This window comes from Deferribacter desulfuricans SSM1, from assembly GCF_000010985.1.
GTDB classification, from domain to species: Bacteria; Chrysiogenota; Deferribacteres; order Deferribacterales; family Deferribacteraceae; genus Deferribacter; species Deferribacter desulfuricans.
Map to the genome: position 1 here is coordinate 173,015 of NC_013940.1, position 57,671 is coordinate 230,685.

59 protein-coding genes (2 of these 59 running past the window's edge) are annotated in these 57,671 nt (G+C 24.7%); 26 read left to right on the forward strand and 33 right to left on the reverse strand.

The genetic code is table 11. From position 1 onward, the window contains the following. The 3 genes in view from DEFDS_RS11900 to DEFDS_RS11910 are tightly spaced (at most 47 nt apart) and all read right to left on the reverse strand, a layout consistent with a single transcriptional unit that may run on beyond the window. On the reverse strand, positions 1-316 hold the 5' end (the start) of the coding sequence (locus DEFDS_RS11900) for a hypothetical protein (protein WP_013008995.1). Its footprint begins 458 nt before the window's first position; 316 of the gene's 774 nt are visible here — the first part of the coding sequence; its start codon is at positions 314-316; the stop codon falls past the left edge of the window. Between the two features lie 39 nt (positions 317-355). Beyond that, positions 356-1,174, reverse strand: coding sequence for a hypothetical protein (locus DEFDS_RS11905; RefSeq protein WP_013008996.1), 819 nt, complete (start codon positions 1,172-1,174; stop codon positions 356-358). 47 nt (positions 1,175-1,221) lie between these two features. Further along, positions 1,222-1,746 carry a hypothetical protein gene (locus tag DEFDS_RS11910; RefSeq protein ID WP_013008997.1) on the reverse strand — a complete coding sequence of 175 codons (525 nt, stop codon included), beginning with the start codon at positions 1,744-1,746 and terminating at the stop codon, positions 1,222-1,224. A 230-nt stretch (positions 1,747-1,976) separates the two neighbouring features. Between DEFDS_RS11910 and DEFDS_RS11915 the strand changes: the two genes are divergently transcribed. Next, on the forward strand, positions 1,977-2,363 hold the full coding sequence (locus DEFDS_RS11915) for a hypothetical protein (RefSeq protein ID WP_013008998.1): 387 nt from the start codon (positions 1,977-1,979) through the stop codon (positions 2,361-2,363). Between the two features lie 7 nt (positions 2,364-2,370). Here DEFDS_RS11915 and DEFDS_RS11920 read toward each other — a convergent pair whose 3' ends face one another. Together DEFDS_RS11920 and DEFDS_RS11925 are read right to left on the reverse strand one after the other, a co-directional pair. Then, on the reverse strand, positions 2,371-2,643 hold the full coding sequence (locus DEFDS_RS11920) for a hypothetical protein (protein ID WP_041224033.1): 273 nt from the start codon (positions 2,641-2,643) through the stop codon (positions 2,371-2,373). Positions 2,644-2,660: 17 nt separating this feature from the next. Continuing rightward, positions 2,661-3,524, reverse strand: a complete 864-nt coding sequence (locus DEFDS_RS11925) for a hypothetical protein (protein WP_013008999.1) — start codon at positions 3,522-3,524, stop codon at positions 2,661-2,663. Between the two features lie 190 nt (positions 3,525-3,714). On the opposite strand from DEFDS_RS11925, the gene DEFDS_RS11930 reads away from it, so the two are divergent. Both DEFDS_RS11930 and DEFDS_RS11935 read left to right on the forward strand, forming a co-directional pair. Continuing rightward, on the forward strand, positions 3,715-4,446 hold the full coding sequence (locus DEFDS_RS11930; RefSeq protein WP_013009000.1) for a hypothetical protein: 732 nt from the start codon (positions 3,715-3,717) through the stop codon (positions 4,444-4,446). 118 nt (positions 4,447-4,564) lie between these two features. Next, positions 4,565-5,380, forward strand: coding sequence for a radical SAM protein (locus tag DEFDS_RS11935; protein ID WP_013009001.1), 816 nt, complete (start codon positions 4,565-4,567; stop codon positions 5,378-5,380). A gap of 1 nt (position 5,381) precedes the next feature. Here the strand turns inward: DEFDS_RS11935 and DEFDS_RS11940 are convergent, their stop codons facing one another. Beyond that, a complete protein-coding gene (locus tag DEFDS_RS11940; protein WP_013009002.1) occupies positions 5,382-5,660 on the reverse strand; it encodes a late competence development ComFB family protein in 279 nt (92 codons plus the stop codon). Between the two features lie 281 nt (positions 5,661-5,941). Between DEFDS_RS11940 and DEFDS_RS11945 the strand changes: the two genes are divergently transcribed. After that, positions 5,942-7,063 carry a helix-hairpin-helix domain-containing protein gene (locus DEFDS_RS11945; RefSeq protein ID WP_041224034.1) on the forward strand — a complete coding sequence of 374 codons (1,122 nt, stop codon included), beginning with the start codon at positions 5,942-5,944 and terminating at the stop codon, positions 7,061-7,063. Here the strand turns inward: DEFDS_RS11945 and tnpA (DEFDS_RS11950) are convergent. Continuing rightward, a complete protein-coding gene (gene tnpA / locus DEFDS_RS11950; protein ID WP_013008875.1) occupies positions 7,060-7,485 on the reverse strand; it encodes an IS200/IS605 family transposase in 426 nt (141 codons plus the stop codon). The two genes, DEFDS_RS11945 and tnpA (DEFDS_RS11950), sit on opposite strands and share 4 nt — an antisense overlap. A gap of 22 nt (positions 7,486-7,507) precedes the next feature. Here tnpA (DEFDS_RS11950) and DEFDS_RS11955 point away from each other — a divergent pair, with 22 nt between their 5' ends. The 3 genes from DEFDS_RS11955 (at position 7,508) to DEFDS_RS11965 (ending at position 11,108) form a co-directional block, all read left to right on the forward strand. After that, positions 7,508-8,839, forward strand: coding sequence for an RNA-guided endonuclease InsQ/TnpB family protein (locus DEFDS_RS11955; RefSeq protein ID WP_013008876.1), 1,332 nt, complete (start codon positions 7,508-7,510; stop codon positions 8,837-8,839). Positions 8,840-8,882: 43 nt separating this feature from the next. Beyond that, positions 8,883-10,163 carry an ATP-dependent DNA helicase gene (locus DEFDS_RS11960; RefSeq protein ID WP_269446366.1) on the forward strand — a complete coding sequence of 427 codons (1,281 nt, stop codon included), beginning with the start codon at positions 8,883-8,885 and terminating at the stop codon, positions 10,161-10,163. A gap of 369 nt (positions 10,164-10,532) precedes the next feature. After that, positions 10,533-11,108: a hypothetical protein gene (locus DEFDS_RS11965; protein ID WP_013009003.1), complete on the forward strand. Its 576-nt coding sequence runs from the start codon at positions 10,533-10,535 to the stop codon at positions 11,106-11,108. A 137-nt stretch (positions 11,109-11,245) separates the two neighbouring features. On the opposite strand, the gene DEFDS_RS12795 is transcribed toward DEFDS_RS11965, so the two are convergent. Both DEFDS_RS12795 and DEFDS_RS12800 read right to left on the reverse strand, forming a co-directional pair. Then, entirely contained in the window at positions 11,246-14,059 is a 2,814-nt protein-coding gene (locus DEFDS_RS12795; RefSeq protein ID WP_013009004.1) for a S8 family serine peptidase, read from the reverse strand. 192 nt (positions 14,060-14,251) lie between these two features. Next, positions 14,252-15,514, reverse strand: coding sequence for a GGDEF domain-containing protein (locus DEFDS_RS12800; RefSeq protein WP_013009005.1), 1,263 nt, complete (start codon positions 15,512-15,514; stop codon positions 14,252-14,254). Positions 15,515-15,840: 326 nt separating this feature from the next. Here DEFDS_RS12800 and DEFDS_RS11980 point away from each other — a divergent pair, with 326 nt between their 5' ends. Beyond that, the gene (locus DEFDS_RS11980) at positions 15,841-16,395 is read left to right on the forward strand and encodes an outer membrane beta-barrel protein (RefSeq protein WP_013009006.1); all 555 of its coding nucleotides are present in this window, start codon (positions 15,841-15,843) and stop codon (positions 16,393-16,395) included. 31 nt (positions 16,396-16,426) lie between these two features. Here the strand turns inward: DEFDS_RS11980 and DEFDS_RS11985 are convergent, their stop codons facing one another. Continuing rightward, positions 16,427-17,266 carry a hypothetical protein gene (locus tag DEFDS_RS11985; protein WP_013009007.1) on the reverse strand — a complete coding sequence of 280 codons (840 nt, stop codon included), beginning with the start codon at positions 17,264-17,266 and terminating at the stop codon, positions 16,427-16,429. A gap of 192 nt (positions 17,267-17,458) precedes the next feature. Here DEFDS_RS11985 and DEFDS_RS11990 point away from each other — a divergent pair, with 192 nt between their 5' ends. Continuing rightward, the gene (locus DEFDS_RS11990) at positions 17,459-17,812 is read left to right on the forward strand and encodes a hypothetical protein (RefSeq protein WP_013009008.1); all 354 of its coding nucleotides are present in this window, start codon (positions 17,459-17,461) and stop codon (positions 17,810-17,812) included. 12 nt (positions 17,813-17,824) lie between these two features. After that, positions 17,825-18,796: a hypothetical protein gene (locus DEFDS_RS11995; protein WP_013009009.1), complete on the forward strand. Its 972-nt coding sequence runs from the start codon at positions 17,825-17,827 to the stop codon at positions 18,794-18,796. A 100-nt stretch (positions 18,797-18,896) separates the two neighbouring features. On the opposite strand, the gene DEFDS_RS12000 is transcribed toward DEFDS_RS11995, so the two are convergent. From DEFDS_RS12000 to tnpA (DEFDS_RS12010), 3 genes are all read right to left on the reverse strand, one after another. After that, positions 18,897-20,501 (reverse strand): methyl-accepting chemotaxis protein, encoded by a 1,605-nt coding sequence (locus tag DEFDS_RS12000; protein ID WP_168902629.1) that lies wholly within the window; start codon positions 20,499-20,501, stop codon positions 18,897-18,899. A 253-nt stretch (positions 20,502-20,754) separates the two neighbouring features. Further along, on the reverse strand, positions 20,755-22,482 hold the full coding sequence (locus DEFDS_RS12005; protein WP_013009011.1) for a methyl-accepting chemotaxis protein: 1,728 nt from the start codon (positions 22,480-22,482) through the stop codon (positions 20,755-20,757). A 6-nt stretch (positions 22,483-22,488) separates the two neighbouring features. After that, complete coding sequence (tnpA, locus tag DEFDS_RS12010; RefSeq protein WP_013008875.1) at positions 22,489-22,914, reverse strand: IS200/IS605 family transposase; 426 nt, start codon at positions 22,912-22,914, stop codon at positions 22,489-22,491. Between the two features lie 22 nt (positions 22,915-22,936). Here tnpA (DEFDS_RS12010) and DEFDS_RS12015 point away from each other — a divergent pair, with 22 nt between their 5' ends. Then, complete coding sequence (locus DEFDS_RS12015; protein WP_013008876.1) at positions 22,937-24,268, forward strand: RNA-guided endonuclease InsQ/TnpB family protein; 1,332 nt, start codon at positions 22,937-22,939, stop codon at positions 24,266-24,268. Here the strand turns inward: DEFDS_RS12015 and DEFDS_RS13080 are convergent. From DEFDS_RS13080 to DEFDS_RS12805, 7 genes are all read right to left on the reverse strand, one after another. After that, positions 24,245-24,709, reverse strand: a complete 465-nt coding sequence (locus tag DEFDS_RS13080) for a hypothetical protein (RefSeq protein WP_013009012.1) — start codon at positions 24,707-24,709, stop codon at positions 24,245-24,247. The two genes, DEFDS_RS12015 and DEFDS_RS13080, sit on opposite strands and share 24 nt — an antisense overlap. A 132-nt stretch (positions 24,710-24,841) precedes the next feature. After that, entirely contained in the window at positions 24,842-25,345 is a 504-nt protein-coding gene (locus DEFDS_RS13285; protein WP_013009013.1) for a helix-turn-helix domain-containing protein, read from the reverse strand. Positions 25,346-25,408: 63 nt separating this feature from the next. After that, positions 25,409-25,672 carry a helix-turn-helix domain-containing protein gene (locus DEFDS_RS12030; RefSeq protein ID WP_013009014.1) on the reverse strand — a complete coding sequence of 88 codons (264 nt, stop codon included), beginning with the start codon at positions 25,670-25,672 and terminating at the stop codon, positions 25,409-25,411. A 231-nt stretch (positions 25,673-25,903) separates the two neighbouring features. Further along, positions 25,904-26,515 (reverse strand): hypothetical protein, encoded by a 612-nt coding sequence (locus DEFDS_RS12035; RefSeq protein ID WP_153801546.1) that lies wholly within the window; start codon positions 26,513-26,515, stop codon positions 25,904-25,906. A 79-nt stretch (positions 26,516-26,594) separates the two neighbouring features. Then, positions 26,595-26,927: an STAS domain-containing protein gene (locus DEFDS_RS12040; protein ID WP_013009016.1), complete on the reverse strand. Its 333-nt coding sequence runs from the start codon at positions 26,925-26,927 to the stop codon at positions 26,595-26,597. A gap of 63 nt (positions 26,928-26,990) precedes the next feature. Beyond that, on the reverse strand, positions 26,991-27,278 hold the full coding sequence (locus DEFDS_RS12045) for a hypothetical protein (protein WP_013009017.1): 288 nt from the start codon (positions 27,276-27,278) through the stop codon (positions 26,991-26,993). 35 nt (positions 27,279-27,313) lie between these two features. Continuing rightward, entirely contained in the window at positions 27,314-28,132 is an 819-nt protein-coding gene (locus tag DEFDS_RS12805; protein ID WP_013009018.1) for a chemotaxis protein CheW, read from the reverse strand. A 276-nt stretch (positions 28,133-28,408) separates the two neighbouring features. Between DEFDS_RS12805 and DEFDS_RS12055 the strand changes: the two genes are divergently transcribed. From DEFDS_RS12055 to DEFDS_RS12070, 4 genes are all read left to right on the forward strand, one after another. Then, positions 28,409-28,840 (forward strand): hypothetical protein, encoded by a 432-nt coding sequence (locus DEFDS_RS12055; protein WP_013009019.1) that lies wholly within the window; start codon positions 28,409-28,411, stop codon positions 28,838-28,840. A 66-nt stretch (positions 28,841-28,906) separates the two neighbouring features. Then, positions 28,907-29,803, forward strand: coding sequence for a chemotaxis protein CheV (locus DEFDS_RS12060; RefSeq protein ID WP_013009020.1), 897 nt, complete (start codon positions 28,907-28,909; stop codon positions 29,801-29,803). A 50-nt stretch (positions 29,804-29,853) separates the two neighbouring features. Next, positions 29,854-30,234, forward strand: coding sequence for a response regulator (locus DEFDS_RS12065; protein ID WP_013009021.1), 381 nt, complete (start codon positions 29,854-29,856; stop codon positions 30,232-30,234). A 198-nt stretch (positions 30,235-30,432) separates the two neighbouring features. Beyond that, positions 30,433-32,547 carry a hybrid sensor histidine kinase/response regulator gene (locus DEFDS_RS12070; RefSeq protein ID WP_013009022.1) on the forward strand — a complete coding sequence of 705 codons (2,115 nt, stop codon included), beginning with the start codon at positions 30,433-30,435 and terminating at the stop codon, positions 32,545-32,547. A gap of 83 nt (positions 32,548-32,630) precedes the next feature. Here the strand turns inward: DEFDS_RS12070 and DEFDS_RS12075 are convergent, their stop codons facing one another. The 4 genes from DEFDS_RS12075 to DEFDS_RS12810 all read right to left on the reverse strand — a co-directional run bounded on the left by DEFDS_RS12075 (position 32,631) and on the right by DEFDS_RS12810 (position 35,080). Next, entirely contained in the window at positions 32,631-32,912 is a 282-nt protein-coding gene (locus tag DEFDS_RS12075; protein ID WP_041224036.1) for a hypothetical protein, read from the reverse strand. 63 nt (positions 32,913-32,975) lie between these two features. Continuing rightward, complete coding sequence (locus tag DEFDS_RS12080; protein WP_013009023.1) at positions 32,976-33,383, reverse strand: YkvA family protein; 408 nt, start codon at positions 33,381-33,383, stop codon at positions 32,976-32,978. A gap of 150 nt (positions 33,384-33,533) precedes the next feature. After that, positions 33,534-33,785, reverse strand: coding sequence for a hypothetical protein (locus DEFDS_RS12085; RefSeq protein ID WP_013009024.1), 252 nt, complete (start codon positions 33,783-33,785; stop codon positions 33,534-33,536). Positions 33,786-33,895: 110 nt separating this feature from the next. After that, positions 33,896-35,080 carry a GGDEF domain-containing protein gene (locus DEFDS_RS12810; protein WP_013009025.1) on the reverse strand — a complete coding sequence of 395 codons (1,185 nt, stop codon included), beginning with the start codon at positions 35,078-35,080 and terminating at the stop codon, positions 33,896-33,898. Between the two features lie 139 nt (positions 35,081-35,219). On the opposite strand from DEFDS_RS12810, the gene DEFDS_RS12095 reads away from it, so the two are divergent. After that, positions 35,220-35,732 carry a hypothetical protein gene (locus DEFDS_RS12095; protein WP_153801547.1) on the forward strand — a complete coding sequence of 171 codons (513 nt, stop codon included), beginning with the start codon at positions 35,220-35,222 and terminating at the stop codon, positions 35,730-35,732. Here DEFDS_RS12095 and tnpA (DEFDS_RS12100) read toward each other — a convergent pair. Then, positions 35,721-36,146, reverse strand: a complete 426-nt coding sequence (gene tnpA, locus DEFDS_RS12100; RefSeq protein ID WP_013008875.1) for an IS200/IS605 family transposase — start codon at positions 36,144-36,146, stop codon at positions 35,721-35,723. The genes DEFDS_RS12095 and tnpA (DEFDS_RS12100) overlap by 12 nt on opposite strands. Before the next feature lie 22 nt (positions 36,147-36,168). On the opposite strand from tnpA (DEFDS_RS12100), the gene DEFDS_RS12105 reads away from it, so the two are divergent. Together DEFDS_RS12105 and DEFDS_RS12110 are read left to right on the forward strand one after the other, a co-directional pair. Continuing rightward, positions 36,169-37,500, forward strand: coding sequence for an RNA-guided endonuclease InsQ/TnpB family protein (locus DEFDS_RS12105; protein ID WP_013008876.1), 1,332 nt, complete (start codon positions 36,169-36,171; stop codon positions 37,498-37,500). Between the two features lie 66 nt (positions 37,501-37,566). Beyond that, positions 37,567-37,905, forward strand: coding sequence for a hypothetical protein (locus DEFDS_RS12110; RefSeq protein WP_041224037.1), 339 nt, complete (start codon positions 37,567-37,569; stop codon positions 37,903-37,905). Positions 37,906-37,958: 53 nt separating this feature from the next. Here the strand turns inward: DEFDS_RS12110 and DEFDS_RS12115 are convergent, their stop codons facing one another. Continuing rightward, on the reverse strand, positions 37,959-38,948 hold the full coding sequence (locus DEFDS_RS12115; RefSeq protein WP_013009027.1) for a hypothetical protein: 990 nt from the start codon (positions 38,946-38,948) through the stop codon (positions 37,959-37,961). A gap of 307 nt (positions 38,949-39,255) precedes the next feature. Between DEFDS_RS12115 and DEFDS_RS12120 the strand changes: the two genes are divergently transcribed. The 3 genes from DEFDS_RS12120 (at position 39,256) to DEFDS_RS12130 (ending at position 43,790) form a co-directional block, all read left to right on the forward strand. Next, positions 39,256-41,187, forward strand: a complete 1,932-nt coding sequence (locus DEFDS_RS12120; RefSeq protein WP_013009028.1) for a DNA gyrase/topoisomerase IV subunit B — start codon at positions 39,256-39,258, stop codon at positions 41,185-41,187. A gap of 109 nt (positions 41,188-41,296) precedes the next feature. Beyond that, a complete protein-coding gene (locus tag DEFDS_RS12125) occupies positions 41,297-42,748 on the forward strand; it encodes a hypothetical protein (protein ID WP_013009029.1) in 1,452 nt (483 codons plus the stop codon). A 94-nt stretch (positions 42,749-42,842) separates the two neighbouring features. Continuing rightward, complete coding sequence (locus tag DEFDS_RS12130) at positions 42,843-43,790, forward strand: hypothetical protein (RefSeq protein WP_013009030.1); 948 nt, start codon at positions 42,843-42,845, stop codon at positions 43,788-43,790. A gap of 58 nt (positions 43,791-43,848) precedes the next feature. Here the strand turns inward: DEFDS_RS12130 and DEFDS_RS12135 are convergent, their stop codons facing one another. Then, positions 43,849-45,192, reverse strand: a complete 1,344-nt coding sequence (locus DEFDS_RS12135; RefSeq protein ID WP_013009031.1) for a CHC2 zinc finger domain-containing protein — start codon at positions 45,190-45,192, stop codon at positions 43,849-43,851. Between the two features lie 310 nt (positions 45,193-45,502). On the opposite strand from DEFDS_RS12135, the gene DEFDS_RS12140 reads away from it, so the two are divergent. Continuing rightward, complete coding sequence (locus tag DEFDS_RS12140) at positions 45,503-47,467, forward strand: hypothetical protein (protein ID WP_013009032.1); 1,965 nt, start codon at positions 45,503-45,505, stop codon at positions 47,465-47,467. A gap of 95 nt (positions 47,468-47,562) precedes the next feature. Continuing rightward, complete coding sequence (locus DEFDS_RS12145; RefSeq protein ID WP_013009033.1) at positions 47,563-50,064, forward strand: DNA gyrase/topoisomerase IV subunit A; 2,502 nt, start codon at positions 47,563-47,565, stop codon at positions 50,062-50,064. A 91-nt stretch (positions 50,065-50,155) separates the two neighbouring features. Here DEFDS_RS12145 and DEFDS_RS12150 read toward each other — a convergent pair whose 3' ends face one another. The 5 genes from DEFDS_RS12150 to tnpA (DEFDS_RS12170) form a co-directional block, all read right to left on the reverse strand. After that, positions 50,156-51,118, reverse strand: a complete 963-nt coding sequence (locus tag DEFDS_RS12150; protein WP_013009034.1) for a hypothetical protein — start codon at positions 51,116-51,118, stop codon at positions 50,156-50,158. Between the two features lie 94 nt (positions 51,119-51,212). Next, positions 51,213-52,085 carry a hypothetical protein gene (locus DEFDS_RS12155; protein WP_013009035.1) on the reverse strand — a complete coding sequence of 291 codons (873 nt, stop codon included), beginning with the start codon at positions 52,083-52,085 and terminating at the stop codon, positions 51,213-51,215. A gap of 37 nt (positions 52,086-52,122) precedes the next feature. Next, complete coding sequence (locus DEFDS_RS12160) at positions 52,123-53,163, reverse strand: hypothetical protein (RefSeq protein ID WP_013009036.1); 1,041 nt, start codon at positions 53,161-53,163, stop codon at positions 52,123-52,125. 115 nt (positions 53,164-53,278) lie between these two features. Beyond that, complete coding sequence (locus DEFDS_RS12165; protein ID WP_013009037.1) at positions 53,279-54,100, reverse strand: hypothetical protein; 822 nt, start codon at positions 54,098-54,100, stop codon at positions 53,279-53,281. Between the two features lie 6 nt (positions 54,101-54,106). Next, complete coding sequence (gene tnpA, locus DEFDS_RS12170; protein ID WP_013008875.1) at positions 54,107-54,532, reverse strand: IS200/IS605 family transposase; 426 nt, start codon at positions 54,530-54,532, stop codon at positions 54,107-54,109. Positions 54,533-54,554: 22 nt separating this feature from the next. On the opposite strand from tnpA (DEFDS_RS12170), the gene DEFDS_RS12175 reads away from it, so the two are divergent. Beyond that, complete coding sequence (locus tag DEFDS_RS12175) at positions 54,555-55,886, forward strand: RNA-guided endonuclease InsQ/TnpB family protein (RefSeq protein ID WP_013008876.1); 1,332 nt, start codon at positions 54,555-54,557, stop codon at positions 55,884-55,886. Here DEFDS_RS12175 and DEFDS_RS13085 read toward each other — a convergent pair. Continuing rightward, the gene (locus DEFDS_RS13085; RefSeq protein ID WP_041224038.1) at positions 55,863-56,075 is read right to left on the reverse strand and encodes a hypothetical protein; all 213 of its coding nucleotides are present in this window, start codon (positions 56,073-56,075) and stop codon (positions 55,863-55,865) included. The genes DEFDS_RS12175 and DEFDS_RS13085 overlap by 24 nt on opposite strands. A 245-nt stretch (positions 56,076-56,320) precedes the next feature. Between DEFDS_RS13085 and DEFDS_RS12185 the strand changes: the two genes are divergently transcribed. Both DEFDS_RS12185 and DEFDS_RS12190 read left to right on the forward strand, forming a co-directional pair. Then, positions 56,321-57,169 carry a hypothetical protein gene (locus DEFDS_RS12185; RefSeq protein ID WP_013009039.1) on the forward strand — a complete coding sequence of 283 codons (849 nt, stop codon included), beginning with the start codon at positions 56,321-56,323 and terminating at the stop codon, positions 57,167-57,169. A gap of 50 nt (positions 57,170-57,219) precedes the next feature. Beyond that, positions 57,220-57,671 carry the start of a hypothetical protein gene (locus tag DEFDS_RS12190; protein ID WP_013009040.1) on the forward strand. The gene runs 508 nt beyond the window's last position, so the window shows 452 of its 960 coding nt (coding positions 1-452); its start codon is at positions 57,220-57,222; its stop codon lies beyond the right edge, outside the window.

The window sequence follows — 57,671 nt, forward strand, 5'->3', positions numbered from 1 at the left end:
TTAACTTTATTATATCTATATCACTTGTTGCCCAATTGTTTTCTATTTGAATTTGTGCAACAGTATAATCATTAAAGTTAACTAATTTTAATATGTCTTTATCATCTGTTGTCCAACCACGCCATGCTTGTTCGTGTGCTACAGTCCAACCCTCACTATCCATTAAGTTTAAGATTTCTTTATCTTCTGTTGTCCAGCTACGTTTAGCTTGTTCATGAGCTATTGTCCAGCCAGTTTCATTAGCTAATTTAAGTATTTTTTTATCTTTAAAAAAGGAACCTTGTCTTACTTTTTTTAAAACTTTTTCATATGTCATAGTATACAGTATACCTCATATCTCATATCATATTATATATTAACAAATATTGTTAAATAACAAATATTTTTTAATTAAGGAATTTAATAATTTATAAAATTTAATCCGTTTAAGTAATATTTTACCTTGTCTATTTTCCGACGAATGTAAATTTCTATTTATAAATTTAAGAGGATTATTTAATAATTTTAAATATGTTAATATTTCTCTTTCAAAATTTATTTCTAATACATGTACATAATTTAAATATTTAGTTATTGTATTCATTTTAAATAAATTTGAATTATTATACGTAGTCATTATTTTTTTTGATTTAATTAAAAAAGCTTTATTAAAAGCTAATTCATGACAAACATAATTATTTCCATCATAAGAAAGTTTTAATAAATCAAAGTCAGTACAAATAATATTATGATTTTTTTCTATTATTATACCTAATACACTTCTTTTAGTCAGGTCAGTTAATTTTAAAATTTCCCTATCATAAGTTATCCATTTATGTTTTGCTTGTATATGTGCTACTGTCCAACCATTTTTATTAGCTAATTTTAATATTTCTCTGTTTTCTGTTGTCCAACCTTGAAGAGCTTGTTCGTGGGCTACAGTCCAACCTGTATTAGTAGCTAATTTCAGAATTTTCTTATCTTCTGTTGTCCAACCATGTACCGCTTGTTCATGAGCAACTGTCCATCCATTTTTATCTGATAATTTTAATATTTCCGTATCGTTAGTTAACCAACCAAATTCTGCTTGTTCATGAGCTATTGTCCAACCATATTCATTAACTAATTTTAAAACTTCTTTATCTTCAAAAAAATGACCTTTTCTTACTTTTTTTAATGCTTCTTCGTATGTCATTTTTTGCGCCTCAACTTATAATATTATTAAAATTTTTCCACTTAATTTTAACATACATTAGTTTGTACAAAATATCTGGAAATAGCTTTATTTAGTTTATCATAAAAAGTTATTTTATTAAGTAATATATTTGTAATCTTTTCAGGGTATGTTTCATAATATTCACTTTTTAAAAAAGATTTTTTAACATCTTTTAATAGTTTTACACTTGAATTATATAAATACAAAGCTAAAGGTAAACCTTTTTCATTAGTTGTTGTTAATATATGTTTTATATTAGGTAAATAACCACTAAAATCTGCTTGTTTTTCTGCTACTGTATATCCATATATATCCGTTATTTTTAAAACTTCTATACGATCAGTCACCCGTTTATTAATAGCTTGCTCATGAGCAACTGTCCAACCATGTTTATCAGCAATTTTCAATAACTTTAAATTACCAGTAATCCAACCCTTATTTACTTGTTCATGTGCTATAGTCCATCCTTCTTTATCAGCGATTCTTAGAATATCATATTGTGTAAATGTATATCCTTTTTCAATTCTTTTAAATATTTTATTGAACAACATAAATTATTCCTTTTCTAATTTTGCAACTAATTTTTTTTAATTTCTACGTTATTATTTATAATATATCATAAGTTATTTAAATAAATAAAATTAAAATCTAAAAGAAAATTTAAAAAAATCAATACCCTTTTTTTTATTATACTAATTCATTATATATTTTTTATTGACTCATAATTAATTTTAAAGTATAATATATTAACTAAACCTAATTTATAAAAAAGGTGATTATTATGTCTGAGCCTAAATATTACCAGGATTACAAAGATAGAATAGAACAAGAACGGTACTTAAAGAATTTAGCATATTTGTATAGAAGTATAAAAGGAATTATAAGTGATATTCAGGCTATCATAGATGGAGATGATAATCCTATTGAATATATAAATGATATGGAAGATAATATTCAATCAGTTGAAAATATGTTAGAAAATATATTTAATATAAAGCTATCAATTAAAGATTACATTCTACAAAACAAATATCAACAACTAATTCAATTACTGGAAAATTCAAGCAAAAACATTATGAAAGCATATATTCAAGAAAAAAATAAATGTGATGAACAAACTTGGAAATATTATTGGCATGAATATAACTATTCTGATCCTTCATTATAATTTAAAATTATAATTTAATAAAATCAGCTAACGTAAGTATATCTATATCTTCTGTGATCCATTCTTCTTCTGCTTGTTTATGTGCTACAGTATAACCATTCTTATTTGTTAATTTTAATATCTTTTTATCTTCTGTTACCCAACCATATTCGGCCTGTATATGTGCAATGGTTGTACCACATAAATTAGATATTTTTAATAAATTTATATCATTTGTAAATTGTCTTTTAAATATAATCCTGTGACTTAAATCTGTAAAATCTAAATTGTTTTTTTTCATTTCTCTAATCTACTATTTTATAAACATATTTTATCAATCTTAAAATAATTTCTAATTTCATTATCTAACTTTTGATAAAATTTTATCATTTTATTATTATAATTTAAAATGCTTTTATTGATAAGTTTAATTTCTATTATACTATCATTATCATTATTATAAATATCATCAAAAGTATCATTATAATTTCCTAATTTAATTGTACCAACAGATATACCTTCATTATTTACACATGCTGTTAAAATTTTTTTATATTTAAAAATAAAACCTGTTTGTTTTACAATTTCATGAGCTACTGTCCAATCCTCATTATTAGATAATTTAAGTAAAGAATTATTCATAAAAATATAATTTTTTTGTGCTATCAAATGAGCAACTGACACACCATAAATATTACTCAAGCGTAAAATTTTCTCATCATTTGTTATCCACCCTCTAACTGCTTGTTCATGTGCTACTGTCCAACCATGAATGTCTGCTAATTTCAATATTTCTTTATCTTCTGTTAGCCAATTATGCCTAACTTGTTCATGTGCAATAGTCCAATTATCACTATTAGCTAACTTTAAAATTTCCTTATCATTAGTTATCCAGCCATTGCGTGCTTGTTCATGTGCTACTGTTATTCCATCTTCATCTGTCAATTTGAGTATTTCTTTATTTTCTGTTATCCAGAATCTATATGCTTGTAAATGTGCAACAGTTCTACCATTCTTAATATTAGTTATCTCTAAAAATTTTGGGTTATTAGTTTTCCATCCATGAAAAACTTGATAATGAGCAATAGTCCATCCAGTATCATCGTCTGTTAATTTTAATATATTAATATCTTCAAAAAATTGTTTTTTATGTAATCTTTTAAAAGCTTCTTTAAAATTCATTTGTAACTGAAACCTCTAGTTTATTTTTATTTTACAATTTTATATACTTTATATATCAAATATATCAAAATTATACAAAAAATATTATTAAAAATAAAATTGACATATTATTTATATTATTGTATAATAATTTAAAATAGATAAATTATTAATTATAAAAAAAAAGTAAAAAATAAAAAGGAGTTAATTTATGAAAAAAAAGCTTTTTTTATCACTTACTTTTTTTTTACTTATTTCTTTTTCTTTATATGCCAAAAATAAAAATAACAGTACTGATAGTTTAAATATTATTCCAATTCCTTATCAAGTAACTTTAGTCGCTTGTGACATTTATGCTAAAGATATGTTAAATGGTTATTTAGATATAAGAGAATCAAAACCCTATCTTACAAGACATAAACAGCTTATGAACGTATTAAAAACGCAAAAAGCATATGATGTAAATCTTGAACAATATTATTTAGAAGGTTATACAATTATGTATAATTATTATAAAAAATACCCTACAAAAGATAGATACGATTTAACATATAGGATTCTTTTATTCAGTAATATGAAATGTTTTAAAGATTTATCTAATAAGTATCTTAAAATTGATTATAATAAAAAAATAGAATTTGGGTTATTTAATTGTTATGTTAATAGTTCTATAAAAAATATTGGATATAAAGCAGGTGAACAACATCTAACTCCTGAACAAACGCATAAAATGCTTGTAAATCATCTTCGTGAAAGAATAGGTGGTACTGATGATATAATTAATAAATTTATAGATACTTATTATAAGTTAATACAATTAGGTATAGATATGTATAAATCTAATCCAAATTTAAATACAGAAAACTATGTAAAAGAAATAGTTATACATTTTGATATGCCTTGTATTTATGGAGAGTTATTAAGTTATTTTAAAAAAAAATAAAATTAATAAAACTAAATAAAAATTAAAAAAATAGATTAAATTTAAATACAATTTTTAAAATAAAATCTACCCTCTTTTTTGTTATATAAAAATTAATAACAAAAAAGAGGGTATTATTATGTATATTCAAATAACTGATATTTGTAATTTTCATTGTGATCATTGTGCTTTTTCATGTTCTAACAACAAAGGCACTTTAATGGATGAAAAAACTTTTATCAATTCAGTAAAATTAGCTGATGAATTATATAATTACGTAACTATTGGTGGTGGAGAACCTACTTTACATCCAAGATTTAAACAATTTGTATCATATTTTTTAACCAGAAATATACCATATGAGGAACATAGTTATAATAATTCATTTGAAACACGCAGAATTCCCTTTATTGCTACTAATGGTAGTAATAAAAAATTAAGTTTATGGTTATTATCACTAGCTACATCAGGTTTCATAAATGTAGCACTTAGTTTGGATATTTTTCATGACATAAGTAAAGTAGATCCTGAAGTTATAGATTATTTTAGACAAGCAGCAGAAAACAACGAAAATAATCTTTCAAATATTACGAGAGTTGAAATAAGGGATGTCAGTAATTCAGTCAAAAAAGTAGGTAGAGCAATTGAAACAGGAGTATGGACGCAAGAAGGATGTGCATGTCCAGATTTATTTGTTACACCAAAAGGCGATGTAAAACTTTGCGGATGCCCTGATTCACCAAGCTTATTTAATGTAAATAATAAATCTGATGTTAGTAAATTCTTACAATTTATAAATAATAATGTAAATAATACTATGATTATAGATGAATGTACAAAATATGTAAAAGAAAACTATTTAAATGACTATAATAGATTATTAACTCTATTTAATAAAAACTGTGACAAAAACTATAATATAAATTACAATATAAATAATGAGTTGGTATTATAATTTATACATGATGAGGATTTTCAGCTACTTTCAAAGCTGCCTTTTTAATAACTTTTAAGATTTCCTCATCACTAATTTTTTTAATAGCAGGAGTAGGATCTTCTGATACTTGATAATGTGGCGGAATAGAATTTAATGTAATGGCAACCACATCCAATACACAATCTCTACAAGTACAAAATTCAGAATGATATTCGTAAAATACAGTTATTAAATTCCATACTCTTTTTTCATTAACATTTTGAAGAAGTTCAATATCATGAATATTGATTTTAGGCATTTTTTCCTCCATATTTTATTTTAATTATGCTGTTTTTATTTTATTCTTTTTTATATTTTATATGTTTTACAATTTTTATTAAGTTCTTTGTTTCATTAAATTATAATATTATATATCAAATAAAATATTTTTTTTAAAATATTTTTAAGTTAATAATTATATTATTATTTATAAATTATTTTTAAAACATTCAATTGACATTTATATAATATTATATTATAATAAATTATAAAATTTAATAATTAAATACTATAATTAAAAAATTTGAGGATATAAGTTAAATGGAACTATTTATTACTATTGAACGGCTTATATTTAAAGATAAAAATTTTTTCATATTAAAAACAAACCAAGGAATTGCTAAAGGACATATTTATGATTTAGAATTAGAAGATGTTTCTCCTGAATATATAGTAGGATTAAAATATAGATTAGAAGGTGAATGGAAAAATGATAAATATGGTAGATTTTTTTCTTTTACTTACGCAGAAATGCTAACTGAGTATAGATTATTTTTATTTCTATCAAAAATTGCTAAAATAGGAGAAAAAGTAACTTTAAATTTAATTGAGTATTTTGGAAATGATTTAGAATACATAATAGAAAATCAACCTGAAAGATTAGTAGAAGTTAAAGGTATAGGTGAAAAACGGGCTAAAAAAATAGTAAGTAATTGGTATAAATATGGATGCTTACGCCAATTAGCAAAATTTCTAGCACCGTTTAATATTAGTCATAACTATATAGTAAAGATTTATAACCGATTTGGTGAAAAGTCACTAGAAATTATAAAATCAAATCCTTACTGTTTAACAGAAATCAATGGTATTGGTTTTAAAACAACTGATAAATTAGCACTGTCTTTAGGTATTGATCCTAACGATCCAAAAAGAATAATAGCTTGTACTGAATACGTTTTACAAATTGAAGGTAATAACAATGGACACTGTTATTTATCATTAGATATCTTAAAAGAAAAAATAATCGATACGTTAGATATCCATGATTTTGATACCAACATACTATTAACCAATTCAAATTTTATTGTTTGCAATTATAGTAGCGATACTCTTATAGGATTTAAGAATTTGTATGATAAAGAAAAGTATATTTATAGATATTTAACTTTAAATAATGAAACAAATTATTTATTTTCTCCCGACAAAGTGAAAGAATTTTTAGATGAATATCAAACTGAAAATAATATCACATTTTCAGATGATCAGATAAAAGCTATATATGAAGCAAATAAATCGAAGATTTTTGCATTAACCGGTTATGCTGGAACAGGTAAAAGTTCTGTTACAAAAGCTATATTACAATTACTTGCTATCAAATTAGGAAGAAGTAATATTGTAGGATGTTCTTTATCCCTCCACCACCCACAAGACACATTCTTTTAGGTAGGTGATGTAGTGGGTGTCTTCTGGGTTTCAATATATTGTTTGATAACCTCAAGCGGAGCTCCACCACAGGAACCTGCAAAATAGCTTGGAGACCATAAAGCGTTTTTCCAGTAATACTGCCTTAATTCAGGATGGATTTGTTTTAGCTTTCTGGAAGAAACACCTTTTAGCGAATTTACCAGTTTTGAGACTGCCACCTTTGGCGGATAGTTTACAAGCAAATGGACATGGTCGCTTTCTCCATTTAATTCTATCAGTTCTGCCTCAAAATCTTGACAGACTTTGGCGAAGATTTCCTTTAAGGTTTCTAAGTGTTTCTTTTGAAATACGCTCTTTCTGTATTTAGTTACAAAGACCAAATGCACATGCAGAAGAAAAACACAATGCCTACCAGTTCTAATTTTACTTGACTTTTCCATAGACCAATACTATAATATAACAATGATTACATGTCAAGCCTTTAAATTTAAACTCAAGACCAATGAAGAGTTAGAAAACAAGTTCGCCCAATTTGCCGGCTCTTGTAGGTTTGTATGGAATAAAGCTATTGCTTTAATAAAACAAAAGCTTGATATAAAAAAGGTAGATAAAATCATCAATATCCACTTGCCACAATATTACAAAAATACTGCTACTATACCTACCTATAACGAAATGGCGGGAATGCTTAAATTATGGAAACAATCCGAAGAATACGCTTTCTTAAAAGAAGCACATTCTCAAATTCTACAACAAACCTTAAAGGATTTATACAAAGCCATAGACAGTGCTTTTACCAAAGGCAATGGTATATCTTTTCCAGACTTCAGGAAGAAAGGTAAATCGCCAGACAGCTTTAGATATCCTCAAGGCTTTAAGATAAATAACAATAGAATATTTTTACCTAAAATAGGATGGGTTAGGTTTTATAAATCAAGAAACATAGTTGGCAAACCAAAGAATGTAACAGTTAAAAGATACGCCGATGGCTGGTATATAAGCGTAGTTACCGAAAAAGACACATCAATTAAAGAAAATCTATCCAACCCCGTGGGTATAGATGTAGGTGTAAAAAAGATAATCACACTATCCAACGGTTGTTACTTCGAGCCTCTTGATTTAAGTAAATATGAGAAAAAACTAATCAAACTCCAAAGGCAACTCTCGAGAAAACAACACCCTACCAAAAAAGGAGATAAGACACCGTTTTCTAATAATTACAAAAAACACCAAAGAAAAATAGCAAAGATGTGGCTTAAGATAGCAAATGTGAGAAACGATTACCTACATAAAATAACAACAGCCATAGCCAAAAAACACGGCTTTGTGGCTGTAGAGAATTTAAAGGTTAAGAACCTAACCAAATCTGCAAAAGGCACAAAAGACAGCCCCGGACGTAATGTAAAAGCTAAATCAGGCTTAAACAGAAGCATTCTTTCTCGAGCGTGGGGTAGGTTCTTTGAACTGCTTGAGTATAAACTCCAGAGAAATGGGGGGAAACTGGTTAGAGTTGACGCTAAAAACACCTCTATAACCTGTCCTCTATGTGATTACACTAATAAGGAAAACCGCAAAAACCAAGCGGTATTTGTATGCAAAAAGTGTGGTTTTACGTCTAATGCTGATTTGGTAGGTGCGATAAATGTTTTAATGAGAGCGATGAGGAAGGAAAACCTTATAACCCTACCGCAGGGCTTGCGGGAAGTCACGCCTGTGGAGTATGCCAGAGAGTATACGCTGAAGCAGGAACCAGCGGGAAACCGTGAGGGATTACCGCTTCCATCGATAGCGTAGATGGGAATCCTCTTCCTTTAGGGAGAGGAGGAAGTCAACCGGTATAGCAGCCAGACGATTAAATCAAGTTTCAGGGTTTCCTACTTTTACTATACACTCTTTACTAGGTTTTAATGGTGACTATTTTAGTTATAATGAGACAAACACTCTTGATTATGACGTAGTTGTTTTAGACGAAGCAGGAATGGTTAATATTCACTTATTTTATGCTCTTTTAAGAGCTTTAAAACCAACAACAAGATTAATTATTATAGGAGATGATGCACAATTACCACCTATTGGCGCAGGGTTTATTTTTTCAGATATTATTTCCAAACAAATCGTTCCTACAGTCAGATTAAGTAAAGTATTTAGACAATCTAAGGATAGTGTCATTAACATTTTTGCAAAACAGATACGTAGAGGTATTATACCTAAAAATTGTACGAATAGATTTAGAGACTGGTTTTATATATCATGTAGCAAAAAACAATTTAAAAACCCTTATAATATATTAAATAATAAAAATAATAATTCAAAAAGACCTCAAGATTCAGTTAACGAAAAGATATTAAATATTTTACGTAAATTATCTATTTCTGCTAAAGATCAAATACAGGATATTTTATTAGATTTTCAGATTTTAGTACCACAAAGAAGTGGATTACTAGGATATGATAATTTAAACAATGAAATCCAAAAAATCTTTAATAATCCTGATAATATAGACGAAAATAATAAAATTTATAAGAGCAACCGATGGTTTTGTATCAACGATAAAATAATCCATTTAGAAAATAGAGATATGAAATGTATAAAATATTTCAAAGACTATGACCAACTTACTACAGCTTTTATAAATAATAATAATAATACAATTTATACTAATGAATTATATGAACAAAGTAATTCACCATTTTATCATAAACGTATTTATAACGGTACATTAGGAGTAATAAAACATATCGATTTGGAAAATGATATGATAATTGCACAAATGATTACTGGAGATTATGTAATATATGATCCTATTGAAGCTAAGGATATTTTTGATTTAGCGTATGTTTTAACTGTACATAAAGCTCAAGGTTCTGAATTTAAAAATGTAGTTATTCCTTTTTCTTTAAGCAATTTTATTATGCTTAACAATCAATGGTTTTATACAGCAATTACAAGAGCAAAATATCAGATTATTATAATTGCAGAAGATAATGCTTTTAAAATGGCGTGTAAAAACACTGAAACTAAAAAGAGAAACACCTGGTTAAAACTATTTGATTCTGTTACCAATAAACGATTAGAAACATATTATGAAAATATTGATTTTAAATTACAAAAAAGTTAGTAAAAAAATTATATTTTGTAATTTTATTTATAAAAATTTATTTCATACATGAGCGTGCAAAATTGAACAATAATAATACTTGTTCTTCGTTTGTAAACTTTCCATCATTTAATATAATATTATATGTAGCTAATAAATTAGATGATTTATTTTTTAAAATCATTATAGCATTTACATCACGCTAATATAACACAAAAAAATAATTTTCAAAAATTATTAAAACCCATTCTATTAATTCTAAAATAATCATTTCTTCAAATTTTAAAAACTCTTTAAAAATTGTAATAAAAACATTTTATAAAAGAATTAATTCATAAAAATAAAAATTTAATTTTAAAAATTTTAAAATTTTTTGTTATATTACTATATATGAAATTAAATAAATTAACTAATTCACTAAAAAATAGAATTAAAAAAAACAATAATAAAAACCAACAAAATAATATTATCTCTAATATTAATTTAGATAATATTAATATAAGTATAATTCTAAAAAAAGTAGATTATTATAATAATTTGTTTTTACTTTCTGGAAAGATTTACACTAAAATTAATGAAAACAAAACTTACCATTATGGTAAATATTATAGATATTATGATTTAAACTCTTTTAAACTCATAAGCACTAACATAGATTTTTATTATAAAAAATATCATAAGACTATAAAAAAACAAATTTATCATTTATTGGACACAGAACCCAGAATTCAACACAAATTTATTAAATTTCTGAATACTTTCAAAAAATTATTACCTGAATTAGAACAAAGATGGATCGGTTTTGCTACCGAAATATATAATAAAAAACTAAATAATAAGAATGAACAGATAGATTTAAAAAAACTTGGTATTATTTTTAATTTACATATTGATGAAAAAAGCTTACTAAAACAAGCTAAAGAACACGAAAATAATAATACTAATAACTTAGAATTCGGTATATAAAACGTATTTATTTAATTAAATTTTTAATTAATATACTGTATTTTTAATATAAAATTTATATAATTTATTGATTTTAATAATAAAAAAGGGGAGTTGTCTAACTCCCCTACCCTCTTTTTATAATTCTTATAAATTAATTAGTTCTTTTTTAATTCTTTTCTTCGCCTAATCATGTATAAAACAATTAATATAATCATAATATCAACATGAGCAAGAAACTGAATTTTCTGATGCTCTTTACTGTACTGAATTATTGAACAACCACCACCACCACCGCCGCCACCACCATCACCACTACCACTATTATTATTTGAAGTTGTAGTATTTGATGTGGTAGTGTTATCAGGAGAAGTAGTAATTTGAGTAATACCATTGTAATTTAAAGCATACTGTATTTTAATTTCAGGTTTATTGTACGAATTGGTATATAACATATAAGTAGCTGAACTACTATTATCCAAATTTGTACAACCTGAATTTTGGTAATTATATTGGATGCGTAAATCATATTGTGTATTATTTAATGATGTTAAATCCCAATCTATGCAGTTATTAGGATCAGAATCACCACCTAATACAGCAAATTGATTCTTTTCATTTTCACTTGTAAAATTAATAATTAAATGATTCTCACTATTATTTTCATCTGAAAATACCATAGGAATAAAATCAGGAATAGGATCTATTGAATTACTATTAAAGTAATCTAAAGAGGTATTATCATATTGTATATCACTTGGATCTGCTGAATTAACTGATAATTGTACAGATATATTATTATTAACTAATGAATTAACATCATAATATTGTCCTAATTTTTGAACATAAACACCGTTATAAGTATTAGAAATACTGCTTGGCGCTATATTGTTATAATAAAATGTAAAATTACTATCAGTTACTTTAATCCCATTGGCTACATTGTTTATACCTGCATTAGTATCTTGTCTATTATTAAACTGGAATATAGCATACGTATCTTCTGCATCTACATATATATTATTAGTAGCAGTAGTAATATCTGGATAAGTTACATTATCACTAGCAAATGTAAAAAAAGTAATATCACCTAGTAAATCAAAATAACCTTTATCTGAAAATAACAAATTTAGATTTAATTTGTTAGTATTTGTATCTAACAAACCAATAAGCTGTAATAAAGTAACTGAATTATTACATTTATCAACATTATCATAAAAAGAAATCACACCATTAGAAAAAAGTGCATAATAAGTATATTTATTTCCTAAGACATTTAATATACCAGAAGGAGAAGTTAGAAAATAACAACCAGTACCTGGTTGTAAGCCACTAGTTAATTGAGATAAAACAACACCTGTAGTTGCATTAGTATTTAATTTATAAATTGGTGTAAACACTTCAAAATTATTTAGTTTAATTGTATCACTACCATTTAAACCAGTAATATCCACAATATAACCACCTAAAGTATCAGTATCGGCAGTTACTGTAAATGTAGGTGATTGATTTATTGCACTGTAACTTGTAATAGGTAAACTGTTTTCACAATTATAATTATGAACAAAATATACTACATTATCAAAACCCCTTATAACATAATCATCTATAACTAATCTATTAGCTGTTTGTGAATTACAATTACTAATACCACCTGTTAAAGCATTATAATATTGAACAATACCACTAGTTTTACTTATTTCTCTTAAAGCTGGAACTTCCTTAACTGTAGAAAGTACCAAAGATTTAATCTGTTTATAATCATAAGTAGGATATTTTTCCTTTATTGCAGCTGCTAAAGCAACAACAATCGGTGTGGCAAATGATGTACCAGAACCCAATACATAACTCGAATTATCCAAATTTGATGGGCCAACTATATCTTCTCCAGGCGCAAATACCGATACAGTATATTTTCCATAATTTGAAAAACTTGATTTTTCACCCTTAAGATTAACTGAACCTACTGTAATTACATTATCATAATATCTACTGTAAGAAGCAGGGCTATATAATGTTTTATCTATATCAACATTATCATTCCCAGCAGCTACTATAGCCAATATACCATTATCTCTTAAAGCTTTAATATAATCATTTGAAGTTTGCGATAAACCCTGGCCACCAAAAGACATATTTACTGCTATTATATTATAACCACGGTTTTTCATAGCAATAATATAGTCAACACAGGTTAATACATCTGATTCTTGTAAATCTCCAAAAACTGATGATTGTTTTTCTACATCACAATTTAATATTTTAGCTTTTGATAATCCTGCCATACCAATTAAATTATTAATATTTGCAGCAATAATACCATTAATAATAGTTCCATGCCCTGTTTCATCTACTAATGTATTATTATCAACTAATGACAAATTAATTCCATGTATATCATCTGTATAACCATTGCCATCATCATCTAATCCATTACCTGGTATTTCTTCATTGTTGGACCATAATATCCCCTGTAAATCTTCATGGTTTACATTTACTCCAGAATCAATAACTGCAACAATTACATCATTGTTGTTAACCAGATTTTCACCATAAACATTTTCTAAACCTTGAACAGCCCCAATCATATCAAAATATGCCTTTTGATAAGTATTAAAATAACTATCATTTATGATTAATGAATTAAATTTATAACGAATATCTTTTTCTGCATAAATTACATCAGAGCGATTTCTTAATAGATTTAGCACTTTATCCACATATTTTTTAGGGGTTAAAATTATTTCAAAATTACCTACATTTTCTATTTTTTTAAAAAGTATGGAATTATATAAGTTTTCAGGTGAAGGCTCCTGACCTACTACAATTTCTGTTGGCAAATTTAAAGTTGCATCGTCTACCAACTTAACAATCAATCTTTCTTTTAATTCTTCTGCATAACTATAATTACTAATAAACATAATTAAGAAACAAACTAAAACCATTAAAAAAGTAGTAAAAAATCTCTTCATAAAACACCTCTCTTATTATTATAATTTACTTGATATTTTTATTGTATTGTATTTTAGGTAGTTTGTCAACTGGTTATTATTAAAATTAAAAATTATTACTGACATATAAACTATATAACTAAAAATTTATAATTTGATAACTTAATTGAATAAAATAAAATATTACATAATTAATTTGTTTTATATTATTTTTTACATATTATAATTGAAATCTGACGTTATTTTATTTTTACCTGTAGCTTTTGATTTATACAAATAATTATCCACTCTTTTTAATAATGTTTCTACATTATCTTCCATTTTAGATTCAGTAACTCCCATACTAGCTGTTACTTTCAAACTATCTTTTTTTAACTTAAATGAAGTCTTATTTAATTCTTTAAGTATCCTTTCACTAATACTTAATGCTTGTGATATTTTTGTTTCTGGCAATACAATGATAAACTCTTCACCACCATATCTAAAAATTAAGTCAGAGTTTCTAACACTATTTTTTAATATAGCAGCAAAATTACGTAAAACTGAATCTCCAACTAAATGTCCATAATTGTCATTTATTTTTTTAAAATCATCTATATCTAACATGATAACTGATACTGACTCATTATGTTTTTTAAATCTATCTATTGCTTTAACAATGTATTTGTCAAAAGTATTCCGATTAAATACATTAGTTAGTGTATCTATTTCAGATTCTCTTTTAATTTGTTCTAATTCCTTTTGTAGTTGCTCTATAGACTGTACATATTTATCAATATTTACTTGTATTTGAGTTTTATTTAAAGTTAGTTTACTAACCTGTTCTTTTTGCTTATTTTTATTATTTTTTAATTCTGTTTTTATTAAAATTATCTTTTCTAATAATTTTTTCTTCAATGACTTAAGATCACTTTCAATTAAAGTGTCTTGTTTCATAGAGTCTATATAGTTATCTATCTTATCAATATTTTTAATTTCTTCCATAAATATTTGTTTACTATTATCTATTATCTGAATAAATTGTTCATTTACATTATCCATATGATTAATAATGTCTTTTAAAATATCCCATGTTTTTTCAAAAATATTTATAATTTTTATTAAGTATGTAATAAAATAAGAAATAATATCTAGAAACAAATCATTAAAATCTTCTGCAGATTGTATCTCTTCTATTCTATCTTTAAATTGATTGATTTGATTTTTTGGTAAATAATCAAGTACTTTATTAAATAATACATTTAATTTATTTTTATATTCATTCAATCCTATTGGAGTTTGTATTTCTGTATTTGTTCCTGTATTTATAATATTATTAATTACAGAACTCTTCTTTAAATAACTTTTTATTAGTACAGGTGTCATACTTTGGTTATTTTTTCTGATTTCTAATAATATCTTAATAATCTCTGTAGTTATATCAGTATAAAGTTTATCTAAATTTGTTTTTTGGTCAATATTTGTTTTTTGCAGCATATCTAACTCCATAATATCAGTTTATATGTAATTATTGATATTTCACTCAATAATTTTTATTTTTATTCAATAAGTTATTATTTTATAAATTAATTTAAATATTTTATTTGAGCATCTATAATACTAAAATATATCTAAAAAATATTATTTTTTTAAAATTAATTGTTAATAATAGTTATAATACTACTAATTTTATTATTAGTTAATATTTTTGTTGATTTTGATAAAAACATATATTATTATATGTAATAAGTTGCTCTAAACTATAATTAAAATAAAACATGTAATAAAATACATGTAATAAAATATATAAGGAGGTAAACAATATGTACAAAAAACTACTAAACAAACTTACTATTTCTATACTCTGTTTTGTACTATTAGTTAGTAGTGTATCTTTTGCAGAATCTAACAAACATATTCGAGTAGGATTTGGAATAAAAAACCTCTCACTTGATACAAAGGGTGAAGATAGTGCTACACTTTATGGATTTGAATTTTCTTGGGGAATTCCAATTTATGAAAATAAATATGGAAATATAAATTTTGGTATGAATACAGGATACTTTTATGGTAAAAATGATATTGGTTATTCTTCAAATATCAGTATTGATGATATTATAGCAGAAATAAGTATAGGTTATTCTAAAACTTTACTTGAACACTTTGTTGTTAATTTTGATTTATTAAGTGGTTATGAATATACAAGTTTTGATACTGATAACGAACATGGTTTAACTTTTGGTATAGCAGGAGGTTTTGCTTATAAATATTTAGATGATGCTGCCATTGGTATTAAAGCAAAATATATGAATTCATCAAATGATTTAATTGATTATTCTACTACTGTTACAGCAAATATAACTTTATTTTTTAATTAAAAACTTATAAGAGGGGAATTTACCCCCCTATCTATTTTTTCAAAAATAAATCAACTAAAGGAAAAATACATTTTAAATGTTTGCTCTTTTTAAGTAAATTTAATTTTACTAATAAATTTTGCATAGCATTATAATTTTCAGAACTAATAACTTCATAAATTTTTAAATCTGTAAAACTAGCTGTTATTTTATACTTATATTCCCAAGTAAGATCTTGTTGTTTTATTAAATTATGTTCCACTATTATACGATTACGTTGATTGTCTAAACCCATTGAACCAATAATTGATAAATAGTTTTCTATATATGTTTCTGTTATAAAGTCATTTTCAATTAACTCTACTCGTACAGGTAAAGTTACTTTATTTTCCGGTATATTAAGTAAATTACATAAAATTTTTAAAGTTAAAATTCTATTATTACCTTCTTGGATAAAATAATTTTGTTCACCATCTAAAATAATTGAAGTGACATACAATTTATTTGAAGTATTTATCTTTTTATAAACTAACTCGTCTATAAATTTTTCTAAACCTTCATTAGCTATCTTATTTAAAAATTTTAATACATGTTTATTATTATGCTTATTATTAATTAAAGCAGTTAATAAATCAGCATTTCCATAATTGCCGTGATAGGTACCTATAATTTTATCTAATGATATTTCTTCATTCTTAAACATTCTTTTCTTTATACATAAATATTTTTCAATATCTTGAAACTGAGCCATTGCATTTTCTTTGAGTGGTTGTAATTCAGGTATAGATTTTAATTGCTCAAAATAAAATTTTTCTGATTCAGCATAAATATTTAATTTTTCTAGAATGTTATTTAATAAATGTTTTTGGTGATTATCCAATTCAATTAACATTGTTTTACACCTCTTTTAAATATATTTTGTGTATTTTATAATTTTTCAGCATGAAATTATTAAAAATATTTTTATTCTTAGCTTATATTATGACATAATTTTTTAAAAAATTATATTTATTTGTTATAATACTTAATAAGAAAAATATAAAAATTATGTGTAAAATAAATACTAAATCTTAAGAGGATAAAAATGTTAACAAAAATTACATCTGATTTAGTAAATAATATCGTTAATACTTTGAAAAACAAAGTAAATGATTATGATACAATACAAGATTTACCTCTAGAAGAACAAATAAAATATTGTTTAAAAACTACACATTTAAACAATGATGAAAAATTAGCTTTAATGATTTCTACTAGTTTTTATTTTATAAACAAAAATAAATATAATGATTTTAATGAACATTGTATTAACCAACTAATATATTATTTAATAGATATTTTTGGAACGAACTCTTCAGTACATAATGTTATAAGAATAATAAAAAACACCTTAAAAAATGAAAACTTATTCGAAAAAGATATTAATGTAATCATTTAATTATGTACGATTATGAGTAAATATAAAAACTTAAACCCAAAAGATTTATACGATATTTCAATATCTAATTTATATAACTATATTTATGAAATTATGGAAAATTTTAATTATGCATTTCATCAATCTGTAAAAGAAATACCTGGTAAAACCATTTGTGAAATATGGAAAGCTAAACATTCTACTAAAGAAGTTCTTGTGTGGATAGAAGTGGTACAGGATGGACAAGAAGTTGATTCTGATCTTCCAATTACAATCTTAAGAATTATGAATGATTATAATTTAAAAAATTTATTCTTCTTTACAAATGGTTATTTAAATAATGAAACAAAACAACTTTTAGATGAAGAAAACTATTTTATATTTACTACCGACGAAATTATAGAAACTTTATTAGCAATTGATAAGAAAAAAATTACAAAAGTAAAATCCAAACGAAAAAAAACAAAAGTACCATCTGGTTTTATTTTAATAAAAAATTATTTAAAAAATAGAGAAATACCTAAACATAGAACTATAATAAAATTAGGTTTAATTAATAATATAATAAACAAATATCTTGCTTTACATAAACCAATCTACCAACTTATACAGCATATTGAGAATTATGAAAATGTACCTGATGATATAGAAAAAAAATTAAAAATGTTACAATTCAATTTATTACCTTATTTATTAGTTATTTCAAGCTATAAATTTATTACTCCTTTCTCTTATTTAAAAGTAGACTTGTTTGAATATATAAAATATTTAATTATGTATATTGGAGCTGTTATTGAATATGAACCATTAGAAGATGTTGAAAGATACAAAAATCAAATAGATGACTATATTAATAAATTTAACAATATCGATAAAGAGATTGAAAAATATAGGAGTGAATATCTAGAATTAAATAAAAAATTAGCCAAAAATTTATTAATTCAAGCTGTAACTGTTATGCTTGGCTTATTTATCATTGGTCTTTATATTCTTCTAAAAAAATAAACAAAAAATAAATATACTTACTAATTATATAAAAGAGGGGTATATTACCCCTCTTTTTCTCAATTTTAATTTTCAATATTTCATTTTTTAAACATTTATATTAACATTCAAGTAATTTAAAACTATCTACTACGTTTTGTAATTTAATAGCTAATTCTTTTAACATTTCTGCTTGATTATAGTTTTCTTGAGCAATTGAAGCATTTTCCTGTGATATTGTAGCTATTTCAGCCATATTACTTGCGATTTCCTGACTTGTAGCTGATTGTTGTTCTACTGCCGTAGCTACTGCACCAATTTTATCAGCTACAGTTAATACGCCATTAATAATTTTCTCTAAACTTACTCGCAAATTTCTAACAAGTTCAGATCCATCTTGAGCAAGTTTTGCTCCTTTATCCATTTGAACAACAGAAGATTGAACTTCATTTTGTATTGACCTTATCATTTCATCAATTTCACCTGTTGCTTTAGCTGTTCTTTCAGCGAGTTTTCTTACCTCATCAGCAACAACAGCAAATCCTCTACCATGCTCCCCTGCCCTAGCTGCTTCAATTGCAGCATTTAAAGCAAGAAGATTAGTTTGATCTGCAATATCAGAAATTACCTGTAAAATCTCTCCAATTTGTTCTGATGCTTTACCAAGTTCTTTTATCTTATCTGCAGAATTGATAACATTATCAGATAAATTTTCAATACCTGATACAGTTTCTTCAATTACTTTACTACCCGTTTCAGCAGACTCTTTAATTAGATTAATTTCCCTATTAACTTCTTCTAAATTTTGACTGATTTCAGTTATTGTTGCCGTCATTTCTTGAACGGCAACTTCCACTGAAGAAACTCTTTCAGCTTGAGATTCTGCACCAGCAGACATTTGATTACTTGAAGCTGATAAAGCCTCAGATGAACTCGTAACACTTTTAGTTGAATGACTAACTTCACAAAGTGCTTTATTCATTTGTTTAATCATATTATTAACATGTTCTATAATTCTACCTATTTCATTCTTACTTTTCACTTTAAGTGTTTGTGTAAGATCTCCTTGAGCTATTTTAGAGAATAAGCTTTCAAGTTCACTGATAGGTTTATTTATATTATAATTAAACACAAATCTTAAAATAATTAATAATATAAAAAAAGTAATTACACTAGTAATTACAAATGTACCTATAGTAGCTTTTATTGTAGGTCCAATAAATTCATCTTCATAACTACCACCGGCTATTATCCAATCCATTTCGGGATAATAGGTATAAGAAACAATTTTATATTTCCCTTCCCAGGGATATCTAATTACTCCAGTTTTTTTATGTAACATTTCTTGTATAAAATCATATTTTGCTATACTTTTACCTTCTAGTTTAGGGTGTACTATTAACACTCCTTTTGAATCCATTATATAATAATATCCAGTTTTTCCTATTTTAGTATGTTTAATCACTGATTTAATTTTTTCTATAGTTTCATTTTTTATATAATCTACTACATGTTTGCTTTCTTCATCAGTTATAACATCTTCTTCTTTATCTTCAACAATAGATTTTAAAATAGATTTAAAAGAATTTACTTGTGCTGTTAGTTGATTAGCTATTTCTTTTGATACATTCTTTTTAGTGTATGAAACAACAATATAACCTGATATAGTATAGCCCATTAATAGTATTATAACTAAATAGATAAAAACCTTTGTTGAAATTTTCATATCACGCCAAGAATCTTTAAATGACATAATAATTTCCTCCTTTGTATATCATTTTTATTATTGTTTGTTGCTTATATAACAAAAAGGTTTAGTTATTTCAAAATAATCTTATATTTTTTTTATAAATGTTTCATAATTAATGAATTAATAATCAAAATTAATAATAAATAATCAGAAATAAATTTGAATATATAAAATTATAATAAAATAGTAAAAATAAAAAAGAGGGTAAGTAACCCTCTTTAAATTATTTTTAATGATTAAATCTAAATTGTTTCATATAATTTTTAACTTGGTTAAAATCAGAAGATTGTTGTGATTCTACTGCATTATCAATATTTTTATTATTAATATTTTTTTGTAATTTGAAATTACTTACAATGTGTTGAAGCCTAACTGCTAAATTTCTAAGTACTTCTGCTTGATTATGATTTTCCTGAGCAATTGAAGCATTTTCCTGTGATATTGTAGCTATTTCAACCATATTACTTGCGATTTCCTGGCTTGTAGCTGATTGTTGATCTACTGCTGTAGCTACTGCATTAATTTTATCAGCTACATCCAATACACCATCTATTATTTTTTCTAAACCATTTTGTAAATTAACAACTAAATCAGAACCTTCTTGTGCTAGTTCTACCCCTTTATCCATTTCAGCAACAGATATTTCTACTTCTTGTTGAACTGTTTTAATCATTTCATTAATTTCATCTGTTGCTTTAGTAGTTTTTTCTGCTAGTTTTCTGACTTCATCTGCCACTACTGCAAAACCTCTACCATGTTCCCCTGCTCTTGCAGCCTCAATTGCTGCATTTAAAGCAAGAAGATTGGTTTGATCTGCAATATCAGAAATTACTTGTAAAATTTCTCCAATTTGTTCTGATGATTTACCTAATTGTCTAATTTTTTCTGCTGAATTAATTACATTATTTGATAATTTATTAATACCTGCTACTGTATTATTTATAACTTCTTTTCCTGTTTCAGCTGATGATTTAATTGTATTAATTTCTTGATTAATATCGTCTAAATTTTGACTAATTTCTGTGATTGTTGCTGTCATTTCATGTATTGCAGCTTCTACAGATGAAACTTTATTTGTTTGATGATCAATTCCTTTTTCCATTTGAATACTTGATTTAGTTAATATTTCAGATGTATTTGTTACATCTACTGTAGCATTATTTACTTCGGATAGTGCTTTATTCATTTGTATTACCATTGAGTTTACATTTTCTATAATTTGACTTATTTCATCTTTTCTTTCTACTTTAAGTGTTTCGCTTAGATCACCTTTAGCAACTTTATTAAATAACTTTTCCAACTGCTTAATTGATTTTAATATGTTTTGACGGAATATATAACGTATTACCATCAATATTACTATAAATGATATAATACTTATTATACCAAAAGACTTTAATGTAGATGCAATATAAGGATTTACTAACTCATCTTGGTAACTTCCACCAGCTATTATCCAATCTCTCTTGGGATAATAAGTGTAAACAACAATTTTATTTCTTCCTTTCCATTTATAATTTATTATACCTTGTTTAGTGTTCATCATTTTTTGAATAAAATCATATTTTGATACATTTTTCCCTTCTAATTTAGGTGATGGATGTAAAACTAAATTACCCTTTGAATCCAAAATATAATAATAACCTGTTTTGCCTATTTTTGTATCTTTAATAGTATGTTCAATATTAGCTAATAATTTCTTTTGAGTCTCAGTTATTTCTTTTATTAATTCCGCTTCTGGAATAGTTAGAACTATTACCCAATCTAACTCTGGGAAATACCTAAATACCGCCACAACTCTTGGATGATTTGCAACTGTTGCTCTTTTATAAATTATTTCTCCGTCTTGTAATTTCCATATTTTCTCTATATGAGGAATTCCTTTTAAACTTTTACCTTGAGCCGTTGGATGTACAACAAGTACCCTATCTTTATCCCTCCACCACCCACAAGACACATTCTTTTAGGTAGGTGATGTAGTGGGTGTCTTCTGGGTTTCAATATATTGTTTGATAACCTCAAGCGGAGCTCCACCACAGGAACCTGCAAAATAGCTTGGAGACCATAAAGCGTTTTTCCAGTAATACTGCCTTAATTCAGGATGGATTTGTTTTAGCTTTCTGGAAGAAACACCTTTTAGCGAATTTACCAGTTTTGAGACTGCCACCTTTGGCGGATAGTTTACAAGCAAATGGACATGGTCGCTTTCTCCATTTAATTCTATCAGTTCTGCCTCAAAATCTTGACAGACTTTGGCGAAGATTTCCTTTAAGGTTTCTAAGTGTTTCTTTTGAAATACGCTCTTTCTGTATTTAGTTACAAAGACCAAATGCACATGCAGAAGAAAAACACAATGCCTACCAGTTCTAATTTTACTTGACTTTTCCATAGACCAATACTATAATATAACAATGATTACATGTCAAGCCTTTAAATTTAAACTCAAGACCAATGAAGAGTTAGAAAACAAGTTCGCCCAATTTGCCGGCTCTTGTAGGTTTGTATGGAATAAAGCTATTGCTTTAATAAAACAAAAGCTTGATATAAAAAAGGTAGATAAAATCATCAATATCCACTTGCCACAATATTACAAAAATACTGCTACTATACCTACCTATAACGAAATGGCGGGAATGCTTAAATTATGGAAACAATCCGAAGAATACGCTTTCTTAAAAGAAGCACATTCTCAAATTCTACAACAAACCTTAAAGGATTTATACAAAGCCATAGACAGTGCTTTTACCAAAGGCAATGGTATATCTTTTCCAGACTTCAGGAAGAAAGGTAAATCGCCAGACAGCTTTAGATATCCTCAAGGCTTTAAGATAAATAACAATAGAATATTTTTACCTAAAATAGGATGGGTTAGGTTTTATAAATCAAGAAACATAGTTGGCAAACCAAAGAATGTAACAGTTAAAAGATACGCCGATGGCTGGTATATAAGCGTAGTTACCGAAAAAGACACATCAATTAAAGAAAATCTATCCAACCCCGTGGGTATAGATGTAGGTGTAAAAAAGATAATCACACTATCCAACGGTTGTTACTTCGAGCCTCTTGATTTAAGTAAATATGAGAAAAAACTAATCAAACTCCAAAGGCAACTCTCGAGAAAACAACACCCTACCAAAAAAGGAGATAAGACACCGTTTTCTAATAATTACAAAAAACACCAAAGAAAAATAGCAAAGATGTGGCTTAAGATAGCAAATGTGAGAAACGATTACCTACATAAAATAACAACAGCCATAGCCAAAAAACACGGCTTTGTGGCTGTAGAGAATTTAAAGGTTAAGAACCTAACCAAATCTGCAAAAGGCACAAAAGACAGCCCCGGACGTAATGTAAAAGCTAAATCAGGCTTAAACAGAAGCATTCTTTCTCGAGCGTGGGGTAGGTTCTTTGAACTGCTTGAGTATAAACTCCAGAGAAATGGGGGGAAACTGGTTAGAGTTGACGCTAAAAACACCTCTATAACCTGTCCTCTATGTGATTACACTAATAAGGAAAACCGCAAAAACCAAGCGGTATTTGTATGCAAAAAGTGTGGTTTTACGTCTAATGCTGATTTGGTAGGTGCGATAAATGTTTTAATGAGAGCGATGAGGAAGGAAAACCTTATAACCCTACCGCAGGGCTTGCGGGAAGTCACGCCTGTGGAGTATGCCAGAGAGTATACGCTGAAGCAGGAACCAGCGGGAAACCGTGAGGGATTACCGCTTCCATCGATAGCGTAGATGGGAATCCTCTTCCTTTAGGGAGAGGAGGAAGTCAATGAGAGCATACGCATAACCATTTTCACCAATTGAAGTTTGTAAAATTTCTTGTGCCAATTGAAATTCAATTGCAGGTTTAGGCATACCCTTTGCTGAATATACTTCATATAATACTGTTAAAGTGTTCAACAAAGTATCCAATTTGTCTGACATATTGTTTATAAAATCCTCTTTTACTTTTTTACGTAATTCTTCATTTGTTTGATCTGTGGACTGTAAAAATGATTTAATCGTTTTTGTTTCTTCAATTAATTGGTTTGTAACCTGGTTAATGATATTGCTTTTGATATTATTAACTATATAAAAACCTAAAATAATATAAAATATTATAATAATACTAATTAGATACACAAATATTTTTGTAGACAAGCTCATATTATACCACTTTGCTTTTAATGGCATAAAACACCTCACCAGTTAATATTTTTTATATTATTTATTATATGTAATTTAATATAACAAATTATATAAAAATATTAAAAATAGTTATAATAATTATAAATTACTATAATTATATTATATTATTAAAAAATATTATCTAAATATTTTATCTATTCTATCTAATATTTCTCTTTTAAAAAGTACTTTACTCTTTTTTGCAGAACCTAATTTTATATAATCTCTTCCAGTTTTAAATTTGCCTTGAACCATCCATTTTCTTACAGTAGATACTGTTACACGTAAAATATCAGCTAATTCTTCGTAAGTTAAAAAATCTTCTTTTCCCTTTCTAATAATTTGTTCTGCAATATTATTAGGTTTCATACTATACTCCACTCCCCAAGTATTTTTCATATTATCTATTTTTAATAATATTTCTTTTTTAAATAAAACTTTGCCTTTTTTACTTCTCTTATTACCTTTTTTTCCTAATTTAACGTAGTCATCACCTTCTTTGAATTTACCTCTATTCATCCAAGCTATTAATGTATTTTTTGATATTTCACTAACTTCTGCTAACTCATCATAACTTAAGTAATATATATTTTCATCCTTTAATATTTTTATATATTTTTTCTTTAATTGATTTACATTCATATACATCACCTCTCATATAAATTTTACTTTCATATAAATTTTATATAATCTATCTAATTTATGTTATTTTTTATTACTTCTTTTTTTCTCCCAAGATAATATTATTTTATTAACACGTTTAAGAATATCTTTTTTAAATAATAAAATGCTTTTTTTGTGAGGTCCTAATTTTATATAATCCCTTCCAGCTTTAAATCTACATTCAGAAACCCAATTTCTTAAAGTATATTTACTTACTTTTAAAATATTTGCTAACTCATCATAAGTTAAATAATTTTCTTTATTAATTTTTTGATACTCAATTTCTTGCATTACTGTTCTGGCCATAAAATACTCCTTTTTATTAATTGATACTATTTGCTTCCTTATATCAATTATTATACAATAATTTTATATATTTGTAAAGTAATTTTTTATAAAAATATAAAATAACTTTTTTATACTTTAAACTATTAATTTCTTATCAAATCAATAAAAGTGATATAAAAACTAAGAAAACTAACAATAATATAAAAATTAAAATAAGAAAAAGTAATAAATAAAATTTTATTTATTTTATTAACTTATTAATTTTATTATATTTTTATTAATTTTATTATTATCATTTGTATTAGTAAGTAAAATAGTATTAAAAATAGTATTAACAAAATAATTATTACTTAATTTTAAAATGTTATTTACAATATTAATTAATGTATTAATATCCAAATTTAGATAATTAAATTCTTCAAATAACATTATATTGTTTGACATATTTGGTCCATTAGATACATAAAAACTTAAACAATTACCTAACTTAAATTCAAATTTTAAATAATAATTTTTATCTTCTATTGTATTTATTATTGTATTAGACATCATTATTTTATTTCTTGAATCAATTAAATAAGTAATAATTGTAGGTTCTATTTTTAACATATCCAAAGCTAACGTATCTATATCATTTAATATAATACTTTCTATATAATCCAGTTTCATTAAAGGTATTAAATAGTCTATAATATTAAACCAAGTTAAATATAAATATAGTAATGATGATGAACATATATCTTTCTTTGTGGTTTTAATGTAATCAATTAAACGTTCTTGTTTAAATGTTTCAAAAGAAGTATCTATTTTTTTAAAATTATTAATTTTATTAATGTTGAATTTTTTTTTATTAACCTTCATTGTTATATATTTATTATTATATATTCTATTATATATACTTAATTCCACATTTTACATTAATTTGTTTTTAAAAAATATTTTATTTACTACAATCTTCTATAGTATCACATATTTTAAACAACTTATGTAGACCAACAAATACAAATAAATCTTTAAATTCATCAGACACATTACTTAAAATTAAAGTAATATTTTTATTCTTTAAACTTTTATGTACTTTAATCAAAAGCTTAATTCCTGAACTGTTTATATATGATAAAGAACTACAATCAAAAATCAATTTGTTTATGTGCCTAATATTTTCCATTATTTCTTTAATTTTATTCTCATAATTTTGTTGCGTAAATTCCCCTTTTAAATTTATAACATAAATATTCTTATCTTTTAATATATTAACTTTTTGTGTATTCATATTCACTACTCCTTACTAAATATTTTTATAACTATATGTTTTTATAATACTACATATTTTTTACTATGCTATATATTTTTTACTATATATTTCTTGATTACATAAATTAAAACATATTTCTTTACCAAGATCATAATTAGTATCACAATTAGGATTATATACATAATTTTTTATCAATTCTTGAACTGAAATTCTACTTTTAGTTGTTAACGATAATAAATCTTTATCATACGTTATATACCCTTTTTCAGCTAAAATATGTGCAAAAGTTCTATTATCTTTTTTATTGACGATTTGATATAACTCTGCTTTTGTATAATGATTTTCCATAATAAATAATATGTTATGCATTTGTTACCTCTTTCTTTTATATATTTTTATTATATTTAATCATCTTTATTTTTCTTTTTCTTAAGCAATTCTTCTGTTTCTTTTTCTCTTTTAGCAAGTTCTATAGCAATTAATTCATCTATGCTTAAATCATTAGAGTCGTTATTAAGATTTTCTTTACTATTAGATTCAATATTGTTTATTAGCTTTTTATTGTCTGTATCTCTATTATCTTTATTCTCTTTATTATTTTTATTTTTTACATTTTCTTCAGTACCTTTATGAATACCTTCATTTAAATAATCTCCTAAAAACTTTTTATTTTCATTGTCAAAATCATCAGAATCACTTTTTAAAATTTTTTTTAAATAACTTTCTGATCTATTTTCTTTAAAAATAACATAATCAATATCTAATAATAATATTAATCTATCATTATATTTACAAATACCTAATATATATTCATCACCAATACTACTAACCAAAGGTGGTGCAGGCTCTACTATATTTTTATTGATTCGCATCACTTCTGTAAGTTCATCAACAACAAAACCAATACTTTCTTTCTCAAAATTTGCTATAATTATTCTAGTATTTTTATCAAAATCACTTTTATCTAAATTAAATCTCAATCGCAAGTCTACAACTGGAATAACCTTACCTCTTAAATTCATAACTCCTAATACAAAATATTCTGTTCTTGGAACTGTTGTAACTTCCGTCATTTTAATGATTTCTTGAATTTTCAAAATATCAATTGCGTATTCTTCTTCTCCTAACTTAAAACCTACTATTTGAATTTCTTCTTCACTTGTATCAGTTATTAAATGATTATTTGCCTCTACATCATTTGGTAATTTTATATCAGCAATCATAAATACACCTCACTATTTTTATTCTACCCTTACTATGTGTTTTATATTTATATATACCTTTATATTTTTTATAATTTTTCATATTGTATTTATTATTGCATTTATTGTATTTCATATTGCTATTTTATAACATAAAAAAATTAATATTTAAATTTTTTTTGTATTTTTTTAAAAAATTTAATTTACTATGTTATATTAGTAACAACTAACTAATAATAAAATAAAACCAAAAAAAATAAAATAATATAGTATAAATAATATAATAAGGAGGTAAACATGCAAATAAAAAAAATAACTATTTTTATACTACTTCTATTAATGATGATACCAACATTAATTTTTGCTAAAGATAAGGTTCAAGTAGAACCTTTATTTTCATCTTCTAGTGTAGTAAAAGGAACAATTACTACATATTTCCCAAATATATTTAAAAAACATACTTTACTTACAATATCACCAATAGTTGCAAATTATTGGGCAGGTAAAGCTTATTTACAAAAGAAAAATCAAAGTGAAAATGAGTTTATCATGTTAAATGCCAAAAGAATAATAGAAAAAACAGCAGAAGGTTATTGTTCCGGATTTTTAGGAACTCTTGGTTATAATAAAGGATATTATGCAGTTGACCACTTTGATTTCCATCCCGTAGCTGATGAATACCGAGTAAATTTCGATGTTAGTGGAAATATTATGTGTTTTACTAATTAAATTATAACTATAAAAATTTAGCAAATAATATATATAATATCTAAATATATAAGTAAGGAGTACAGTATGGCATTAAATCATAATATATTGCTTGAAGTAGGTACAAACGAAGTAGAATTAGTAGAATTTGTTATAAACAATAATAATAAAGATTTTAATTTTGCTATAAATGTAGCAAAAGTTAGAGAAGTACTAAAAATATCTTATGATGAAATTACACCAATGCCTAACTCTAATATTGAAGGTATGATAAAAATCAGAGACATCGTTATACCTGTTATTAACTTAAAAAAAGTATTAGGTCTTTATACTGATGATTATAAAAAAGATGAAAAAATTTACTTACTTCATTGTTATTTTAATACTTTACATGTAAGTTTTATTATAGATAAGGTACTTGGAATTCAAAAAGTTACATGGAAAATGATAGAAACCGGTGGTAATTTGGTAACTGAACAAGGTAATGTAAAATTAGTTGGTGTTGTTAAATTACCAAATAAATTAATTCAATTATTAGATTATGAACAAATTGTTGCTAATGTGGCTCCAGAACTTTTAGAAAACAAACTATCAAATATAGAAGAAATACAGGATACTGATCTACAGTTGTTACAATCAAAAAAAATATTGTTTGCTGAAGACTCATCAGTAATTAGAAATGTATTGAAATCATTATGTAATAAGCATAATTTAAATGCAGTAATAGTTAAAAATGGACAAGAATTAATAAGCACTTTTAAACAATACAACCCTGATATAGTTGTAACTGATATTGAAATGCCAATAATTGATGGTCTAACAGCAACTAAGTTAATCAAACAAATGAATACAAAAACTAAAGTAATTATTTTCTCATCTATGTATAGTATAGAGAATGAAAAAAAAGCAAAAACTGTAGGTATTGATGCATTTGTTGCAAAACCTGATTTAGTTCAGTTAATAGAAACAATGAAAAAATTATAAACAAATTAAATAAGAAAAAATAAAAAACAAAAAGTTAAAGGAGTAGAAAAATGACCTACGAACACACAATACTTACTGTAGATGATTCTTCCACAATGAGAAGGATTATTAAAAATATACTTAATAAGTTAGGTTTTACTAACATATTAGAAGCTTCTAATGGAGCAGAAGCATTAAATATATTAAAAGAAAAACAACTTGATTTAATTATAACTGATTGGAATATGCCTGAAATGGATGGTTTATCATTTGTACAAGCTGTTCGCAGTAATAAAAAATATAATGTTATACCTATATTAATGGTTACAACAGAAGCAGCAAAAGAAGATATATTAATAGCTTTAAAAAATGGAGTAAATAATTATATAGTAAAACCCTTTACACCAGAAACATTAAAAGAAAAAGTTTTTAAATTATTAGGATTAACATAAAAGATTAACATAATAAAAAGCAACACAAATAATAAAAAATATAATTGAAAGGAGAATAATTATGTTTAAAAAAAATGGATGTTATATGAAAAGCAGAATAGTTTGTAATTATTGCAATATAGTAGTAAAATAAAGTAATAATATACATCTAATTAGAAAATATAATTGACTAAAATTAATAAATAAATGAGGTGTAAAATGTCAAACGAACAATCTGAATTAATACAGGATTTTTTAATAGAAACAGATGAACTTATTGAACAATTAGATCAGGATTTAATAGAATTAGAACAAAGAAAAAATGATTTTGACTTATTAAATAAGATCTTTAGAGCTGTTCATACTGTTAAAGGTTCATCCTCATTCCTTGGTTTAGATAAAGTAGTAGATTTAACTCATATTGCAGAAGAAATCTTAAATAAACTACGTAAGGGTGAAATAACTATTACCTCCGATATTATGGATGCTCTTCTAGAAAGTATTGATTATTTAAAAAAATTAATAAACGATATAAAACAAGGAACTGATACAACTAACATTACTGATATAGTAAAAAAACTAAATTTAATAAATGAAGGTAAAATTATTAACAATGATAAAAATATATCACAATCTACATATGAACAATCTATGCAAAAAAATATTAATAAAAATGAGCCCAAACAAATAGCAAAAGTTACTAAAGCAATAGAGCAAACCATAAGAGTTGATGTTAACAGATTAGATGCATTAATGAACTTAATTGGTGAACTCGTATTAAGTAGAAACAGAATAACTCAAATATCAACAGAGTTTGAAAAAAAATATGAAGGAGATTTTTTAATTGAACAATTACTAGAAACTACATCTCATCTAGGATTAATTACCACAGAACTACAACTTGCTATAATGAAAACCAGAATGGTTCCTATAGGTAAAGTATTTAATAAATTTCCACGTATGGTTAGAGATTTATGTAAAGAATTAAATAAAGATATTGATTTAATTATAAATGGAGAAGATACTGAATTAGATAAATCTGTAGTTGAAGAAATTGGTGATCCTTTAATTCATATGATACGTAATGCTGTAGATCATGGTATTGAAACACCCGAAGAAAGAATTAAAAAAGGCAAACCTAAAAAAGGTACTGTTACCTTAAATGCCTACCACGAAGGTAATCATATTGTTATAGAAATTAAAGATGATGGAAGAGGATTAGACCCAGAAAAAATTAAAAAGAAAGCTATTGAAAAAGGAATTATTACACCAGAAGAAATAAAAACTTTAAGTAAAGAAGAAATATTTGGTTTAATATTTAAACCCGGGTTTTCAACTGCTGAAAAAGTAACCGATGTTTCTGGACGTGGTGTTGGTATGGATGTAGTTAAAACTAATATAGAAAAATTAAACGGTATTATTCAAATAGATTCAGAAATCGATATAGGAACTACTTTTAAATTAAAACTTCCACTAACACTTGCTATTATACAGTCTTTACTTGTTGAAGTATCAGGTGAAATATTTGCTATTCCTATAATCTCAATTATTGAAACTGTAAAAATTGAAGAAAACCAAATACACAGTTTTGAAGGTAGAGAAGTTTTAAAATTGAGAGATTCTGTATTATCATTAATTAGATTAAATGAAATATTTGAATTAGAACCTACTTACAGTAATGAAATGTATGTAGTTGTTGTAGCTTTAGCAGAAAAGAAAATAGGTTTAATAGTTGATAGGTTAATAGGACAAGAAGAAATAGTTATTAAATCCCTTGGTGAATATCTTGGTGGTACACCTGGTATATCAGGTGCTACTATCATGGGTGATGGAACAGTAAAACTTATTTTAGATATTGCTGGTACAATAGATATTGCGTCCAAAATGCCTAAAATTAATCATAAAAAAAATAAGTATACTAATAAAATAACTACTAATTATTTTCAAAATTTAAACCAGTCTCAAAATTTAAATATTATGATAATAGATGATTCAGCTACAGATAGAAAAATTATGAAACGATTATTAAATAATATAGGTTCATTTAATATAATTGAGATTACTAATGGTAAAGATGCATTAGCAGCTGCTAAACAATTTCAGTTTGATTTAATTATAACTGATATTTATATGCCAGACATGGATGGTTTTGAAATAGCAAAAAAATTGAGAGAATTAGGTTATAATAATTCAATTGTTGCAACTTCTGTACGAGATGAAGCTAAAAACAATAAAAACTATTCTTTGTATGGTATTGATGCGTTCATTTCTAAACCAATTAATACATCAGAATTATTGAATATAATTGAAAATCTAAAAAAAGTAGCAGTGTAATATAATAATAAAACCATCGTTACTTACAGTAACGATGGTTTTTATGTTGTTTTAAAAAAACATTAAGTTTTATTTTAGAAAAATTATTCTGAATTTTTCGGCCTTTCCCTTATTTCTCTTATGTGTTTTTTTGCATATTGTTTCATTTGTCTAGATTTCTCTTTAAATTTTCTTCTACATTCCTTAATTTCAGCTGGTGATTGTGCTTTATTTACGCATCTTTTAAATTCATTTAGCATAGATATCCTGTGATCAATTCCTTCATTAATTTTCTTTTTTATTTTAATTAAATCTACATGTCTGTTATGTTTAGGTGATTTGTCAAAATTCTGTGAAGCTACAGCACTAATACTGAATAACAACAAAAGTGAACAAATTATGCTTATTCTCTTTTTAATATTTTCAACCTCTTCTATTATTTATTTTTATTATTTATTCTTCCAACGTCTATATTGTTCAATATCTTTGGAAGCATGTTTTAAAGCTAGAGTTACTATAAAAATATCATCTAAATAACCGATTTCAGGGATAAAATCAGGTATAACATCAAAAGGATTAAGAATATAAATTAATGCTGCTGCAACTGCTGCTATTGAACTCCAGGGTATATCTTTATAGTTACCGAAATAATAGTCTTTAACCATTTCATACATTAATTTAACTGCTTCTGTTAAACCATTAAATTTTTTAGTACTTATTATCTTGTCATATATTTCATCAAATTTATTTATTAATCTTCTTAAATCATCTTTAGTTATTTTTTCTTGATCTTTTTGAAATCTCTTTTTAAACTTTTCTTCTTGTTCTTTTGATACTTTAGCATCTAAATTTCCCATATAACCTCCTCTACTTTTTTAGATTTTTAATATTTTTTATTACGATATTTTATTACTTGATTTATATTTTCTTTTTTAAAGAAAGAAATTAAACCATATACATAAAATAAAAGCACAAATAAAAAAAATAAATTTTGGTTCATTTTATAATTAACCAACTTTTAATTTATAATTTATATTATTATTATTATTATTTATATCATTATAAATATCTGACTTAATATCATCATCTTTCTGTTTCTTTACCATATCGTAAAAACTGTCTTTTATATAAATTAAAGTTTTACCACATGAAGAACATTCATAGATAAAACAATCATAATATTCATCAATAACGTTCATTACCGTATTATCTAAACTACAATAAATATTATTTTCTACGTCATTATTTATTGTTTTCATAAAATCCTCTCTAATATTTGTATTTATATTATATTACGTTTTATATAACTTGTCAAGAAAAATATAATAATTAATAAAATAAAAAACTATGTATAAAATTAATGTTAATTTTAGTTATATTTGTAAATATTCTTACCTTCCTTTTTGGCTTTATATAAATTTTTATCTACTAAACTTAAAAAATCAGATTTAGAATATTTTACATCATGATATTCTGCTATTCCAATACTAACTTTAACTGGTATTTTAATATCTTTAATTTTGAAAGGTTTTTCATTAAAATAACTATATAATCGCTCTACTATAACAATTGTATCATCTAAAGATGTATTTGGAAATATAATTGCAAATTCATCTCCCCCTACTCTAACCGGAATATCTATAATACGAATATTATTTTTAATAGTTTTTGCAATATACTTTAAGTATTCATCTCCTATTATATGTCCATATGTATCATTAATAGATTTGAAGTCATCTAAATCAAGATAAACTAAACTAAAAGGTTTTTTAACTCTTTTATATAATTCTATATATTTATCTAAAAATTCATCTAATAATTTCCGATTATAAAGTCCTGTTAAAGAATCTATTACAACTTGTTTTTCTATAGTTTTAATATATGTACTAAGATCATTTATAGTAATATAATTATTAATTATAAAATTTAATATAAATTCCGATAAAAACTCAAAATACTTATTTTGATAAATATTATTATCAACAATCATACCTATAATACTGTTAAAAATAGTCCTTTTAAAATAAATTTTATATTTATTTAAATTATCAAAATCTATATTTGTATTATTAACCACAAAATAATTTGATGTTAAAAAATTATTTACTGTAATTGAATCATGACAATATTTTTTATAATAAAAATTAATAATAGAATCTAAATTATATAAATAAATTATTTCATTTTGTTCTTTATTTTGAGAATTATGGATATTATAAATATTATAATTATTTAAGAATATTTTTATTTGATTTTTTATTTTATTTTCCACAGATAAATTTAAACACTTACTGCTAAATACATTAATTTCAATATTATTTTTACTATTTTTAGCTAACTCAATAATAAAAAATAATTGAAAAGGAAAACTCAAATACACATGACTTAATAAAATTTTTAAATATTCAATTTTATCTGTAATAGTACTTTTTGTTATAATTACAGATTGAAATATCATATTCATACTTTTTATAAAATTCAATAATTCCTGTTCGTAATCTTCAGTATTACATCTATATTTTTGTAAGTCATTCTGTAATGATACTTCCTTCATAATCTAATTCCTTGTTTTAAAATAAATTATATAATAAATTACATAATTATATAATATATATAACATATTTTATAATAAATTTAAAAAATATAAAAAATATTTACTTGACACTATATAAGAAAAATAATAAAATAATAATATGAAAGTAATTAATTACACAATTTATAAATCTAATAAATTATTTAAAGGAGTTATAAATATGAATAATAACAACATTTATTTTTGCGAAATAACCGGCTACACAAAGCAATTATCAAATGGGCATAATATTATACTAAATATAGATCAAACTTTAACAAAACATATAGAAAATTTTACAATTTACGAACCAGATGTTAAGTTTGATGAGTTTTATTTTTTTGGAAATTTAATAGAAGTTAAAAATAATCAAAAAAATTATTTAAACCAGAACGTACTACTTTTTAGATTAGGAATTTTTAAAGATAAATTAATGTATATGATCCCCAACATAGAATTAACACAATTAATGGACTTATTAACATTTAATTACGCTAATATTTATTTTTTTGAAAATAACAAAACTCAAATACCTGATTTTTTTACTAAACCTTTAAAACAAGAATTTATGTATAACTATTTAAAATTATTTATCCCTCCACCACCCACAAGACACATTCTTTTAGGTAGGTGATGTAGTGGGTGTCTTCTGGGTTTCAATATATTGTTTGATAACCTCAAGCGGAGCTCCACCACAGGAACCTGCAAAATAGCTTGGAGACCATAAAGCGTTTTTCCAGTAATACTGCCTTAATTCAGGATGGATTTGTTTTAGCTTTCTGGAAGAAACACCTTTTAGCGAATTTACCAGTTTTGAGACTGCCACCTTTGGCGGATAGTTTACAAGCAAATGGACATGGTCGCTTTCTCCATTTAATTCTATCAGTTCTGCCTCAAAATCTTGACAGACTTTGGCGAAGATTTCCTTTAAGGTTTCTAAGTGTTTCTTTTGAAATACGCTCTTTCTGTATTTAGTTACAAAGACCAAATGCACATGCAGAAGAAAAACACAATGCCTACCAGTTCTAATTTTACTTGACTTTTCCATAGACCAATACTATAATATAACAATGATTACATGTCAAGCCTTTAAATTTAAACTCAAGACCAATGAAGAGTTAGAAAACAAGTTCGCCCAATTTGCCGGCTCTTGTAGGTTTGTATGGAATAAAGCTATTGCTTTAATAAAACAAAAGCTTGATATAAAAAAGGTAGATAAAATCATCAATATCCACTTGCCACAATATTACAAAAATACTGCTACTATACCTACCTATAACGAAATGGCGGGAATGCTTAAATTATGGAAACAATCCGAAGAATACGCTTTCTTAAAAGAAGCACATTCTCAAATTCTACAACAAACCTTAAAGGATTTATACAAAGCCATAGACAGTGCTTTTACCAAAGGCAATGGTATATCTTTTCCAGACTTCAGGAAGAAAGGTAAATCGCCAGACAGCTTTAGATATCCTCAAGGCTTTAAGATAAATAACAATAGAATATTTTTACCTAAAATAGGATGGGTTAGGTTTTATAAATCAAGAAACATAGTTGGCAAACCAAAGAATGTAACAGTTAAAAGATACGCCGATGGCTGGTATATAAGCGTAGTTACCGAAAAAGACACATCAATTAAAGAAAATCTATCCAACCCCGTGGGTATAGATGTAGGTGTAAAAAAGATAATCACACTATCCAACGGTTGTTACTTCGAGCCTCTTGATTTAAGTAAATATGAGAAAAAACTAATCAAACTCCAAAGGCAACTCTCGAGAAAACAACACCCTACCAAAAAAGGAGATAAGACACCGTTTTCTAATAATTACAAAAAACACCAAAGAAAAATAGCAAAGATGTGGCTTAAGATAGCAAATGTGAGAAACGATTACCTACATAAAATAACAACAGCCATAGCCAAAAAACACGGCTTTGTGGCTGTAGAGAATTTAAAGGTTAAGAACCTAACCAAATCTGCAAAAGGCACAAAAGACAGCCCCGGACGTAATGTAAAAGCTAAATCAGGCTTAAACAGAAGCATTCTTTCTCGAGCGTGGGGTAGGTTCTTTGAACTGCTTGAGTATAAACTCCAGAGAAATGGGGGGAAACTGGTTAGAGTTGACGCTAAAAACACCTCTATAACCTGTCCTCTATGTGATTACACTAATAAGGAAAACCGCAAAAACCAAGCGGTATTTGTATGCAAAAAGTGTGGTTTTACGTCTAATGCTGATTTGGTAGGTGCGATAAATGTTTTAATGAGAGCGATGAGGAAGGAAAACCTTATAACCCTACCGCAGGGCTTGCGGGAAGTCACGCCTGTGGAGTATGCCAGAGAGTATACGCTGAAGCAGGAACCAGCGGGAAACCGTGAGGGATTACCGCTTCCATCGATAGCGTAGATGGGAATCCTCTTCCTTTAGGGAGAGGAGGAAGTCAAAGTTTCTGATAGTATATTAGATAGTTTTATGACTTATATTAATCAACAACAACAGATATTAGGTAACAATATAATGTTATTTCAAATCACTAATTATATAGAACAATTAAAAAACGAAAACCATCTTAACCAAGACATTATGGAAAAATTAATTTTATTAAATGAAACACTTACAGATACTTTAAATTCCTTAGTTAATTTAACATATCCTTTTTTAAAAGAACATGGCAAGAATATAACAATTAAAGGAATTAAAAAAGAATACATTTTTCCTTTATTTACCTATTTACATAATATTTTTAATACCGAAATGATATTTCATGAAGATTTTATTGACCCTGATTCAAGTATTACACTTTTTATATAGTTTCAACTAGTAAAAAACAATATACTTTAGCTACTGGTAGTTCATATTGTAATTTACATTAACATTTCAAAATCATTATCAAGTTTAGCTGCTGCAACATTAATATTCTTGTTTAGATTTTCTCTACTATTTTCTATATCGTTATAAAACGAGTTTATACTATTTAAAATTGTTTGCTCCATTAAATCAACAGTATGTTTAAGTTTCCAATCAGTTAAACCTAGCTGATCAGCGTATGTTATATTTCTAATATACCTGGATATCATTTTACAATAATTTACTACATAATGATATTCTTTACTATTATTGAATAATAATTTTAGATTGTTTAATTTTTCTTTTATTTCAGGGCTATAATTTTGTAAACCATAATACTCAACTACTAAATGTAAATATTTATGCATTTCTTTTAATGCATCTTTATTTAAATAATTTTTATAAGGATTATTGTAATTAAAAAATTGATATTCAAATAATGCATATGTTAAATTATATAAAGCATATTTTTTAGTAAGATTTAATTTGTTTAATATTTTATCTTTTATAGAAGATTGTATTTTTAAATTAAATCGAATATTTTCTTCAGCTTTTCTTATAGCCCTTGTAAATTCCAAAAACTTTTGAAATTCATCAGAAATATAATTATGTAACTTTTTAAAATTAGTTAAAACTTCATTTTCTTTTAAAGCTTCTCCAGAATTAAGTCTTATGTTATTTGTTTTTACTACTCTATCATATAATAATTTTAACTCAGAAAACTTAGTCTCAATATCTTTAGTTGATTCTATTAATTTAATTAATTCATTATAATGAGATTGAGGTAATCGATAATTAATTATAGAATATACATGTAATCCATTTACTAGAAATTTTACATTATTTAAATGTAATTGTATTTTCTCTTTCACAGAGTGTTCTTTTTTAGGTAATTCTTTTAATCTAGTGTAAGCAACATAATTTTCATTAATTTTTGTAATAATTTGATTTAATATATCAGTTCCTAATAATTTATTTTTTGATCTGTTAAATACTTTAAAATTCATAGTATTGATTCTCCCCTATTCTTCTTTTATCTATAATTACTACTTATAATTTCTACTCATAATTACAATATAACTCAAATATAATATATCAAATAATGAATAAATAATAAATCAAAAAACCTTTTTTATTTTAAAGAAAAAAGTAATTTTTTGATATATAAAAATTAAAGCTATTATAAGTACATAAGAGTTTCTTGACTTTATGTATTTATTATATTATAATATATTAGTATTGTTCACTAAAATAAATAAAAATAATTAATAAAATAATATAATTATTAGAAAAAACAATATGGAGGCATCATAAATGTCACAAAAAACATATACTGAAAAAGATATTATAGTATTAAAAGGGTTAGAACCTGTAAGAAAACGTCCTGGTATGTATATAGGCAGCACTGATAATAAAGGATTACATCATTTACTCTGGGAAGTAGTGGATAATTCGATAGATGAAGCTACAGCTGGTTACTGTTCAGAGATAGAAATCACATTACATAAAGATTATTCTGTAACAGTCAAAGATAATGGTCGAGGTATACCTGTAGGTCCACATCCAGAACTAAAGATTTCCACATTAGAAGTAGTTTTAACAACATTACATGCAGGTGGTAAATTTGAAAATAAAATTTATAAAGCTTCTGGTGGATTACATGGTGTTGGTATTTCTGTAGTAAATGCATTAAGTGAATATTTGGAAGTATATGTCAAGCGAAATGGTAATTTATACTATCAAACATACTCAAAAGGACAAAAACAACAGGAATTACAAATTCTAAAAACCGGGTTAAATCCTAACGATACTGGAACCACTATTCATTTTTTACCTGATAAAACAATCTTTAAAACAACTAAATTCCAACCTACAATAATTGAACAAAGATTACAGGAATTATCATATTTAAATAAAGGATTAAAAATAATTTTTATTAATGAATTGGAAGAAAAACCAAAAACTATTGTTTTTTTAAGCGAAAAAGGATTAGAAGAAATGTTCTCAGTTAAAACAAAGAATTTTACTTATTTATTTAATCCAATTTATATAGAAGATAAAAATAAGGAACACGATTTACAAATCACATGTATTTTTGGATTTTTACAAAATTATTATGATCAAACCATTTACAGCTACGTAAATAATATCCCTACTCATGAACATGGAACACATGTCGATGGTTTTAAAAACGCATTATCTAAAATTTTTAATAAATATAAAAATACATTAAAATTAAATGGAAAATATAAAATAACCAGTGAGGATATTAGAGAAGGACTTTATTCAATTATTTCAGTTAAAGTTATTAATCCTGAATTTGAAGGACAAACAAAAAACAAGTTAGGAAATAAAGAGGTAAAAGAAATTGTAAGTAATATAATTGTAGAACATTTAGAAAAATACTTTGATATAAATCAACAAGCATTTAAATTATGGTATCAAAAAACTTTAAATACAGTACAAGCCAGGGAAGCTGCAAGAAAAGCTAAAGAAACCGTTAGACGTAAAAATGTATTTGAAACGTCCACACTGCCAGGTAAATTAGCTGATTGTAGTAGCAAAAACGTAGAAAAAACAGAATTATTTATAGTTGAAGGTGATTCTGCTGGTGGATCGGCTAAACAAAGCCGTAATAAAGAGTTTCAGGCAGTATTACCATTAAAGGGTAAAATTATAAATGTGGAAAAAGCATATTTAGTAAAACTATTAGAAAATGAAGAAGTAAAAAACTTAATAACTGCTATAGGTGTCAATGTAGATAAAAAAGGTAAATTTTATGTAGATAATTTACGTTATGGTAAAATTATTATTATGACAGATGCAGATGTCGATGGAGCTCATATTACAACGCTTTTATTAACATTTTTTTATAAATATCTTCCGGAAATAATTACACAAGGTAAATTGTTTATAGCACAACCACCTTTGTATAAAATTAGATACAAAAATAAAGATTACTATATTAAAGATGATTATGAGTTAGAACAATTCAAAAAGATTAATAAAATAAACTCTTTAGAACAGGAAAACGTACAAATACAAAGGTTTAAAGGTCTTGGAGAAATGAATCCAGAACAATTATGGGAAACTACAATGAACCCAAACACAAGAAACTTGATTCAAGTCGAAATTTCCGATTTTGAAGCTGCTAATAATATTTTTAGTATTCTAATGGGTAAAAATATAAAAGAAAGGAAAGAGTTTATTGAAAATTATGCTACATATGCAAATATAGATATGTGATATATCCTCTTATTATTTTTTAAAAAAATATGTTTAAAGTATTTGTTATATTAATTATATAATACTATACATTAAAGAAGTATGTTGTTAATAAGGAGAGTATATTGTAATGATTTCTTTAAATTTCGTTGATTTAGGAAAAAATAATGAAAGTATAATTAAATATTTAAAAACAATTTATCCTCCACATATGATATATCATCCTATAGCTATTAACGAAATTCAATTTAAAATAAAGGATTTCCAGAAAAAAATACATTATATTTACAATAACTCGATAGATTTCTTGAATAAATATTTTCCTGAATTTGAATCTTCGCTTAAACAAATAAAGTTGAATTATTCATTTGATGACGTGGCTAATTTATTGCAAACTATGAAAGATAAAATTAAACAATATTCTGATTATTCTAATGATAAAGAACAGATTCAGAATAATAATATTTTCAGTATACCTAAAGCTTATGTAAAATTAGGAACAAAATTATATAATTATTTAGACTTATTAAATACAAAACTTACGAATAATATAATAAAATATTTTAATTTAAACAATCTAAATAATACAGAAAATATGGATAAGAACTTTATACACAAGATAATTAATGAATTAAATGTAATTGTTATGACTTTAAATCAAAATTACTACAATAGAATATATGGTGTTTCAAATGATATAAGTATTTACATTACAGATTTATTTTTTAAATCAAATTTATCTAATAAACAAAAAATGATATTTCTAGCACATGAATTATTTCATATTAAACATAACATTTTTGGTTATACAATAGAACATTTAATAGATAAAATAAAAAATATGCTTATCAATAATAACAAAATAGTAGAATACCTAATTTATAGCATTTATTTAAATACTTATTTAAATATTATAGCGGATTTCTTTGCTAATAAAGATATTTACTATAATTTGAAAAACAATAATTATAATGATGATTATAAGCATCTATTTTCAGAATTTTTAGTGGATAAACAGTTTATGATAAAGTTTGTAATAAACGGTCCTGAGTTATACGAAGATGAGAATTTAAATTTTCCAAAATTTTTAGAAAAGTTTTATGAATACATAACTGAATCTAAAATTACTTCTTTTAAAAACTTAGATTCTTATGAAACAGATCTTTCAAAATTTTATAATATGTATATTAATAACAAACAAAATAAGATTTTATTTGATAAATTTAATTTTATTTCGAATTCTTGTTTTTACAACACAAATAATGTTATTTCATTAGTTAATGATTTAATTTATAAAATTTACTTTATTTATATTACATTAATAAAACTAAATAAAGAAAAATTTCAGGATAAAAATTTAGATTACAATATTAATAAGAGTAAAAATCATTTACTATATCATATCAATTATATAATGAATAAATATAAATATTACGTATATAAAGAATACAGTAAATATTTTAATGAATATACTCAGTTTATTAATTCTGATTTAAATGAAGTGAAAACTGAAACTACTGTAGATAAAGAAATACCCAATATAAACATTGAAAACATAGATTCTTTTTTCAATATAGATTAATTTATACTTTAATAAACTTGACAAACTATTCCTATTTTATTATAATATTATAAACAGCAAATCTTTTAAATTAAAGATAAAGAGAGTTTAACCTATGATTATTGAACAAAACTCTGGCAAGTTAACTTTTCCTCAGTTACTTTTTACAGAAGGAATACAAGAAGAATTAGAATATACAGGTACAGTTGATGTTTTACTGGATGGTAATACAGTTATAACTATTTCTATAGGAATATATAATGCAGAAATTAATCAAATAACAACAATTATTAATAAAAATAGTGACTTTAATTTTATAGTTACATTAAAGGATTCCTATTCTAATAAAATATTTAATTATTTAATAAACACACCTAAAAATTCAATTAATTACAATACAATCAAACAAATACTTGATATAAAGAAATTTAATCTCTTATCTCATTTGAAATTAAATGTGTTATATGTTTTACCAAAAGCTATTATAGAAACTAAAGAATCTTTAAAATATTTAACTAATATATATAATAATAATTTCATACATTTACCTATACAACAATTTATTAAAATTAATAACAGTACTACTTTGTTACTACAAAACATTTTAAATAAAATTCAGAATATAAATTCTGGAGTTAAAACAACAAATTCAATTGAATTAGTTGACTGTGATATAATTAATTTAACTTTTATGACTATATATGATTGTACTTTCATTGAGAACAATAAACAAATAAAATATAAAATAACTAAAACACATATTAATACTGATATACAATCTTATAACCAAAATTCACAAAAAACACCATCTTTGCATTGTAGTTGTTATAAAAAAGATTGCGAGCACATAAAAGCTTTAAAAAATTATTTACGTTATTACAACAGTTTATATCAAACAAATACTACAGATATAATTACTTTAAATAATTTCGTTAATAAATTAAAATCATTTGTAAAAGGGTATCGAAAAGAGCTCAATAATAAACCTCTAGTTTCTGATAAACCAGAAATATTAAATAGAAATATAGAGCAGCAATACCAGGATTTTATTAATACATATTGATTTAAAAAGCTAGCAGTAAAAATTATACTATATTATCATACCATTTCGTATTATATTTTTAAATTGGTTGTATCAACAATTCTTGTTTTTTTTTAAAAGTATTATTTTTTGTATTTTTTTGTTTATTATTTTGATTTTTATTTAAGAATTGAAGTAAATCATTAAAATCTTTAATTTTAATTGTATCCGAATTTCTATATTTATGATAATACTCTTCTAAAGTTATTTTTAATGTATAATGATCAGCTATTACAAAATAATTTTTTTCAAAATTGGATATATATTGCTTCATAACTTCAAAAAATTTCTTACCCGCATCATCCATATCAAAACCATTATATAAATATATTTTAGAATATTTGTTTTTAAAGTTACTATATAGGTAATGTAGAAATCTTAATAAACCTTGTTTATTTGATACAGATAAAAATGAAATATACATAACATCTTTTGTTAAAAAATCTCTTTTTCGAAGCTCTTTGTTTTGTTTATATAAAGTACATATAGATAAAGTATCAATTATGCCTTCCGTGCAAAAAACAGACAATTGATTATTATTTAAATAACCTGAATTTTTTCTTGCAGTTGTTGTAAAACCAAACCATTTACCTTTTACAGACCCCCTATTCCTAAAACGTTCTTCTTTTGCACAAGGAACAATTGCTCTTAAATTTAAATAATTATCATGAAAAAAACCTGCATATTCAATATTTTTTGTTGATTTATAATAAACAACTTTTTTGTTTTCAATCAGATAATCAACTAAGGATTTATCAATATATCTCTGATTAATATAATAGTCTTTAACTTTAGCTAGAATTTCTTTATCACTCTTACTATCACTTAACTCATGTAGAAATTTAAGCTTTTTAATTGTATTTATATATATTTTATCTTGTAAACTTTGTTCAGTGTTTTTTTCAACTTCTTCTGTTAATTCATTATATATCCTTAAACTTTCTTTAGGATCTTTTATTATTTTTTTCTCTTTTTTAACTAATCTAACTGGCTTACCATAAGAGGTATTTTGATAATCTGTGTTATACGTTTCAGAATCTAATAAATATGGTGGTATTCTATTTCCTAATTTTTCAACTAAAAAATTTATAGATTCTGATAATGAATAATTATGATACTTTTGTATAAAGTCAATTATTGTTCCACCTTCATGGGTAATTCCATTTACTGAGAAATCATACCATACCCAAACACCATCAGATTTTTTACTTATGGCAAAAGATGGTGTTTTTTCATTACCAAAAGGAGTACGGCACATATAAGATTCGGAATTTAAATAACTGTTTCTGATATCTTGAGGTGATATATAACCAAATTCTATTAAAAAATCTTTAAAGTTAATTTCTGTTTTTAAATAATCTAGTAATTTTTTATTATATTTCATGTCTAAGCCTTTTCCATATATGATAATGTTTTTATTATATTTTATATTATATCTAATTTTTTAATTTAATTCTTCTGTAAGAACCATTATAACCTACAAATATAAACTATAAAATTATAGTCATAATATAATATATCAAAGGATTCTAATCTTTTACAATAAAAATAAATTATTACACAATTTATTTATATTATATTATTTTTTCTATTACAATAAAACTTGACTATTTGCATATAATATTATATAATATATATAAAATGTAATTAAAAAAAAGAAAATTTATAAAAGATATAACCAAGGAGATTAAAGGATGAAAGATAAATTAAATCTATTAGTAAATTTTATTTCTCAAAAAATTGAACATGTTTTACTCTTAAATAAAAATATAAAAAAATATAATATTATAATTAAGCGTTACAAATTAACCGATAATTATAAATTTAAAAGAAACGAAAATTTATTATTTTATTATAACTATTGGGAACAATTTAACGAATTAAATAGACTTGTACCAATGCAACTAATAGGTGATCAATACAACTTAACAAGATCTGGTGTACAAGCTTTAATTGCTAAAACTAATGCTAAACTTGTAGATTCTATTGTTTCCTCAGAAGAATTTAACAATTTAAGAGATGAATATAAAACTTTATATAATTATATTACATTTGATCATAAATTTATTACTTTATCTGTATTTGATATTTATAATATTTTAACTCAATCTACACATAAATACCAATTCAATAAATATAGATTAGCTTATTATATATTTAAAGATATCTTACCTTTAATTTTAATAAAACTATTTCAAATAAATATTTTTATTAACTATATACCTAAACATAATATTTGTGTTATAACTAATTTTCCAACAGACAAAGAAAAACCTGTACCAGAAGATTTGATTACTCAAATTAGAGATTTCGTAAATGAATTTTTTGAAATAAATATACCTTACTGTATGCTAACAAGAAATATTCACAAACTTTATAAATATATAACAAATAAAACTTTAATTATTGATAGTAAATTACCAATTCCTAACGAATTAAAATGTGGCCAACTACTTAAATTTTATTCTATGGATACATTCTTATTGTTTCTCTGTAGTATAAATAGTACTGTATTAGAAAATAATATCATTCATAATTATAAATATTTTAATGTTTCAATAGGACATAAAGTAGCTACTGCAATTATTTTATTTTACCAAGATGGTTTTATATTTAACAAAGATATAAAAGAACTTATAAATATTGTTTTAAATAATTATGTAATTACAAACGATACACAGATTAAACAATTACATAACATTAAAGCACCTTTTAAACTATACAACCAATTAATTAAACATAATATTATTCCAGAAACCTGGGGGGTATATAAATATAAAAAATATTTAGATTTAAATTTAACAGAAGATTTCTTAATCTATTTAAACGATTTATTGAAAAAGGAATTTTATAGCAATAAAACTGATACTATTTACCTTAAACCATTTTTTGAGAAATATGAAAAAGTATTTAATAAATATAAAATAAAGACTCCAGAAATATTAAGTTATATTATAAATAATTTTTTAACTAAAGATTATTCTGTATATCGTATTTTTTATGTAACAAAAAAAGATTCTAAAAAGAAAACTATAAAACAAAATAATATACCATTAAATTTAAGAAATGAAGCTTTTAAAATTACTATGAATTACCTTATAGAACAAAATCGACCCGTAAGTATTAATGATGAAATTTTACCTATTTTAGAAAAGTACAACTTGAGTAAGAAAAAATTTATTGAATTTGTTAATTATAATAATAATATTATTTATAGAACAGGAAAAGATACTGTTATTTATTATAAATATTTTCAAAAAGATAAAACTATTGAATCTTATTTATTAAATACAATACCTTATTATGTTTACACATATTGTTTTTATTATCTATCTTTAATAGCTAAAGATATAAAAAATAAAAAAGATTTTAATACTTTATCTGAAACTGATTTAATATATTTAATTGAAGTATATTTAAATCATTTTATACCTAAACAACTGCCACAAGACATTACTTACAAAATAAATCATCATGTTTTATGGAATATGAAATTTATTGAATTAGCTGAAAAATATATAAAGAATAATAATTTAAAATTAAGAGTTACAACAAAAAATTTGATACACTTGTATAACACAATCGTTAATCCAAATGTAAAAGAATATCAATATAGATATTATGGACCGTGTGATTTAATAAAAAATAAACTGAAATAAAGTTATTTAGTTAAAATTAATAAATATTTTAGTTATAAAATAATTAAATAAACAACTTGCTAATATCATTTTAACTAAAGGAGGTATTTTTTATTATGATAGAAAGAAAATCAAAAACTATAAAAAATGATATAGTAGATATAATGAAACATAATTACATAGATTATGCTATGAGTGTAATTATAGGAAGATCACTACCAGATATTCGAGATGGATTAAAACCAGTCCAAAGAAGAATTTTATACGATATGTATCACGATTTACACAATACACATGAAAAACCGTATAAAAAATCTGCTAGAATTGTCGGTGATGTAATAGGTAAATATCATCCCCATGGAGATGCAGCCGTTTATGATACAATAGTAAGAATGGCTCAAGATTTTGTGTTTAGGTATCCTCTAATCGATGGACAAGGTAATTTTGGCTCTATTGATGGAGATTCACCTGCAGCAATGCGTTATACTGAAATTCGTATGACTAAAATAGCAGAAGAAATGTTGAAAGACATAGACAAAGATACTGTCGATTTTATACCTAACTATGATGGCTCCTTAAAAGAACCTACTGTATTACCTACCAAATTACCAAATTTACTAATTAATGGAACAAATGGTATTGCAGTAGGTATGGCTACTAATATACCACCTCATAATTTAAAAGAAGTTATTAAAGCTTGTTTATATTTATTAAAAAATGAAAGAAGTAAATCTTATTTGAAAGAATTTTATGAAACAAACTCTGTAAAAGTTTCTGATGATATAATTAACCAAATACATAATAAAATAATGACTATTTTAAAAGCTCCTGATTTTCCAACAGGGGGCATCATTATAAATAGCAAAGATATTCCTAAAATATATAGGAATGGAACAGGTAGTATAAAAATAAAAGCTAAAATAGAAGTAAATAAAGATCAAATAATTATTACTGAATTACCTTATATGGTTAATAAATCAGATTTGATTATTAAAATAGCAGATTTAAGTAAATCTAATAAAATCCAAGGAATTGCAGATATTAAGGATGAATCTACAAAAGATATAAGAATAGTAATAAAGCTTAGAAAAAAAACAGATCCTAATATTGTTTTGAATCAATTATATAAATATACACAATTAACAACTACGTTTTCATGTAATTTTGTAGGTATATACAAAAACAAACCATACCAATTAAATATACTAGATTTATTATTTAATTTCTTATCATTTAGATTAGATATTATAAATAGAAGAACTCAGTTTTTATTAAGGAAAAATCAAAACAAACTACATAAACTGAAAGGTTTAAAAATTGCTGTAGAAAATATAGATAATTTTGTAAAAATAATTAAAACAGCAAAAAATACTACAGATGCAACACAAAAATTAATGAAAAAATACAAATTGGATGACATACAGGTTAATGAAATACTTAATATGAGATTACAAAGACTCACATCTTTAGAAATAGAGAAATTACTAAACGAATATCAAGAAACAAAAGAAAATATTCAAACTTACAAAGAAATCCTTAATTCTTATGATAAACAAATTGAACTTATAATAAATGAATTACATGACTTACAAAAGAATTATTGTAAAAACGATAAACGTTTAACTAAACTGGAAGACGAAGATATAAGTTTCGATATAAAAAACCTTATACCAGATAATCCTGTTATTATTATTTATACAGATGATGGTTTTATCAAAAAAGAAAATATAAGCAAAGTAACTAAAACAGGTAAAACAACTAATTTGCAGAAAAACGATAGTGCTAAATTCATTATTAACACAACAAATCATAAAAAACTTCTTCTGTTTACTGATACAGGGAAATTATATTATCTAAATGTTTATGATATTCCAGAAACTGGATCAGGAAATTCCAAAGGTACACATATAAGTAATTTAATAAAATTGAATACTAATGACAAAATTGTACTAATTAGAACACAAATACATGAAAATGAGTATTCTAATTATGATATGGTATGTATTACAGAAAAAGGATTAGTTAAAAGAACTTCTTTAGAAGAATATAAAAATTCTAAAAATGGTTCCTTGGTATTAAAATTAAATTCAGACGATAAATTATTAAAAGTCTTTTTCATTAATAAACAAGAAGAAAATTACTTACTAATGCTCTCTAAACAAAGCAAATATATTATTTTTAATATCAACCAAGTAAGAACTGTTGCTAGATTAGCAAAAGGTGTTGTTGGAATGCTCTTAAATAACGAAAATGACAAAATAGTTGATTGTGCTATTATTACAAAACCAATGTTAGAAAACCCAAATGAATATTTATTGTGTACTATTACTAATAAAGGTTTTATTAAATTAACACCTTTAGAAGAATATTCAGTTCAAAACAGAAAAACAAAAGGTTCTTATGTAATGAAAGTAACAAATAAAACTGGAGAACCTATTTTAGTACAAATTCTAGCTAAAAATTCAAAAACTAATAATTGTATTTTAATTACTAATACAGGACAATTAATTAAAATAGACATTAATAATATTAGCGTTACAAATAGAGTATCGACAGGACAACCAATAGAATATAAACTCGAACATAATAATTATATTGTCTCAGCAACATTTTTATAAGAAAAAGAAACTAAGAAAAGGGAATATTCAGTTCCCTTTTCTTTAATTAACATATGCATATGCATAATGCTAATTTTCTTTAATACTAATTTTATATATTAGGTTCGTCTAATTTATTTTGTTCGGAGTTAATATCAAACAGATCATTAACTAAATCTTTTATTAATGATAAATTATCAGGATATAAAAATTTTAATTCTGGTAGTTGTATGTTATGTTTACTTAAGTTTACTATAAAAGACTCGTATTTACTTATAATATTATCGTTATTTGTAAGCTGTAATAATTTATTTTTTGTAATATTATCATACGAATCATTCGCAAAATCTCTTTTCTTCAATCTTTTCATTTTTTTAAGCGAATCTACTATTTTTGTTTCAAGTTTATCTATTACATTATTATTTCCTACATAATTAAATACATCTTTAAGTATATATAAAACAGATGCAAAAGCAGTCTGAGAAATTGTCTCATGATTATCATAAATGAATAAATCTAACTGTTGCTCTGAAACATTCAAATGTTCTTTTAATAAATGTACTAATTGAAATTTACATAATTTTGTAAAATATATAAACATTGCAGCTAATGTTATATATTCATTTTTATTCCAATCTTGTTGTTCTGTAAATATTCTAGCAAAATGAATAGCATCAGGTAAACTAACAACTATATTTTCTAATTCAGAAAAATTCATTAATTTGTAAAAAAGTAACTCATTATACTGATTTTTAGTCTTAAAATAACTTACTGTTTTATCCATTTCAATATCATCAAAAAATTCTATTACATTTGCTTTAGTATTTTTATTAATATTATTCATAACATGTGTAACTAACTCAAATGTAAATTCATCATCATCCATGACTTCTTCAAAAGAATCACCAGAGCCAAATGTATCAGAAGAAATAAAAAACAAGTTTTTATCTAAATAATCTTTAATCTTATTATACATGTCTACATAACTGTTATCCCTTATGTTCATTTGAATTGGTTCAGTTGTTTTTATTTCAATTTTCGAACTTAATGTTGTTATGTTATTTAAATCTTTCATATTGCACCTCTCTTTAAAGTTTTTGTATTACTTTATATAAAATAGTATAGCTAATATAAGTTGCAATTTTTAGGGTAAAATAAAAATCTTAGAATTAACAGAGTTTGGTTGTTAAAATATTATTTTTAATTTCTAAATCTAATTTTTTATAAAATTTAACCATGTTAATATAATTTTTATTTAATGCATAATTATCATATTCTATTTTCATATTATTATTAAATTCTTCTATAAGCTTTAAATATTTTTCATTACTTAAATATTTATTCATAATTTTAACATCTGTAACTTTATCAGACTGTTGACCGATTAATCTTTCAAACTTTAATAGACCTACATACACATCAAATTCTTTAGCAGTATTTTTATCATAACTTGTTTTTTCTTTATAGCTTAAAGTTAATATTTTTTTATACTTAAATATATATTCAGAATGATTCGCAATTAAATGAGCTAAAGTATAATCCTTTTTAAAAAGTTTAAGTTCTAAAAATTCTTTTTTACAAGGAATTATTTTATTATTTAATACTAAAGAATGAGCTACTGTCCAATTATCCTTATTTTTCATTTTCAAAATTTTTTTATCAGTTGGAATCCACCCTCTTTCCGCTTGTTCATGAGCTACTGAGTCACCATATTTAGTTTTAAGTTTCAGTATTTTTATATCATCTGTTCTCCAACCATATCGTGCTTGCAAATGCGCTACTGTCCACCCCTCTTTTTTATCTTTTAATGTTATTATTTCTATATCATTTGTTATCCAACCATGTTTTGCTTGTTCATGGGCTACGGTCCAACCATTATCATCTGCTAACAACAGAATTTCTTTATCATTGGTAGTCCACCCTTTGTTTGCTTGTATGTGAGCTATAGTAAGATTTAAATAATTACCCTTTAATTTCAAAATATTTTTATCTTCAAAAAAATGCCTTTGCTTTATTTTTTCTAATGCTTCTTCAAATGTCATAATATACCCCTAAAAAACTTATACTAAAAACTATTTGTTACAATAAAGAAATCTCATTATTATTAATTAAAGCTGTATTTTGATGAGTTCTATCTATTTTTTTATAAGCTAAAACTGTAGTCTTTATGTAATTATATAAGTCTTTTATTGCTAAAACTCGTTTTACGTATTTACTGTTAATCTTATGATTTCTATGGTGATAATAACCTACTGCTTTTTTTATATTATAATCAGTAGCTTCTAAATGTTTATGAAATATATCAAAAGCAACATCAAAAGCTTTTTGTTTATATAATAAATCATAAACTGTATAATGATATTTATTTAAATAACGTTTATTATATAAATAATTAATTTGAAACATACCTATATCGATATTTTTTGTAAATTTAATTAGTTTACTTAAAAAACTTTTAGCATATTGTTTATTATCAAAATTAAAAGCAATAGGATAATTTGTTTTTACAAATATTTTAGTACCACTAGAGATCTTAGAAAAATAATGTATTAAACTATCAATTTTTTTTAAACTTTGTTTTTTTGAATGAGTACTTGTAAAATCTAATACAATTCTTTTATGTAATACTTTACCATTATTAAAATGTACAGAATATTTAATGAGAAACTTTGAAATATAAGTTTGACCATGTTCTATACCTATTTTTAAACCTTTTAAATACGAAACAAAATTTTTATTAGAAGTTTTTCTTAACTTTATTCTATTAATATTAATTAAATTTTCATTTAAGTTAGATTCATGAAAACTTATGGAAGTTAATATAGATGCCACTTTATTAATAAAGGTATGATCGTAATTTTCATGAAATTTTTCTGATATTGCTTTATATATTAAGTAATTTAAATTATCAAACTTATTATATTTTCTTAATAGTGTCATATATAATTCTTTATTATATTTTTCTTTAATTTCTATTTTATTCTCAGAGGACTTATGATGTTTTAATTTATCTATACTCTTTTTAGAAGTAAAAGCATGAGTATTTGATACAGAAGGAAATAATAACATAATAGAAATAAAAGAAATTTTTGTCGTATCAAGAAATTTCTTTAATTCCATATGATTTAAACTTCTATCTGTTTTATTATATTTCTATTAACAAAAATAGAGAGCAGAAAAACTCTGCTCCCTACCCTATTCTATTTAATATTAAATAGTAAACTTTAAAGTAGTTTTAAAATGGTAATGGTTGAAAATCATCATCAATAGAATCGTCAATATCACTTTGAATTTGAATTTCTTCGCCTAAATCTTCATCTACAGAATCTTCAACTAATTCATCTGTTTCATCAGCTGGTTGATCAAGAACCTGTGATTGTTGCTGATCAAGTTCTTTCTCAAATTTTTTCTCTGGAATAACACTTGTTACAGTTACATCACCAACTGTTTGAACCAATGCAAAAATATCATCTTTAGGCATAGTATAAACATTATTATCACCTTCAATCAAAGGAATATATTTACCTTCTTTATTTTGTAATATAGCTACATTTGTTAAAACATAAGATTTAGCTTGTTCTGAATAAACCCTAATTTTACCTATATAAAGAGGTATTCTTACCTGTATACCTTGTTTAGTATTAATATTAATTGCATTTTCTTTATTAGATGTATCCACTTTTGTTAAAATAGTAAAATCCGGATTTAAACGAATTTTGCCTTTAGTGTACGTCGCAAGAGCTAACAATCTTGGTTTAGATTCATCAATATGAACAAAACCTTTCATATTATACATCCATGTAACCATCTTTTCGCCATTGTTATAAGCTATACGGGCTTTATTATCAAACTTCATATATTTTTTACCTGATTCGTTTGTTACCCATTCAGCAGTCCCAGTTTTTAAAAATTTCCAATCATAACCACCTGTTTCTTTATTATAAAGAGGAACTTTGGTATACACTAAATAATTATCAGGATTATTTCTGTCTGGATATAGTCTTATTAAAACATTATAACTTTTAACAGTTTTATCCCTCCACCACCCACAAGACACATTCTTTTAGGTAGGTGATGTAGTGGGTGTCTTCTGGGTTTCAATATATTGTTTGATAACCTCAAGCGGAGCTCCACCACAGGAACCTGCAAAATAGCTTGGAGACCATAAAGCGTTTTTCCAGTAATACTGCCTTAATTCAGGATGGATTTGTTTTAGCTTTCTGGAAGAAACACCTTTTAGCGAATTTACCAGTTTTGAGACTGCCACCTTTGGCGGATAGTTTACAAGCAAATGGACATGGTCGCTTTCTCCATTTAATTCTATCAGTTCTGCCTCAAAATCTTGACAGACTTTGGCGAAGATTTCCTTTAAGGTTTCTAAGTGTTTCTTTTGAAATACGCTCTTTCTGTATTTAGTTACAAAGACCAAATGCACATGCAGAAGAAAAACACAATGCCTACCAGTTCTAATTTTACTTGACTTTTCCATAGACCAATACTATAATATAACAATGATTACATGTCAAGCCTTTAAATTTAAACTCAAGACCAATGAAGAGTTAGAAAACAAGTTCGCCCAATTTGCCGGCTCTTGTAGGTTTGTATGGAATAAAGCTATTGCTTTAATAAAACAAAAGCTTGATATAAAAAAGGTAGATAAAATCATCAATATCCACTTGCCACAATATTACAAAAATACTGCTACTATACCTACCTATAACGAAATGGCGGGAATGCTTAAATTATGGAAACAATCCGAAGAATACGCTTTCTTAAAAGAAGCACATTCTCAAATTCTACAACAAACCTTAAAGGATTTATACAAAGCCATAGACAGTGCTTTTACCAAAGGCAATGGTATATCTTTTCCAGACTTCAGGAAGAAAGGTAAATCGCCAGACAGCTTTAGATATCCTCAAGGCTTTAAGATAAATAACAATAGAATATTTTTACCTAAAATAGGATGGGTTAGGTTTTATAAATCAAGAAACATAGTTGGCAAACCAAAGAATGTAACAGTTAAAAGATACGCCGATGGCTGGTATATAAGCGTAGTTACCGAAAAAGACACATCAATTAAAGAAAATCTATCCAACCCCGTGGGTATAGATGTAGGTGTAAAAAAGATAATCACACTATCCAACGGTTGTTACTTCGAGCCTCTTGATTTAAGTAAATATGAGAAAAAACTAATCAAACTCCAAAGGCAACTCTCGAGAAAACAACACCCTACCAAAAAAGGAGATAAGACACCGTTTTCTAATAATTACAAAAAACACCAAAGAAAAATAGCAAAGATGTGGCTTAAGATAGCAAATGTGAGAAACGATTACCTACATAAAATAACAACAGCCATAGCCAAAAAACACGGCTTTGTGGCTGTAGAGAATTTAAAGGTTAAGAACCTAACCAAATCTGCAAAAGGCACAAAAGACAGCCCCGGACGTAATGTAAAAGCTAAATCAGGCTTAAACAGAAGCATTCTTTCTCGAGCGTGGGGTAGGTTCTTTGAACTGCTTGAGTATAAACTCCAGAGAAATGGGGGGAAACTGGTTAGAGTTGACGCTAAAAACACCTCTATAACCTGTCCTCTATGTGATTACACTAATAAGGAAAACCGCAAAAACCAAGCGGTATTTGTATGCAAAAAGTGTGGTTTTACGTCTAATGCTGATTTGGTAGGTGCGATAAATGTTTTAATGAGAGCGATGAGGAAGGAAAACCTTATAACCCTACCGCAGGGCTTGCGGGAAGTCACGCCTGTGGAGTATGCCAGAGAGTATACGCTGAAGCAGGAACCAGCGGGAAACCGTGAGGGATTACCGCTTCCATCGATAGCGTAGATGGGAATCCTCTTCCTTTAGGGAGAGGAGGAAGTCAATTTTAAAAGATAGATTTACGTATCCTTTACCAATATACTTATAAGGATGTTCAACTTCATTATTATCAATTTCTTTGATAATATGAAACATACCTACAGGATCACTATTTTTTGACTCTGGTTTTTTTGGTTCAAATGTCTTCTGTTCCATAGTTAACACCTCCATTAAGTTATTAATTTACATTGTTAAACTATTTAAATAGCTTAATTTAATAATATAAGGTTCAATTTAATTATTATATTATTAACCTTATATTATGTCTTAATAATAATAATATATCAAATTAATACAAATAAAATAAGTAAAAATTTTAATTAAAATATTATTAAAAAAAGATTGACAATCTATATAATTTTAAATATAATAAATAAAAAATAAATTAATAGAGGTGGTTTATGGAAAAAAGAACACATACATTTGTTAATTTTGGTGTAACATATTTATTAAGTGGAAGTATTTTTCCTGCACTTATATCTACTACAGCTTCTAGAATATTAGATGATTTAGATGTAAAAGTTTCTAATGGTTTAAGTGATAATACAAAATCTTATTTCAGTATTCACAGATTTTCTCACGTATTTTTTTGGTATTTTGTATTTTTGATATTTTTCATATACCCAAAAAGCTTTTTTAACTTTTTTCCTTTTTTATTAAATTCATTTGACTTTATAGGTAACTTAATAAAAAGTTTAGATAACTTCTTTACTCATTTACCTATTATAAATAAATTATATTGGAAATTATATTATTTAGATAAACGTTGGTTTGTTACTAATTTTTTTATTAAAGACATTCATATTAATTATTCAGCAGCTGGATTTTTATCAATTTTAATGTTTTTATACGCAATAAAAGGATTTTCCTTAAAAACAACAATAAAATGGACAATAAGAAAAACATTATTTGTACTTTCAAGTGGTTTTATTAGTATTGCTTTGTTTTTTAAACTGTTTTCTGTAACTATTGATTCTTTAGGGCATCATTTGGTCTACAATATTTACACCAATAGTAATTTAGTTAGAAATTTTTTCAACACTTATACTATTCTTTTCTTCTTTATATTCGGAATAATATTACATATAACTTTAGATATGTTAACTCCATTAGGTATCCCTTGCTTAATAAAACGTAGAAATATTAGTTTTGTACATAATTCTGTATTATCTAAAAAAATCGAGTTAGGATTAATAATTGTTGGGTTGTTAACAACAGGTATTAGTCTATATATAATTTTTAAAACCTGATAATTAATTTGTTATATTAAAATAAAAGAAATAATATTATAGTTTAAAAGATGAATACAAACATAATAAATTTATATGAAAAGCTAAACCGATTATTGTTAAATATTGATCAATTACTTACTATAAAAGAATATAAATCTGATATTTATTTAAACTTTATAAAAAATAATACTTCTAAAATTTGGAAAGTTTTTTTTGAAAATATTACTACTAAGAACTCTTATGAAACATATTTAGAATTCCTGGAAAATAATGAAAATTTCCATAATATTTTACATAATAATTTACAGTATAGATTTAATGTTATTTCTGGTAAACAAACTTATTTTATAGATATAACAAATACATTCTTACTACTTTACTTTTACAACAATTATTCTTTAAATGATTTAATAGAAAGACCAATACTGATAGAAAAAAATCTAAATTACATGTTGGAAAATATTCCTTACTATGTTTATAGTTATAGTATGGAACACTTTTTTCCAAATTTTTTTAGTCC

What these genes read in the sequence shown, in the direction of transcription:
- DEFDS_RS11985 (WP_013009007.1), bottom strand. Translation starts at nt 17,266, where the DNA reads ATGTTAATTGAATTGGATAATCACCAAAAACATTTATTAAATAACATT.
- DEFDS_RS11955 (WP_013008876.1), top strand. Translation starts at nt 7,508, where the DNA reads ATGATTACATGTCAAGCCTTTAAATTTAAACTCAAGACCAATGAAGAG.
- DEFDS_RS11910 (WP_013008997.1), bottom strand. Translation starts at nt 1,746, where the DNA reads ATGTTGTTCAATAAAATATTTAAAAGAATTGAAAAAGGATATACATTT.
- DEFDS_RS12805 (WP_013009018.1), bottom strand. Translation starts at nt 28,132, where the DNA reads ATGATTGCTGATATAAAATTACCAAATGATGTAGAGGCAAATAATCAT.
- DEFDS_RS12060 (WP_013009020.1), top strand. Translation starts at nt 28,907, where the DNA reads ATGGCATTAAATCATAATATATTGCTTGAAGTAGGTACAAACGAAGTA.
- DEFDS_RS12055 (WP_013009019.1), top strand. Translation starts at nt 28,409, where the DNA reads ATGCAAATAAAAAAAATAACTATTTTTATACTACTTCTATTAATGATG.
- DEFDS_RS11995 (WP_013009009.1), top strand. Translation starts at nt 17,825, where the DNA reads ATGAGTAAATATAAAAACTTAAACCCAAAAGATTTATACGATATTTCA.
- DEFDS_RS12030 (WP_013009014.1), bottom strand. Translation starts at nt 25,672, where the DNA reads ATGGCCAGAACAGTAATGCAAGAAATTGAGTATCAAAAAATTAATAAA.
- DEFDS_RS12080 (WP_013009023.1), bottom strand. Translation starts at nt 33,383, where the DNA reads ATGGGAAATTTAGATGCTAAAGTATCAAAAGAACAAGAAGAAAAGTTT.
- DEFDS_RS12085 (WP_013009024.1), bottom strand. Translation starts at nt 33,785, where the DNA reads ATGAAAACAATAAATAATGACGTAGAAAATAATATTTATTGTAGTTTA.
- DEFDS_RS12810 (WP_013009025.1), bottom strand. Translation starts at nt 35,080, where the DNA reads ATGAAGGAAGTATCATTACAGAATGACTTACAAAAATATAGATGTAAT.
- DEFDS_RS12135 (WP_013009031.1), bottom strand. Translation starts at nt 45,192, where the DNA reads ATGAAATATAATAAAAAATTACTAGATTATTTAAAAACAGAAATTAAC.
- DEFDS_RS11945 (WP_041224034.1), top strand. Translation starts at nt 5,942, where the DNA reads ATGGAACTATTTATTACTATTGAACGGCTTATATTTAAAGATAAAAAT.
- DEFDS_RS12160 (WP_013009036.1), bottom strand. Translation starts at nt 53,163, where the DNA reads ATGGAATTAAAGAAATTTCTTGATACGACAAAAATTTCTTTTATTTCT.
- DEFDS_RS12065 (WP_013009021.1), top strand. Translation starts at nt 29,854, where the DNA reads ATGACCTACGAACACACAATACTTACTGTAGATGATTCTTCCACAATG.
- DEFDS_RS12140 (WP_013009032.1), top strand. Translation starts at nt 45,503, where the DNA reads ATGAAAGATAAATTAAATCTATTAGTAAATTTTATTTCTCAAAAAATT.
- DEFDS_RS13085 (WP_041224038.1), bottom strand. Translation starts at nt 56,075, where the DNA reads ATGGAACAGAAGACATTTGAACCAAAAAAACCAGAGTCAAAAAATAGT.
- DEFDS_RS11935 (WP_013009001.1), top strand. Translation starts at nt 4,565, where the DNA reads ATGTATATTCAAATAACTGATATTTGTAATTTTCATTGTGATCATTGT.
- DEFDS_RS11930 (WP_013009000.1), top strand. Translation starts at nt 3,715, where the DNA reads ATGAAAAAAAAGCTTTTTTTATCACTTACTTTTTTTTTACTTATTTCT.
- DEFDS_RS12130 (WP_013009030.1), top strand. Translation starts at nt 42,843, where the DNA reads ATGATTATTGAACAAAACTCTGGCAAGTTAACTTTTCCTCAGTTACTT.
- DEFDS_RS11965 (WP_013009003.1), top strand. Translation starts at nt 10,533, where the DNA reads ATGAAATTAAATAAATTAACTAATTCACTAAAAAATAGAATTAAAAAA.
- DEFDS_RS12150 (WP_013009034.1), bottom strand. Translation starts at nt 51,118, where the DNA reads ATGAAAGATTTAAATAACATAACAACATTAAGTTCGAAAATTGAAATA.
- DEFDS_RS12155 (WP_013009035.1), bottom strand. Translation starts at nt 52,085, where the DNA reads ATGACATTTGAAGAAGCATTAGAAAAAATAAAGCAAAGGCATTTTTTT.
- DEFDS_RS12175 (WP_013008876.1), top strand. Translation starts at nt 54,555, where the DNA reads ATGATTACATGTCAAGCCTTTAAATTTAAACTCAAGACCAATGAAGAG.
- DEFDS_RS12105 (WP_013008876.1), top strand. Translation starts at nt 36,169, where the DNA reads ATGATTACATGTCAAGCCTTTAAATTTAAACTCAAGACCAATGAAGAG.
- DEFDS_RS12800 (WP_013009005.1), bottom strand. Translation starts at nt 15,514, where the DNA reads ATGCTGCAAAAAACAAATATTGACCAAAAAACAAATTTAGATAAACTT.
- DEFDS_RS12110 (WP_041224037.1), top strand. Translation starts at nt 37,567, where the DNA reads ATGACTTATATTAATCAACAACAACAGATATTAGGTAACAATATAATG.
- DEFDS_RS11915 (WP_013008998.1), top strand. Translation starts at nt 1,977, where the DNA reads ATGTCTGAGCCTAAATATTACCAGGATTACAAAGATAGAATAGAACAA.
- tnpA (WP_013008875.1), bottom strand. Translation starts at nt 54,532, where the DNA reads ATGGAAAAGTCAAGTAAAATTAGAACTGGTAGGCATTGTGTTTTTCTT.
- DEFDS_RS12000 (WP_168902629.1), bottom strand. Translation starts at nt 20,501, where the DNA reads ATGAAAATTTCAACAAAGGTTTTTATCTATTTAGTTATAATACTATTA.
- tnpA (WP_013008875.1), bottom strand. Translation starts at nt 7,485, where the DNA reads ATGGAAAAGTCAAGTAAAATTAGAACTGGTAGGCATTGTGTTTTTCTT.
- DEFDS_RS12120 (WP_013009028.1), top strand. Translation starts at nt 39,256, where the DNA reads ATGTCACAAAAAACATATACTGAAAAAGATATTATAGTATTAAAAGGG.
- DEFDS_RS12015 (WP_013008876.1), top strand. Translation starts at nt 22,937, where the DNA reads ATGATTACATGTCAAGCCTTTAAATTTAAACTCAAGACCAATGAAGAG.
- DEFDS_RS12125 (WP_013009029.1), top strand. Translation starts at nt 41,297, where the DNA reads ATGATTTCTTTAAATTTCGTTGATTTAGGAAAAAATAATGAAAGTATA.
- DEFDS_RS11925 (WP_013008999.1), bottom strand. Translation starts at nt 3,524, where the DNA reads ATGAATTTTAAAGAAGCTTTTAAAAGATTACATAAAAAACAATTTTTT.
- DEFDS_RS13285 (WP_013009013.1), bottom strand. Translation starts at nt 25,345, where the DNA reads ATGAATGTAAATCAATTAAAGAAAAAATATATAAAAATATTAAAGGAT.
- DEFDS_RS13080 (WP_013009012.1), bottom strand. Translation starts at nt 24,709, where the DNA reads ATGCCATTAAAAGCAAAGTGGTATAATATGAGCTTGTCTACAAAAATA.
- DEFDS_RS12045 (WP_013009017.1), bottom strand. Translation starts at nt 27,278, where the DNA reads ATGCATAACATATTATTTATTATGGAAAATCATTATACAAAAGCAGAG.
- tnpA (WP_013008875.1), bottom strand. Translation starts at nt 22,914, where the DNA reads ATGGAAAAGTCAAGTAAAATTAGAACTGGTAGGCATTGTGTTTTTCTT.
- DEFDS_RS12145 (WP_013009033.1), top strand. Translation starts at nt 47,563, where the DNA reads ATGATAGAAAGAAAATCAAAAACTATAAAAAATGATATAGTAGATATA.
- DEFDS_RS11980 (WP_013009006.1), top strand. Translation starts at nt 15,841, where the DNA reads ATGTACAAAAAACTACTAAACAAACTTACTATTTCTATACTCTGTTTT.
- DEFDS_RS12185 (WP_013009039.1), top strand. Translation starts at nt 56,321, where the DNA reads ATGGAAAAAAGAACACATACATTTGTTAATTTTGGTGTAACATATTTA.
- DEFDS_RS12070 (WP_013009022.1), top strand. Translation starts at nt 30,433, where the DNA reads ATGTCAAACGAACAATCTGAATTAATACAGGATTTTTTAATAGAAACA.
- DEFDS_RS12035 (WP_153801546.1), bottom strand. Translation starts at nt 26,515, where the DNA reads ATGAAGGTTAATAAAAAAAAATTCAACATTAATAAAATTAATAATTTT.
- DEFDS_RS12795 (WP_013009004.1), bottom strand. Translation starts at nt 14,059, where the DNA reads ATGAAGAGATTTTTTACTACTTTTTTAATGGTTTTAGTTTGTTTCTTA.
- DEFDS_RS12115 (WP_013009027.1), bottom strand. Translation starts at nt 38,948, where the DNA reads ATGAATTTTAAAGTATTTAACAGATCAAAAAATAAATTATTAGGAACT.
- DEFDS_RS12040 (WP_013009016.1), bottom strand. Translation starts at nt 26,927, where the DNA reads ATGAATACACAAAAAGTTAATATATTAAAAGATAAGAATATTTATGTT.
- DEFDS_RS11940 (WP_013009002.1), bottom strand. Translation starts at nt 5,660, where the DNA reads ATGCCTAAAATCAATATTCATGATATTGAACTTCTTCAAAATGTTAAT.
- DEFDS_RS11905 (WP_013008996.1), bottom strand. Translation starts at nt 1,174, where the DNA reads ATGACATACGAAGAAGCATTAAAAAAAGTAAGAAAAGGTCATTTTTTT.
- DEFDS_RS11920 (WP_041224033.1), bottom strand. Translation starts at nt 2,643, where the DNA reads ATGAAAAAAAACAATTTAGATTTTACAGATTTAAGTCACAGGATTATA.
- tnpA (WP_013008875.1), bottom strand. Translation starts at nt 36,146, where the DNA reads ATGGAAAAGTCAAGTAAAATTAGAACTGGTAGGCATTGTGTTTTTCTT.
- DEFDS_RS12095 (WP_153801547.1), top strand. Translation starts at nt 35,220, where the DNA reads ATGAAAGTAATTAATTACACAATTTATAAATCTAATAAATTATTTAAA.
- DEFDS_RS11990 (WP_013009008.1), top strand. Translation starts at nt 17,459, where the DNA reads ATGTTAACAAAAATTACATCTGATTTAGTAAATAATATCGTTAATACT.